Consider the following 57,671-nt stretch of genomic DNA (forward strand, 5'->3'; position numbering starts at 1 on the left):
CCTCCATCACCCGCCGGGCGGCTGACGCAAAGCAATCCACCACCCAGTCGATGTCGCTCTGTTCCATTTCCTTGAAGCGCGGCCCTTTGCCGTCCGGACCCGCTGAGCGCACGAAATTTGCCATTTCGGCCATGGTCAGGCCATCGCCCATATCATTGGCAGCACGCTTGGGCAGCGACGGCACCAACAATGTCCGGCCCTCGGCAACATCATGGGCAGACACCTTGCCGCTGTGATTCAACTGCGCGGCAATACGGCAGCCGTGCTGCTGCACCCGCTCAGCCAGTCGCTTCAGTCCCGGAATATAATCGTCGGAAGAAAGCCCCAGCATTCTTGGCATCGACATCCCGAAGGGCCAGGCGATGGAACTGGTTTCCAGCACGATCATGCCCGCACCTCCGGCAGCACGCGCTTCGTAGTAGGCGATCGCGCGATCGCCGATACTGCCATCCTCTTCGACATACTCGGTGCCCATCGCCGCCAGCAGCGTGCGATTACGCAGGGTCAGATTGCCGATTCGCCCCGGCGACATCAGGGCGGGGTGACGGCAGTCTCGCACTTCTTTAACGGCGATCATCAACCTGTCCCTCAATCAGAAACTGGCCGTACCAGCGACGAAATTTCGCAAAGGGACCATCGCCATCACAGAGCATGGGCTTTTCCAGGTAGCGTTTGCGCGCCCAGATAATGCGGTCTTCTTCCATCTGCTGGCGAATGTCATCAATAATCGCCTGCGCCACACGCCCCACCGACTTGCCATTCGCATCCCGCTGAATAAACGCGTACATGGCGCGGGTATTGTGTTCATCGATAGGCGTCAGATTGGCCATCAGTACCGTGTCGCAGATACCGCTGAAGCGCACCGTGGCAATCCCCGGCCCGACACTGCTGTTTTCAATACGGCCCTCTACCCGCCCTTTGGGTGTGTCCATCGGCGATTCCAGCAGGCCAAAGCGGCAGTGCTCTTCAAACCGCATCACCGTGGGCTCGGGGACTTGAGGGGTTCCGTGCACAAACTGGAAGTGGGCAGCATCGACCGCATTTTCCCCAATTTCCTGAGGATGAGTAGCGATGTCCCACTGGTAAACTTTCAGCTCGCCCCAGTCGCCATTGCCCGGCACCGCTTCGTCAATCACCGGCGGTTCGAACAAGGGCTCGATATTTTCCGGGTGATACCACACGTAAATACACTGGTTCTGTTCGCGCACTTCCCAGGACGGAATGACCTGCTCACAGCGCTCAACTTTCGGGGGATTGCGCTGTGCGTAGGGAATCCCGGTACACTGCCCGTCACCATTGAACTGCCAGCCGTGAAACGGGCAGACAATGCTGTCACCCACCACTCGCGAGCCACCACCGGCCTGATCGCGAATTCCGTAGCCGAGGTGCGCGCCCATGTGCGGACAGTAAGCATCCAGCACTTTGGCCTCGCCCTGCTCGGTGCGGAAAATCACCAGTTCCTGACCGAAATATTCCAGCGGCAGCGACTGACCTGCGGCCAGTTCGTGAGAATACAAAACCTGAAACCAGCCGTAGGGCATAGGCAGGTCAACACGGGGTTTTCGGGTAGATGCAATGATCGACATACGACTTATCCTCTTACCGCACCGCCACCGTCTACCGACAGCAGCTGGCCGGTAATGAACGAGGCTTTCTCTGACAGGAGAAACGCCACCGCATTGGCGATCTCCGCGGGTTCACCCAAACGCTGCATGGGCGCCACCTTGCGCAACTTCTCCGCCATTTTGGGCTGCTCTTCAAAATACTTTTCCAGACCCGGTGTCCGGATCACACCGGGAGAGACGGCGTTGATACGAATGCCTTTAGCGGCATACTCGGTCGACGCACTCTTGGTGAGAATGTTCACCCCGCCTTTCGCCGTGGCATAGGCGGTGTTGAACGCCTGACCGCGGAGCGAAGCATTCGACGAAATGTTAACGATGGCACCACCGCCCTGCGCCAACATCGCGGCAATCTCATACTTCATGCACAACCAGGTGTTGGTCAGGCACAGTTCCAGCGTCTGATCGAATACCTCGCGACTGAACTCGTGGATAGGCCCGTTACCGCGACTCACCGCCGCGTTATTGCAGGCAATATCCAAGCGCCCAAAATGCGCAGTCACCGCATTTACTGCCGCTTTGACGACGTCTTCCTTGCTGACATCACAGTGCAGATAAAACGTATCGGCGCCGCTGGCATTGAGCTCGCTGACCAGCGACTGTCCGGCGTCATCATTGATATCCAGTACCGCCACCTTCGCCCCCTGGCGAACCAGCTCTTCGGTAATCGCACGCCCGATACCCGTCGCGCCACCGGTGACCAGCGCCACCTTGTTATGCAGTTCTCCGCTCACACAAGCTCTCCTTCTTTTTTCTCTTTAATTCGGCGCACCGGATGCATGGCAAACAGAATCACCACAGGTACCACTGCCACCGACAGCAATCCGGTGTAAACACTTTTCAACACGGTAAATTCATAGGGCGAATAGCTCTGCGCGCCCATCAGCGAGAACACCAACCACAACAACGGCAGAGACGCCACGACCGCCGTCAGTGCCAGCAACAGCGACTTCACGCTGTCGCGATACCCGGCGGCCCAACCCAGATAACGGATGAATGCGAAGGGAGGCTGAACAACGGTGGAGGCTTTGGCGAATTTTCGGCGCTGCAGCGGCAGAACAATCAAACTCAACAGGAAAACAAGAATCAGTGCGGTGAACAGAAAGTCGACGACCATTCCCTTCTCCCCCCAGACCAGTAGCTGCTCTTTATCGCGACTCAGATACCAGGCAAAGGCGCCATTGATCAGTCCATTAACGACTCCACTACCCAGAGCCTCCTTAGCGATATACCCACGGCTATTCACGTTCATCACTACTCCAATTGCGTCATTGCTTTTAATTATTTGAACTCACATATTAGTCACCACAATAAATCGCTAAAGCACATAAACTTTCAGAATTGCCGACATTTAGCATCAGGCAATCACTCAATAGAACGCATCGCCATGACTACAGCCAAGCCCGATATCCAGCATGAAATCCCCGTCCGAAAATTTTTGCGGCTGCTGGATTATCTGGAGAAAGTCGGTATAGAACCGGCCCCGATTGCCAAGCGCGGCGGCCTCGATATGAATCGCCTGATACAGGAAGACCCGGATACGCTGCTGCCGGGCTACCGCTATTCCAGCCTGTATGAGCTGGCCGCCGAAGAAATGCAGAAACTGAATGTGGCGGTTCCCTGGGGCGCCGGAATCGGCAGCGATATTTTTCACTTCATGTGCTACAGCATTATCAACTGCCAGACATTGGAGGAGGCCCTGCGCCGCGCCGAGCGCTATCAGCGCATGGTGTATCCAATGACCGGCTACCACATCATTCTGAGCGTCGACGGGGACACTGCCGAACTGCGCTATCACTTCGATAACAACACCATCAAACCGCAATTCATGCCGGACAGTTGGGATCGCGTAGAATTTTCAGACACCGTGGCCAAGGCCTCAGGACTCCGGGTCTGGCATGCCTTCATGGGGTGGCTGGTCGGCCGAGATATCGATCTGATTGACGTACAGATCTCCGCACCGGAGTTTTCTACCGCCTATACCAACAGCGTCAACACAGTGATGGGCGCCACACCCAGCTACGACGCCGACTACACGGCCATGCGCTTTCACGCTGACTGTCTGCGCTATCGCACCGTACATACCTCGGAGTCGCTGGAGGCCTTCCTGCGAAATGCAGTTTACGCGCTGATCGCTCAGGACTCCCGTCCCGCCAGTACCGGCGCCGCCATTCGCTCACTGCTCGCCAAAAGCGGCGCCGGCAGCCTCCCCAGTTTCGAAGACATGGCGGAAAACCTGCACATGTCACCATCGAGCTTGCGCCGCCGCCTGCAGAGCGAGGGCACCAGCTATCAGGAGCTGAAGGACCACTATCGACGCGATATCGCCATGCGCCACCTCCGTGAAAACACGCTGAAAATTCATGAGATTGGTGAACTGTTGGGCTTTCTTGAGTCGAGCTCCTTTATCCGCTCTTTCCGCAACTGGACCGGGCTTACCCCCAAGCAGTACCGCTCGGAATTTTTCGACGACTGAACCCTGGCGAAACCGGAGAAACAGGCACAAAAAAGGCGGGCCTGAGCCCGCCGGAATGCTGGGGGGAGAGCCCAAGCGAATCAGTAGCGGTAACGCAGCTCCAGACCGTAGGTCCGCGGCGCACCGTATTGTTCAGTTTCGAGCCCCAGACCCTGGAAGTTAATACCGTACGCCGGGTAGTCGTCGTCGGTCAGGTTGTTCCCCCACAGCGACACCATCAGCTCACCTTTTTCCACCGGGATATTGCTCAGACTGATACGCGCGTTCACCACGGTGCGCTCATCCATGGACCGCACGGGGAAGGAATAGACGCCTTGGCCACCCATACCATCAGAGATAACCGCCGGGGCCAGACTGACCTGCTCCCAGGTATCCTGCCAGTTCGCATCAACAAACAGGTTGAAGTCACCGATGGCGGTGCTGGCAAAGGTGTAGTCAAGGCTCAGATTCACTTTGTTGCTCGGTGAATTACCGCGTTTTGACTCCTTGTAGCCCTTGATACATTCGCCGTTAAAGCAGGTGCTCGGATACTCGGCAAAGTCACCGTGGATGTAGGAATACGCCAGACTGACGACCATCGCTTCAACAGGCGCTACCGAGATTTCGAGCTCGCTGCCCCAGCGCTCGGCCACACCGGCATTGATGATCGCCGACGCCGCTGTCCCCGAGGTGGTGTCAATCACACTGGTTTGCAGGTCATCGTATTTGTAGGCATACACACCGGCATTGACGCGCAGTCGCTTATCCAGCCAATCCGACTTCACCCCCACTTCCACCTGCTCAATGGTCTCCTCATCGAAGCCATTGGCAAAGATTTCGCCGTTGAAACCACCTGAACGATAGCCGGTGGCGTAGCGCAGGAAGGCATTGATATTGTCAGCCACATCGTAGGCCACGGTCGCGTTGTAGCTGAAGTTGTAGAAGTTGTTATCCAGGTCTGTAGATCGCGCCGGCGTCACACCGAAGGGGCTGACCACCCTACCGAAGTTATAGGCCACCGCTTTTTTCTCTTCGGTGTAGCGCATACCGATGGTCAGTGCCAGCCGGTCCTCGAGCTGCGCAAAGCGATAGGTCCCCTGACCGTACAGCGCCAAGGCATCCGTATTCAGCGTATATTTTTCAGCCTGACGGCCGGCCAGCGGCAAGGCAAAAGCGGCCTTGCGGTCGTAGTTGGACTCGTCCTCGAACCAGAACAAACCCAGGGTGTAATCCAGTTGCGCGGTTGCCCCCGTGAGCTGGAACTCCTGAGAAAACTGCTCATAGGCAGAGCTGGTGTCCTGCAGGCTGTGTCCCGCCCCCAAGGTGTCGATCGCATTCCACACGCCGTCGGCGCCAGCACCACCAAATTGACCATAGATCTGCAGCAATGCCAGGTGGAGATTGTCGTTGTAGGCACCGATGCCGTTGGCATCCAGGCTGCTGTCAATATCCTCGAGATCGCCAAAGACATAGGTTTCAATTTCGCGGTAAGCCGTAATCGACTTCAGCGTGACTTCACCCAGTACACCGCGCTCACCCAGGAACCACTCAGCAGTGATGGCGTGACCGTCAGACTCGTTCTCGCTGACCGGGGGATTATCCGCCCAGCCGCCTTTAGGCCGCCCTTCGCCTCTGGCCAATACCTGCTCGTAGGCATCGATAGTTTTCTGAATAGAGGGAATCCAGCGGCTGGCGATACGGCCATCGGCACCCGGCGCCATCGCCAGACCCTGAGCACTCGGCAATACGGTGTTCTTCAGAAAATCCAGTCGGCTGGTGCCCTGAGTATTCAGGGCAGTAAAGCCCACGGCTTTCTGGAGCGTCCCCACCTCATCCAACTCACTGTGATCGTAGATGTAGTCCACTGTGATATTTTCGCGGGGCTCCCAGCGCAGCGCAGCGCGCCAGGCCAGTCGATCCAGATTGTCGAAGTCCTCGCCACCGGAGTAATTCTCGTAGAAGCCGTCGCGGTCTTTGCTCAGGAAATTCAATGCCGCACTGAGTTTGCCGGCCCCTTCGCCGACCTCACCGATCGCATCAAAGTCCACGCTGCCCTTCAAGGTGCGCAGTCCGTAGTTGCCGAGTCCCGCGGTCAGATCGGCGGCAAACTCGCCCAGTGGTTTACGCGAAATCACGTTAATCGCACCGGCCGTTGAGTTCCGGCCATAAAGGGTGCCCTGCGGACCACGGAGAATTTCAATGCGCTCGATCTGCGCAACATCCATGGCTGTGCCGAGCATTTTGCCGACATAGACACCATCCACATACATCCCGACAGCCGGGTCCAGTGAAATATTTGAGCCCACGCCACCGGAAATACCGCGAATACTCAGACTGGTTGCACCGCGCGAACCGGGCGCGGAATAGCCGCCCATACCCGGCATCGACGCGAACATATCGTCGGTGTTGGTAATGCCGCGCTTATCGATCCCCTCACTGTTCAGCGCGGTAATTGATATGGGCGTGTCCTGCAGCGATTCGACACGGCGCTCTGCGGTAACCAGAACCTCTTCAAGGGCCTGCGCCGACGCGTTTGACACCAGGGTAGGCAGCGAAAGCAGTGATATCGCCAAGGGCAATACCTTCAGCCGTGCACCTGCAGTGAATGGATAATTCTTCATGCCATAACTCCGTTTTCATTATTGAGGTTAAGAATGGCGGTCTCTCAACCGTTAGCATTAGTTATCTGGCTGACGGAAAGCTGAGAATGCAGGCAACAGCAAACCGTCAACGGCTCGCCCGATGGCAGGCCGCTTGAGTCAAAAAGTGGGAAGGTATCTCCGGCGGAAAACCCCGGACGCTTCGCTACGGAATGATGTCGTTATCGTCTTTCATTGCCTGTGCCCATTCATGTCGTTATCAGTATTTTGGTAGGCGGAGAGAGGAGGTATCGGCAGCAATGGCGCAACAGCCCCTCACTCGTCTTAGCGAAAATCTTACGCCCCAGCGGATAAAAAACGACGACAAAAACAGCCATAAAAATGCGCGGAAACGTTCATCTTGAATCTTTAAGTAGCCAAGGCGTTCACGGCTGCAGATTCAGTTCAGACTCTATGCGGCGACTGTCTTCATCGGGCCGCTCCAGATCGTCGATATGGGCAATGCCGTTCACCGCCTGCCGGGTAGCGACCGCGCTTTCATCGTCTTGAAAGAACTGCTTGTACCACTGACGTCCGCGCCCGAAAGGGCCGTCAGACTTCAATTGCAGTACACGAATTGCCGAGCCCTTGTGTTTCCAGACGGCAAAATCCGAGGCCAGTGAGTCCAGCGCTCCGGCTTGTAACGCCGCCGCCTGCTCCCGCTCATCGTCTCCGGGCTTGTCGACCTGGCTGTTCACCAGCAAGCCGTGCCAGAGTCGACAAACACCGTCTTCCACGGGTGTATTGGCGATCAGCTCAATACTTTCCACGTCGCCAAACAACTGGTGCGATAGCAACACACCGGGCCCGGTATACCAGGTCACCGTTTTCAGCATGGCCTGGTATTCCTGATGGAAGCCGCCCTGACGCTGGATATAAATATGGTCGCGCCACTCATTCTCAAAGTACTCACAGGGCGCGCCGTGGGTGGGACCGAGATGGCGCGCATCGGCCATATTGTCGATCACTTCCTGGGGATTGACCGGCAACTCACCCAGGTGATCCATGCGCCAGTGAATCCATTGCGGCTGGTGCCACTGCGCCAGATCCGGCGCGGGGTAGGCGGGTTCGCCACCATCGGGATCAAACCACATCCAGATGCCCCCCAACTGCTCCACCACCGGATAACTGGTGAGCTTTGCCGAGCGGGGTTTGGGGCCGTCATGATAGGGAATATCATCACAGACGCCGTCGGGACCGAAACGCCAGCCGTGATAGGGGCAGCGAATAGACGAACCTTCGATCTGCGCCCCCTCGCGGGCAATCACCGCCGAATCGCTGGCCGCAATATGGCACTGCATATGCGGACAATAGGCGTCCAGCAGCACCGGCCACCCCTCTTCACTGCGGTACAGCGCGAAGTCTCTCGCAAAATAACGCAGTGGAACGGGACGATCTTCCAACTCGCAGGATTCCGCAATCAGAAACCAGCCTCTGGGAAAGGTATTGGGCCCCAAGCCATAGTCTTCTGCCTTTGCCATACACGCGCTCCTTAAATGACATCCGGCCGAAACATGGCATCGTGACCGCCATCCACGTACAGCAGGGAACCGCAAACAAAAGCGGCCTCGCGGCTGAGCAGAAAGCCAATCGCATTGGCGATATCGCTTGCCTCACCCGCACGACCCAAGGGGATGCTCTCCAAAAATTCTTTTATTGCCGCGGCATAGTCCGGGTGATTTTCTGTCTCGGCCGTCATCGCTGTGCGCGTGTAGCCCGGCGCCACGGCGTTCAGGCGCACACCTTTGCGCGCATAATCTGGCGCCTGATGCCGCATCCAGCGGGCGATTGCCTGTTTCGAGCCACTATAAGCCTGATGACCGCTGAGTTCGGGCAGTCGCTCAGCAAGCAGTTCCCGGTTACCGTCAATCAACGCCTGCATATACTGTTCGTCACTGGGATGCGGCGCGGAGTTCGAGGACACAAACACAGCGCTGCCACGACGCGAGGCCAGACTGTCTGCCAAGCCCTCAAGCAATGCGGTCGAGCCGAAAAAATTCACTTCAGGAATCAGCGACGTCAGCGGATGCGTTCCCCCCACGCCGGCGCAACACACCAAACCATCCACCCCCTCCGGGCAGGCATTCAGACACTGCTCAACGGCCCCTTGCCGACCGGATACTGTCGACAGATCGGCAATGATGTCGGCATCCTGGCGATCCAGCCCAATCACCTTCTCGCCATCAGCTTGAAGGCGCGCAACCACGGCCGCACCAATACCTGATGCCGCTCCCGTAACGATATAACTGCCCATCATGTTCTCCTTATTTCTCTCAGCCCAGACTGGCCTGACCGCCATCCAGCGCAATGCTCTGGCCGTTAACATAACGGCAGGACTCGCTGCACAAGGTGGCCACAAACTCACCGATATCTTCTTTACACTCGCCAATACGACGCATGGGGATCGACGCCACAAACTCTGCCGCTTCGTCCGGACGCGTTTCCGTCCACCACTTCAGCGACGGCGACATGGCATGCGGCAGAATCACATTGGTTCGAATGCCCTCAGGCGCCCACTCACAAGCCGCTGCCCTGCTCAGAGAACGAATCGCTTCCTTTACCGCTGCGTAGGCACCGTAGCCAGACATGTCCCAACGCATGGCCGCCGACGACGCCAGGTTCACGATCACACCATCGCCCTTCAGGTGCGGATAACACAGGCGCATCAGACGGAATGTCGCCACCGGACCTGACTGCCAGCCCGCCTCAATCGCGTCTTCCTTCAGATCCAGCAAATTACCCAGCGGGACTTCCTGCGCGTTATTCACCAGAATATTCAGGCCACCAAAATGCGAGACGCTTGCCTCAACAGCGGCAGCCAGCTCGTCGGCGCTCTTTACGTTGGCGGCAACGGCCAGTGCTTTTCCACCCGCCGCCTCGATCAGGTCACGCGTTGTTTCCAGCTTATCGAGACTGCGGCCGAGCAAAGCCACGGCGGCGCCGCGCTCGGCGAGCGCCAGTGCAATCCCCTGCCCGACGCCTTGCCCTGCGCCACTTACCAGTGCCGTTTTTCCTTCCAGATAACGCTCAGTCATAGTTCCTCCTGATTATTGTGAAGTGATGGTAGCGAGCCGCCGTGGTAAACCCGACGACAAAAACAACTATTTTTATGCACATTTCCGACTGCCCTTGCCTTCGCTATCGGGCTGGTTGTTTTTGTTGGCAAAGTTGATGGGAAATGTCCTGAGCAAAGCGGCGACAGGCCGCTAGCATGGTCGCGAATTCCTGAATCGACCCAACGGTCGACAGTCTGCACTATGGAGTCGCGATGAAATTCAGCTACAGCCCCAGCATGTGTCCACCTGATCAATACCTGCCTCTGGCAAATGCCGCCGAGGAGCTGGGCTTCAATAGCATGGCGCTGCCAGACAGCCTCTGTTATCCCGAGCACGCCTCAGCCAACTATCCGTACAACGGCGACGGCTCTCGCGAGTTTCTCAAAGACCAGCCCTTTGTCGAGCCGTTAGTCGCCATTCCCTACCTGGCCGGACAAACAAAACGCCTGCGGTTTATTACGGCAGTCTATAAACTCGCTGTTCGCCAGCCGCTGGTCGTCGCCAAACAGCTTTCCACCCTGTCGGCACTCTGCGGAGACCGGCTCGATTTCGGCGTGGGCATCAGCCCCTGGCCCGAGGATTTTGAAGGTTGCCAAATTCCTTGGGAGAAACGCGGCGCACGACTGGATGATCAGATCGCCATTATTCGCGGCCTGTTAACGGGCGAGTTTTTTGCACACGACGGCAAACAGATTCAGCTCGCCAGCATGCAGCTCTGCCCGGCCGGAAGCCCTCAACCCATTTTGATCGGCGGTCACTCCGATGCGGCTCTGAAACGCGCGGCGCGTGCCGGTGACGGCTGGATCGGCGCGGGCGGCAGCCTTGAGGACTACCGGATACTGATCGACAAGCTCAACAGCTATCGCAAAGCATTTGAGCGCGACCACCTGCCCTTCCGCATTCAGGTCAGCAGCGCCGATGCATTCAGTGCCAAGGGGCTGGACGCACTGCGCGACCTGGGCGTGGACGAATGCCATATTGCCTTCCGCAATCCCTACACCGATGGCGTCGATCAGAGCAGCGTCGACCAGAAAACCGATCAGATGGCGACATTCGCCGCCCGCTTTATTCGCTAGCACGAACGCAACACCCAGGTAATCACCCGCTTGCCGGCACCATGCCGGCTTTTTTATGCCCGCCGAAAACCAACATAAATTTAATTTTAAGACAGTTGACTCAAACGTCTGGCAGGGCATAGGCTAGCCCTATGAAAACTGAAACAAGCAAGACAAACCGAAGCCCGGCCGCGCAAAAGATGTTGCGGGTCGCTGAGCGCCTGATTGCCGAAAAAGGCATAGACGGCGTATCCAGCCGTGAGCTGGCGCGTGAAGCCGGACAGAAGAACCACTCTGCGGTGAATTACCACTTTGGCTCCTTCGACGGTCTGGTGAACGCGATTATTGACGAGCGCGCCGGAAACATTAATGCGCAGCGCGAGAGCCTGTTGGCGGCGATTAACGTACACGGCGGAGCGGCCTCACCCCGAGCCCTGCTCGACGCCATGATTCGCCCCCTGGCCGAAGAACTGCTGCGCGGCGATGGCAACAGCCGCTACCTGAACCTGCTGGGGCAGCTACTCAGCCGCCCTCGCTGGCAGAGGCTGTTCTTCGAAAACCGCGCCCGTTCACAAGCGCTGTTGCGTATTTCAGCCTTGCTGAGCGCTCAGCTGCCGGCAGATATGCCCGAGGCCATTCGCCACTCCCGGCAGGCCCTCATGGGCCGGCATATTATTCACAGCGTCGCCTACTGGGATGAACTGCAACACAGCGGCTCGGTGAAGATGAATGAGCAGGAGCTGGAATGGCGCATACAGGATCTTATTAATTATTCACTGGCCGGTCTGATGGCCCCGCACCGCACTGAATCCGCATAACAAGAGGATAATAATCGTGGACCCGATGCCCAACGTCACCCTGTTCATTCTTGGCTTGTTTCTGTTTGCCTTTGCCACCGAGCTGTTCGGTGGTCGACTGAAACGCTCACCGCGCCCCTGGCGGGATGTGCTGTTTATGCTGTTTGGATTCGGCTCGAATGTCTTGCTCGCGGGTGCACTGATAGGCAGTGCGATTGGCTGGGCGCTCACCCATTGGCTGCCGGCACACGCAGGCAGTCTGGCAGGCACGGCGTTCTGGCTGGCGTTTCCCCTTATTTTTGTCACTGAGGAATTCGCCCACTACTGCTTGCACCGGGCCGCCCACGAGTGGCGCTGGCTGTGGAAAGTTCATCGTACGCACCACAGCGCCCAGCATCTGAACGTCTCGGTGGTCTACCGCTACAACTTCTTTTGGGTCTTCATGCTGCCACAAACCTGGATGGGCGCCATTGCCGTGTACTACGGCCTGACCGCGCCCTTCCTCGCGGCGGTGCTGACCACGTACATTGTGAATCTCGGCACGCACAGCAGCTACCGCTGGGATCTATGGCTGCGAGAGAAGCTGCCCGCTTCAGAGCCTGTATGGAAAGTGCTGGAGCGCATCATCACACTGCCCGACACCCATCACGCCCACCATGCCTACGGCAGCAAAAATGCCCACCCCAACGGCAATTACGCCGTGACCATCTTTCTGTTCGATGTGCTGTTTAGCACCGCCAAAATCCCCAACAGCCGGCAGGAAAAATTCGGACTCCCCATTTCCCCGCGCCTGCACTGGGCCGAGGAACTGCTGTGGCCGGTCGTGAAAAAGCCGCTGTTGCCCAAACCGGAAACCGCCACCCTCACAACGGCAACGGAGAAGCCCGCAGGCTAATCCGGTCTATGTCCCCTGCCGCTGCTGGCGTGCCTTGGTATAGGCCGTAGCCGTTGCCGACAGCGGATCGTCGGGCCAGGGGTGCTTGGGATAGCGCCCCTTCATCTCTTTTTTCACGTCGTGATAGGCATTGCGCCAGAAACCCGCCAGATCGGCAGTCACCGCCAGCGGGCGCTGCGCGGGCGACAGCAGGTGCACCAGCACGGTCTGCTGCCCCTCCGCCACCTGCGGTGAAGCTTCACAGCCAAACATCTCCTGCAGCTTTACCGCCAGTACCGGCGGCGACTCCCGGTAATCCAGCCGAATCTGCGACCCGGAAGGCACGGCCAAACGCTCCGGCACCTGTTTTTGCAGCGCCTGCTGCTGAGGCCAATCCAACGTCGCCATCAGAATGTTGTGCATATCCAATGCCTGAAGGTCTCGCAAATTTTTAACCCCGGTCAGATACGGCAGCAGCCAGTCCTCAATACGGTCCAGCAAGGCCTCATCATCCAGCACAGGCCAGCCGCCGGGGGCACAGTCGTAGCGGCGCATCAGCGCGACCCGCCCCCGCAACTGTTCGGCGGACTCACTCCAATTCAGCAGGCTCAGCCCCCGCCGACGCAACAGCCCCAGCAAGGCGCTCGTCCGCTGCGCCGCATTGAGCTGGGGTTGAGGCTGGCGATCCAGTATCAGCTTGCCGATCCAGCGCTGGCGTTCGGCGACAAATCGCCCGAGTTTTTCATCCCAGTCCGCCACCAACTGCTCGCTCACCAAGGCATCCAGCGCCGAGCTGAATAGCGCTGAATCCAGGCGGCAGGCCAGATGAATGCGGTCGCTGCGCTGACCACTGTGTCCTCCCAGGTCCAGCACCAGCAAATAGGGGCTGCCCCGCAGACTGTCGTGCTCGGCCAACACCGCTCGGCGACCATTACTGAGCTGATAATCGGTGCCGCCATCACTCTGGGCGCGGGCAATACGGTCGGGAAAAGCCAGCGCCGCGGCAACCATCAGGGCCGTTTCATCAACTTCCTCACGGCTTACACGAGGTAACAAACGACGATACTGCCTGGCCTGCTGGGCGATACGCCCATAGCGCTTGTCGCCGCGCGCAATGGCCAGCAAGCGCGGATGAATATCGGCGCCACGGTCCATTTCCGGGTCGCGTTCACCCAGCAGTGCGGTCAGCGCGGCGGCGTCCTCGGCACAACCCAGTTGCTCGCTGCTCAGCAGCAACGCGGCCAGCCGGGGCGGTAGAGGCAGTGCCGCCATGGCCCGGCCGCGTGCACTGAGCTGCGCGCTGTTTTCTATCGCGCCGAGCGTCGTGAGCAGGTCCATCGCCTGACGGCAATGCGCCGCTGGCGGCGGATCCAGCCAGCGCAGCCCCTCGGGCTCACTGCCCCATTGCAGGCACTGCAGACACAGCGCCCCCAGATCGCTGTCGAGAATTTCCGGACGCCCCTGCTCAGGTAACTCACTCTGCTCGCTCTCGGTCCACAGTCGATAGCAATGTCCCGGCCCCAGGCGCCCGGCGCGGCCCGCGCGCTGGGCCGCCGACGCGGCGGAGATACGCTGGGTGGTCAGGCGACTGGTCGCGCTGCGGGGATCAAAACTCATGCGGCGCTCCAAACCGCTGTCAATCACCACCTCAATACCGTCAATGGTCAGGCTGCTCTCGGCGATATTGGTGGCCAGCACCACTTTTCTTCGCCCCTCCGGCGAGGCGGCAATCGCGAGGCGCTGGGCGTCGAGACTCAGATTGCCGTACAGCGGGGCAATGTCGGTGGAGGCATCGAGCTGGCCCTCTAGCTGCGCTGCGCAGCGTCGAATCTCGCCCTGTCCGGGCAGAAACACCAACAAGCTGCCGGCGTGCACATTGCAGGCCGCCTGCACCGCCGCACAAACCTCTGTGACGATATCCTTGGCGCCCTGTCGCCCTCGGGCGGGCTGCCGCTGATAGTGCAGCGTTACCGGGTACTGTCGCCCCTCGCTGCTGAGCAGCGGCGCGTCATCCAGAAACGCGCACAGTGCTTCACCGTTGAGGGTGGCGGACATCAGCAGGATTTTCAGTGGCGTGTCGCGAAGCTCGCCGAACAGGCGCCGTCCTTCCAGCGCCAATGCCAGGCCGAGGTCGGCGTCGAGACTGCGCTCGTGGAATTCGTCAAAAATCAGCAGGCCCACCCCCTCCAGACTCGGGTCGTCCTGCAACAACCGAGTGAGAATCCCCTCGGTTATCACCTCAATGCGCGTCTGCGCCGACACCTTGCTTTCGAGGCGAACGCGATAGCCCACCGTCTGGCCCACGGGCTCGCCCAACAGTGCGGCCATGCGCTCCGCCGCCCCTCTCGCGGCCAGGCGGCGGGGTTCCAACATCAGCACTTTCTGACCACGCAACCACGGAGCATCAAGCAGCGCCAGCGGCACCTGCGTGGTTTTACCGGCGCCGGGCGGCGCTTCCAGAACCAGTTCATCGTGGGTGTCGAGCTGCGCCCGCAGCGCGGGAAGCAGCTCGACAATCGGCAGGTCTTGCGTCATGCGCTTAGTCAATAAAGTCCTTCAGGTCGCGCAGGAAATCGTCGAGTTTATCGTGGTGGACCCAGTGGCTGGCGCCCGGATAGCGCTTGATAAACGCATCCTGAAAATAGCTCATGCGGCCACTCTCTTCCGGATCTTCCACAAAGGTTTCGGTACCCCAGGCGAGAAAGGTCGGGCACTCGATGTTGGAGTAGATTTCGCGCACTTCGGTCTCACCGCTTTCGAGGCGGTTGTGCTTGCGGGTGTAGTTGTCGAATTTCCAACTGTAGGTGCCGTCTTCGTTCTGGCTGGCACCGTGATAGGTCAGGTGCCGCGCCTGTGCTTCAGTGAGATGCGGGTTTTCATCGCGCATCCGCTGAAAGGCATCGTTGATCGTGGCGTAACGGCGGGGTTGTCGCGCCGACATGCTCTGGCGCACCCCGACCCATTCACGCATGGTCTGCCGGTAGCTCATGTTCTCGCAGGCCAGCGCATCGGCAATATTCGGAAAAATCCCCTCAATACACACCAGTTTTTTGACGTTCTCGGGGTAGACAGAGGCGTAGCGGGCAGAAATATTCCCGCCCATGGAGTGACCAACGATAGTGGCTGGCCCCAGCTTCTTCTGATTGATCAACTGGGCAATATCACAGACATAGGCTTCAAAGCTGTACTGGCCATCGGGCGACCAGGCGCTGTCGCCATGCCCACGCAGATCCGGCGCAATAATGTGCCAGTCGTGGCGCAGTTCCTGTGCGATCCAGTCCCAGTTGCGGCAGTGGTCCTGGTTGCCGTGAATCAAAATCAACGGCGGTGCGCCGGGGTTGCCCCAATCGACATAATGCAGTCGCAAACGCTGGGAAATGTAGATGTGTGAACTGGGACCGGTTAGCTCCAGGCTCATTCGATGTCTCCTCAACAAGCGCCCGACACGGGGCGGCATTTCATCCTTCCAATGATGGCCCCTCAGCGGTGGCAGCACCATCCTTCATTTCACAGAACGCAGCGCAGTTAATCATGCCGTGTTCATCCACTGCCTCCGATTGTACGTAGACTTAATTATTGTCACCACATCGACAACGCCGGAGATCACCATGCTCGACCCGATTACCCTTGCCGAAAAAGGTCTGATTCCAGACACCCTGATCCGTCGTGGCATTCGCCGACAACTGCAGGAACGCTTGGAACAGGAGGGTCGCGACGACCTCAATGCCAGCGAGCGCCGCCGCCGTGAATTCCGGCAGGCCTTGCGCCAATCTGAAATCGCCGTCAATACCGACGACGCCAACAGCCAGCACTACGAAGTGCCCGCCGGACTGTTTGAGCTGATGCTGGGCCGCCGTCTGAAATACTCCAGTTGCTGGTGGGACGACAACTGCAACTCACTGGACCAGTCAGAAGACGCCATGCTGGCGATGTATGTGCAGCGCGCCCAATTGCAGGACGGACAGCGGATTCTGGAGTTGGGCTGCGGCTGGGGCAGCTTCTGTCTTTGGGCAGCTGAGCAGTTCCCCAACGCCGAAATTACCGCGGTTTCCAACTCTCATGGCCAACGGGAGTTTATCGAAGCCAAGGCCCTGGAACGCGGCCTGAAGAATCTGGAAGTGATCACCTGCAACGTGGCGGAACTGCAACTAAGCAAGCGCTTCGACCGCATTGTCAGCATTGAGATGCTTGAGCATGTGCGCAACTACCGGGAGCTGCTGAAGAACGTATCGCAGTGGCTGGAGCCCGAGGGCCTGATGTTTGTGCATATTTTCTGTCATGCACATCTGCACTACCCCTTCGACGGCGGCTGGATGACCGACAACTTCTTTGCCGGCGGCCAGATGCCCGCCTTCGACACCCTGATGCATTTCTCCGAGCATATGCGCATCGTCGATAGCTGGCGGGTCAATGGTGTGCACTACGCCAAAACGCTGGAAGCCTGGCTGGAGAAGCTGGACGGTCAGCGCAGCGAGGCCCTGAAGGTCTTGGCCGATGCGCCCAACCCTCGGGTGCAGCTCAATCGCTGGCGCATGTTCCTGCTTGCCTGCGCCGAGCTGTTTGCCTATGACGGCGGCAAGGAGTGGTTTGTGGGTCACTACCTGCTCACGCCCGGACAAATCGCTGACTGATACGCTGCCGCAACGGTGCACTTAATCGCCGTTGCGGGCTTCCTCTTCCGCACGCTGACGCAGGACAAAGCGCTGGATCTTGCCGCTGGAGGTCTTCGGCAGTTCCTCGACAAACGCGATCTCACGGGGGTAGGAGTGCGTGGACAGGCGCTGGCGCACATGGTGTTGCAGGCGCTCAATCATTTCTGGTGTGGGCTCATGGGCGTCGCCCAATACCACATAGGCCTTCACAATGGTGCCACGCTTGGGGTGGGGTTTGCCGACCACACCGCTCTCGATTACCGCTTCGTGCTCCAGCAGACTGCTTTCCACCTCGGCAGGCCCGATGCGGTAGCCCGCCGACGCGATAATGTCGTCGTCGCGCCCGGTGTATGAGTGCGAACCGTCGCCGTTGCTGACCACCAGATCGCCAGTTAAATAGTATTTGCCGTGATACGGTTTTTTCTCACCACCCAGATAGCCCGGAAAGAAGAACAGCGGTGACTGTTCCATATCCACCGCCAGCTCCCCGGTCTCTCCCGCGCCCACCTCATTGAAGTCACTGTCCAGCGCCACCAGGCGGTAGCCGGGAATCGCGTAACCCATGCTCGCGTCGCGAAAGGGGTGCTCCAGCTCGTGGAAATTGCCGGACGTCATGCCGGTTTCAGTCTGGCCGTACTGGTCGTACACCTGACAATCGAACAGCCGACGCATCCAGTTCACCACTTCCGGGTTCAGCGGTTCTCCGGCACTGCTGGCCCGATCCAGAGAAATCTCCGGATACTGGGCGATCAGCTCTTCATTCGCCATCAGCAACCGGTAAGCGGTGGGGGCCGCCGCCAGGTTGTTGATCTGATTGCGACGCAGAAACTCCAGCGTATTCTCGGCGGTAAATCCGGCCTCGTTAAAGTGAGTGGTACAGCCCAGCAGCAGCGGCCCGACAATGCCGTAGTAAAGCCCGTAGGCCCAGCCGGGATCCGCCACATTCCAGAAGCGGTCACTCTGGCGCAAGCCCACGGCATAATGCATGTACATGTAGAAGGCCATCAGCGCCTTCAGCGGTACGGCGACCCCTTTGGCCTTGCCCGTTGTGCCGGAAGTAAACATTTGCAGGAAGGGATCATCCTCGCCCAGCAGCACCGGCTCAAACACCTCGGATTGGGCATCCAGTGACGGGTAAAATAGCGCACCGGCCTGCGCCGCCTCCGCTGCGTCGGCCTCCGCCAGCAGCAGCGTATTGGGCAGTTCGGTCACCTCACTGAGTTTCGGCCACTGCTCGGTGTTGGTCACCACCAGCTTGGTACCGGCTTTTTGCAGTCGATACTCAATAGCCCCGGCACCGAATGCGGTAAACAGCGGCTGGTATACCGCCCCGGCACGCAGCGCGCCCATGACACAAATCAGCAGCTCTGGGGTACGCGGCAACAAGCCCGCTACCCGGTCACCCCGACCAATGCCCAGGCTGGTCAAATAGTTGGCAAACTGCGCCGAACGACGCTGAAGCTCAGCAAAACTCAGCTCTCCCCTGCTGCCGTCAATACGCTCGTAACGCAGCGCAATGCGGGCCTTGTCATCCGCCCATCGGTCGCATAACTCCACACAGGCATTAATACCGTCGTTAAAATTGCCCACGAAATTCTGTATGATCTGATCCACAGAAAAGCCGTCTGCGAAATCCTGGTAGCTGGTCGCTTTCATAGTTCTGCCTGTATCTAGTCGGGGTCGTTATAACTATTGTTGCCGCAGCGCGAGAATGTTGCCGCGGGAGAGAAAGCGTCAGGGTAAGCAATGCTCCCGGGCAACAGAATGACAAGTTGCAGCAGATAATTTGACAAGTTTTGCGCCGGCCGGGTTCATGAAGCATCTCACCTTCTCATCGCACTACGCTCGCGCCGTTGTCTGGGGCATGGCACAGCGCGGCCTCGACTGCGACAGCCTGTTGCGGGAGCGCGGTATCGACCCGCAATTGCTGCATCAGCCCAAAGCGCGGATTCCCACCGACCAGTTTATTCGTCTGTTCCGGCTCTGCTGGAAAGTCCTCGACGACGAATTTATGGGCCGCAGCAGCCACCCCTGCCGCGTCGGCCACTTTCATTTGATGGGCGCACTGGTCGTCCACGCGCCCAATATGAGCGAGGTGCTGCGCCAGAGCATTCGCGCCTACGGCCTGTTTTCTGACGACCTGCGTTTCTCCCTGCGCTACCACGACGACGAGGTAGAGCTGAGTCTGGAACACCGACACCCCGAACTCGATCCCGACAGCTTTCTCGTGGAGTGGCTGCTGATGGTCTGGCACCGACTGATCGGCTGGATGATCGGTCGCAAAATCGTACTCAGCCAGGCGACCTTCCAGCACAGCCTGCCCTCACATTTCGATGAATACCGCTTTGTATTTCCCTGCGAATGCCACTTCGACCGGGAGCGTAACAGCCTGTTCTTCAGCAAGAACTACATGAGCATGCCGGTGACTCGCAGCGCCGCAGAGATCAATGAGTTCGTGCTCAACTCGCCCCGCGACCTGCTGATCTGGACCGACGAGGACAACAGCCTCAGCACACAGATTCGGCAATTGCTGGAAGCTCAGGACGAAGCCCGGCTGCCCACTCTCGCCTGGGTCGCCGAGCATATGCACATGACGTCTTACACCCTGTGCCGCAAGCTCAAGTCAGAAGGGAACTCCTACCAGAAGATCAAAGACAATCTGCGCCGCGATCAGGCCATTGTCATGCTCACCAAACAAAACCTCAGCGTCGCCGATATCTCCACCCGACTGGGCTTTGCCGAGCCGGGGGCCTTCTCCCGCGCCTTTAAAAACTGGACCGGACTCAGCCCGCTGAGTTACCGCAAGCAGGACCATTGAGCGGCCAGCACCGCCTCGTCGCCCCCCGCAGATTTACTCCCCACAGCCCCAACATTCGGTGTAGTCACCGCTGCCCCTCGCTTGCCAGTACGGCAAGTTGGAATCAGCGCGATTCGGGTCACCGGTATGCACAAATGCCTTGAGCCTAGTTGCCATGACCTTATGCAAGGCTTCTCGCTCCCGCCGGTTCTCCGGCGTCCAGGCAAATCGCATATACATCTCTCGGTCATTAATGAAATTCCCGAAGATGAACGGGATATCCAGACTGTGAAACGCACCGAAATCGACTTTCCAGGGATTCGGATAGTTTTCCCATACGAAGCGGTATACATAGACGGCAGGGAGGGTTTCGGCGTAGCCGTCCTCAATACGACGAAGGGTCTTGCGCACCATGTTTTCTGCAATGGCTATGCGAATATTGCGCATTGGTCCGTGCCACAATCCTAACGCCTGATTCACGGTTTCATCCCTGGGCTCACCATTAAACAGCGGCCACAGCTTATCCGGACTGCGCCCTTTGCCCCTTATTCTGGTCAGGGTACTCATTTCATTGTGGACCTTGCCGATCATCAGGGGCACATGACTCACTGTGTCCGCGGTGATTCTATTGGGCTTATCCTTACTCATCAGCACATGACCATCGGCAACCGCGAGAGGCGACAGCCCATAGCCGGAAGCCTGCAGCAGCGCCTCCTTGGGCTGGCTATAGAGGTATTGCCGTAGCGCCTGAGGTGACATCCCCTTGAGCTGTTTCGCGGCCGCGCGATGGTTTTCAGCATCGCCGTTATCGATGAGTAGCTGTGATAAAAAACCTTCTGTTCGCTTTCGGGCTTTATCGGATGAGGAGGAAAAGGGTATGCCGGAAAAACTGATCGCCCCCTGAAACTTGCCCTCTGCCAGCGGCGACCGCAGCAGCGCCAGCACGGCTACTGCCCCAGCGGACTGCCCGGCAATAGTCAGACGGCTTTCATCGCAGGCGAATGCTTTACAGTTTTCGTGCAGCCATTCGATCGCTCGGATCATATCCAGAAGATAAAAACTGCCGGAGTCTTCCGCCGGGTCGCCGGTCTGCAAGGCCGGGCTTTGCAGTGAGCCCAACACGCCCAGCCGATAGTTTGCGGTCACTACCACCGCGTCGAGTTCGCGGGCCAAACGCTCGCCATCGTAGGCGAGATACGCCGAGTTACCGAAGATGCCAGACCCCCCATGGAAAAACAGCAATACCGGACGACGTTGACCGTCAGGCTCAGGCGCCCACACGTTCAGGTATAAACAGTCTTCCGAACCGTAGACGTTTTCAAACGTGGTTTCGTCTGCACTGGCATAGAAATTCCCGATTTGCGCACAGGCATTGGCCGCCTGCTGTGCGGGCCTCACCCCAGACCAGTGCTCGGTCGGAACCGGCGCGCGCCAGCGTCGCTCACCCACCGGCGGGGCGGCGTAGGGCACGCCCATGTAGCGCTCTACACCGTTGTTGGTTGTTCCCTCTATCTTGCCGGAACGGATCTCAACCACCCGGGCATCAGCCAGCGATGAAATAACAGCAAGCAGTAAAAGAGCCATTATTCTCATCAGTCAAACTCCAAGCTTAATCGGGCAGTTAGGGTTCTTGGGGAATTTAGCACATAGAAATCATTGCCCGATGCACCAGGTATCAAACCGACCTCGGCGGTTTCATCGGTCAGATTCGTGACACTCAGTGCCAGGCTCGGCCTACCGGATACAGAGGGAATCGACATATTCATCCCAAGGTTATAGGTGCCGTAATCGTTAATGGTTTCATTGCTTTTCATATCGCTGTAGGTCTTGCCCACATAGTTATATCCCACGTAAGCAGACACATTGACCAGCCAGTCAGGTGAGCCAAAAAAGGCCAGATTGGCACTGTACTGGTAGTCTGCGGAGCCCGGCAGCGGGGTGCCGCTAGCCACCAAATCCTGCCCTGCCATAAAATCTTCTTTCGTGTGTGCATTGGCAGTCCCCCAATTCAACGTCATCACCACACCCGGGATTGGCGTCAGCCAGCGCATATTGGCTTCAACACCATCACTTTCCGCACTGCCGACGTTGTCGTAGTAATTGATGCTGTACGCATTTTTTAAGGTTACCAGCGCGTCGTTGTAGTCGATATGAAACGCGGTTACGTCCAGTTCCAGGCGGTTATCCAGCCAACTCGTACGCATGCCAAATTCGTAATTCCAGATATAGTCCGACTTGTAGGTACCCGGTACATTTTGCAGCTCATCAGCGGGAATATTTTGTATCCCGCCAAAGCGGAAACCTTTGTTTGCCAATACGTAAAACGAAATATCGTCGTTGAATCGGTAAGTCGCCGACACCTTGGGATTAATACCGTCCTCCGTAATATCCGCTCTGAAGTCTGCTGGCGAGACGCCATTGTTAATCAGACGGACCACTAGACCTTCGCCGACAAAGCCACCATCCACCGACGTTTCATAAATCCTCGCTCCCGCAGAAAGCTCCAAACGGCTACCCAAGTACCAGGTCGTATCGAAGAAAACCGCCTTTTCCTTGGCCAGCGCCTTGGTTTCAGCACACAGCACTGCCAGCTCACAGTCCACGTTGTTATTGGCCGGAAACAGTGGGTCAAGTAACTGATCCAGCAACGCAGTGATACTCGAGTCACCCAATGCGTCGAACAGGTTCTGAAGAGTATTGTTCAATACCCACGATGAAAGATTCAGCGCCTGCAGATTCAACTTCAGGTCGTAGCGTATCGGCGAGCGCAGGTAATACACGCCCACCAACCATTCGAAATCGGCATTATTGAGCGACTGCAAACGTATTTCCTGCTGAAACGACGTCGACTCCTGATCTGTTTTGTAAGGAATCGCAAGGGCATCCGGTGCCGAGTCAGGCGGCATACCAAGCAGTGCACCGTAGGAGTCGATAATACTCATCCGCTCCTTTTCTGTTCGCGAACTGGACGACACCAAGCTCATGTCTTCCCAGTCGTACTGCACTTCAAAATTGTACAGACCAAAACGATGCTGGCTCGGCCAGGGCAACAGCGATCCCTTGGTTTGCCGTGGGCCGCCTCTGTTATCGGAGATAAACAGCGAATTATCGGCATCATAGTCCTGTTCCAAATAGGACAATTTCATTTGCAGTGCATCGCTGGGCTGCCACAGCAGGGCCGCCCGAACCTGGTCGCCCTCCCCCTCGTTGACATTTTTTTGCTCTTGCCCGCTACGTACATTATCAATAATGCCGGGGTATTCGCGGCGGATCATACCTACGCGCAATCCGAGATCACCGCCCTCACCGAGGATCGGGACATTGACCACCAGGCCCTGGGTCAGCGCATCGGAGCCGTCATCAGGACGCACATTCTGGGCAAAATAACGCAGCTCCCACTGATCCGGCGAAGGGGCATTCAGCTTGTATCTCAGCACACCTGACAACGCCGCCCCGCCGAACAAGGTCCCCTGGGGGCCTTTCAGGATTTCCACCGAGGCTAGATCAAATGCCGACAGATCAGGCGTAACACTGGCCGCATATGGCTCGTTCAGCGCAGTATCCCCGATAAAAATTCCTACCGGTTGGGGCACCACACTGGAGAATGAAGAACCGGTTGATATCCCCCTCATCACGATTCGCTGATCCCCCGGGCGGGCGGCGTTTGCCGTCACTCCCGGGGTTTGCTCCAGCACCTCATTAATGCTGAGTATTGCCTTTTCTTCCAGGTCGCCGCCGTCAAAGGCAGATACCGATGCAGGCAAATCGCGCAGAGATTTGTCGCGCTTTGTCGCGGTGACAAAAACCTCTTCCAGCACGCTCATTTTGGATGAAGGGGACGCATTGGAGGTGGAAGGCTCAAGCAGATCGCTCTCAGCAAATCCGAGGCCAGCCCGGCCCACCGCAATTATAAAAATTACAGACGCACGAAAATTCATGACACACCTTTACTAACTTATTATTTTTAGAAATTACTGAGCAGAAGTGCTGTTTACCGGCCGAACTCCTGCTCAAGGGCTTGAAGAATGCTGGTATCGACGGCCGCAACACCGGGCATCAAATTGCTGATCAGATAGTCCAGACGGAAGACGAAAGACGTTAGCTTTTTAGACGCCCCGCCCGGCCGCAAGTGAGGACGAATCATCATCTGGAATTCGTTGTCCGGCAGTGTTTCGAGAATTTTGAGATCGGTCGCCACTGGCGCCTCATTGCCGGTTACCCGCGAGCGTTCCGCGTTCCGCGCCACCAGCGAGATAAGCGTGTTGTAGGCAATGGTGATGTCCTCAATCTGCTCCTCAGACTCACTGCAACTATCGAGAACACTGGCCAGCGCGGTCATATGAATCCGCCAGGTTGGCGTTCCCGGCGGAGCAAAACAGAACTTGGGGTACAGAACTTGGGTTTTATGCACTGCCAGCAAGTGCTCAATCAGCTGCTGGCGAACCGGCTCCGGCCGCGTCCGGTCCGGCATGGGAATACGCATCCTCAACGCATCGAGCGCTTCGCGTTCAACCTCTTCAATGTTTTCGATGTAGTTGTATAGGGTCGCGTGATTAATCCCCAGCTCCCGGGCCAATGCGCGCAGGCTCAACGACGCAAAGCCGTCCTTTTCCATCACTGCCAGCGCCGCCGAGACAATTTGCTGCCGACTGACTTTCTTCGGTCTGCCGACCACCTGCTGCCGCACGTTATCGTTTGAAGACATCGCTTCTCTGCCACCCCGAAATTAATAACCATGTGGATATTAACTATATAACCACATGGTTGTAAATAGGTGGCAACATTTCTCCCTGCCGTTGAGCAATGACTGCCCTCTCCGGCGGGCGCCATATCATCATCAGAAAAATTAGAATAAATAGATTAAAATCAATGAATTAATAAATATCAAAGATGGGGGGGGCGCCGGTTTGAATTCGCCTGCAGTCAACGGCTACTCGGCATATTCACCAAGCCGTCTAATCGATCAACAGATGTCCCAGGTAGGCGAAAATGCCGATCATGATGCCGGTGAATAGTTGGGCATGAACAAGGTAGGAGAATTTTCTGATTTGCGCGGGAGTGTATCGCCAAGTGATAAACCACCCAAATAAACCCTGCCACACCACCAGCGCCAGCACCGCGGGGAAAAACAGTATTTCCATGGGTACACCCATTAGCGCAATGTGTAGCAGAATCACCGCCACGGCGATAATACCCACGTAGACATGTGTACGATCCAATAGACGGATGACCCGGTCCAGCGGACTTAAGCTCACCGGGAGGGAGTAGTCGGGCAGTAGTCGCCGGGCGATAGCGCCTTTACCCAGCACCAGCTTTGCTGCTGTACGAAGATAGATAACGCAAAGCAACCACAGGCCCAGCTCACCATAAGCCTCGCCCATTTCCTCGAGGAAGGTCTCGTTCTCTTTCACCGGAGCGTAGTGAAAATAGGCATAGAGATAATAGGCGGCCGACACAGCCATCACGCCCGCCGTGAACACGGCAAGACGCTGCAATCCCGGTGATAAGCCCCTCATAACACTCCCCTGCTCGGCAATCGGCTACAGCGGCGCCAGTAGCGTCGCATAACGTCAGAATATGCCGAGTCAGGTCAAAATTCTGTCAAAAATCGTGCCCTATGCGCGGGATTTGAAGACACGTAACAGAGCAGGATCACTCTGCCGCATCGTCGGCAGCTGGCGGCTCTGCTTTCTGAACAGAAGGCAGCACAATAACCGCACAGGGCGCATTAACAGAAACGTATTCCACGGTCGCTTTGCGCAGCGGCCAGTGTGCACTGGTGCCGCGAGAAACCAGCATGATCAGGTCTGCACCGAGCTGCCCGGCAAGATAAACCAGTTTTTCACCAGCACTGCCCGCCAGCACGTGCAGGCTGGCACTACGATTTAAGGGCAGGTATTTACGCACCAGTAAATCCAGGGTGCTTCGCACTTCGGCTTCTTTCTCCTCTGGCGCCTCCTCGGTGACATGGGGGAAAAACCCGCCACCCCCGGGGCTGTAAGCGCTGGCTAGGTGTAATTCCCCGTCTTCTTCGAGCAGCGTCATTGCGGCCTCCAGCGCCCGTTTTGCCTCGCCGTCGTCCTCCGGATCAATGGCGATCAACAGTTTCCGATACATAGTCGTTCTCCTGTTTGGGTTCAGTCTCGGCCACCACTTCTGGAAAAGCACGGCCCCTGACCAGCTCCTCCATGCTATAGCCACGGTAATCAGCACGCAGCGCCCTGAATAGCGCTACCGCCATGAAGACCAACAAAATACAGAATGGCAGTCCCAGTGCGGTAATCACATTCTGCAAAGCGTCTAGCCCCCCGGCCAACAGCAGCGTTGCGGCAATCACACCCTGGGCCGCGGCCCAGAAAATGCGCTGGCGCACCAGTGAAGGCTGGTCGTCGCGGCGGGTTAACATGTCGATGACCAGCGAGGCAGAGTCCGAGGATGTAGTAAAGAAAATAACAACGATGACCACGCTCAGCGCCGAGGAAAACGTCGCCAGCGGAAATGTCTCAAGAAAAGCAAAAATGGCAACAGACGGGTCCTGTTCCACCTGAGCGGCCAAGGCGATTTGCCCATCCATTTCCACATGGATCGCCGACAGTCCAAATATGCCAAACCAAATCAAGGTGAAAGCAGTAGGTGCAAACAGCACACCGGCAACAAACTCGCGGATGGTGCGCCCTCTGGAAATTCGCGCAATAAAAATACCCACATACGGCGCCCAGGAAATCGTCCAGGCCCAGTAGAACAATGTCCAGCGCCGCTGCCAATCGGAATCGTTGAAAGTCTCGGTCCAGAACGACAGCCACGGCAAGGCGTTAAGGTAGTCGCCCACACTTTGCACCATGCCCTCGGCAATAAAGACCGAGGGGCCAACCGCAAGCACAAAACCCAGCAGGGCAATCGCCAACAGCACATTGAGCTGCGATAGCCTCCGCACGCCTTTCTCCAACCCAAGCGCCACCGAAGTGGCCGCTATGCTGGTAATCACCACAATAAGTATGACCTGCACCCGCCCGTCGACAGGCACGCCGAACAGATAGCGCAGGCCGCTGTTCAGCTGCAAGGTGCCCAGCCCCAGCGACGTTGCCACCCCAAACAGGGTGCCAAGTACCGCGATCACATCAATCGCCCAGCCCGCCGGCCCGAAGGTGCGCTCGCCGAGAATAGGATAAAAAAGGCTGCTGACCCGCATCGGCAGATTATGCCGATAGGCAAAATAGCCAATCGCCAATCCCGGCATGGCAAAGATCGTCCAGGTATGCAAACCAAAGTGATAAAGGGCAATGGTCATGGCATCGCCCGCCGCCTCTCCGGAGCGCGGCGCGACACCGTCAAAGGGCGGGTGCGCAAAATGGGAAACCGGTTCTGCCACCCCCCAGAACATCAGGATGGTGCCGATCCCGGCGGCAAACAACATAGTGAACCAGGTCAGGTTCGAGTAATCGGGGCGACTGTCATCCGCGCCCAGACGGATATTTCCATAACGGCTCACCGCCAGTCCAAGTAAAAAAACCAGCAGCGCGCTGACCGAAAAGATATAAAACCAGCCGAGGTTTTGCGCCACCCAGCCGGAAAGCAGACCAAAGTACCCGGCAAGTTCATTGCCGTAAACCACCGCCACGCTGGCAAACAACACCGCAATTCCCGCCGAGGTAAAAAACACCCCCGGTATCGTCTGCAGCCCCAATTGGCGTTGCAGTCTCTCCAGCACAACCGCCTCCCTTTTCCACTCCGTGCGCCACCACCCTACCGGCTGCGGCTGAGAGTGCAAGGAAAGTCTGGCTGCTTGTGCTAATTCAACGTGCTAAGTCAATACGTATGCCCGCAGATAAGGGACAAAAATCAGCGCCGCGATCATCACTGCGCCCATCGCGCTGATTAACACCGCCGCCGCGGCCACATCTTTGGATTTTTTGATCAGAGGGTGAAACTCAGTAGAGACAAGGTCGCAGAGAAATTCCAGCGCGGTATTCAACGCCTCGGCAATCCAGACCAGCATCATCGCCAACAGCAGCGCGCTCCACTCCATACGCGTCACGCCAAGGCTCAGGCCGACGATGACCACCAGCAGGGACGCAAAGAGATGAACACGGGCGTTGTGCTGACTGCGCAGCAGCTCAGCAAGACCGCTGAAGGCATAGCGGAAACTGCGCACTCTCTCTGCGAGAGAAAAAGGCTTTTCCATTGACGGTATCACCCTGAGAAGAAGCTAAGATTTTTACGCCAATAACAGTGCCTTGCAATACGAGGGCTTGCTACATTGTCGCGGCGACTCAGGAAGCCGTATGTTCTCGCGGTGTATCGTCGTCGGTTTCACAGTTCACCAGCCGCACAAACGCCGCATCAATTACCTTCGAGGGATTCATCCCGAAGATTTCTGTGAATGCCCGGTCGACATGCGCCAGATCGTGAAAACCGGCCTCCAGCGCGAGGTCGGTAAATTTCAAACCGCGCTGCCAAAGTAACGAGGCCCGCCACACCGCGCGCCAGCGAGCGTATTGACCAATGGTGAATCCCGTCTGCTTTTTGAACAGCTCTCGCAGCCGCGACGGCGACAGATGCACCTGCTCGGCCAGTGACTCCAGCCGGACTTCATTCAGCGGCGTGTTGTCGAGAATTTCTCTGGCCCGAACAATGCGATTATCCAGGGGCACGCTGACCTCACCGGTCTCGCCGGTAATCGCCCTAACCACATCATTAAGTAGCCCTTTGATGGCTTCCGGTGACAGCGTCTCTACCATGGCTTTTCTGATGGTGGGCACAAACGCCGCTACATCTTCAAAGGGCAAATCAATAATCTTCTGTTTACCGAGCTTTTTCTTCAGCGCGGCGTACTCGGGCATATCGATGGGAATATAAAACAGCGCGATATCACTGTTCACCGCCGTGACGCGTTTACGCCCGGCACGGGGGGCGACCAGCGAGGCGCGGGTTTGAAGAGTTTTACCCTCCACTTCAATCGTATAGGGCTTGTTACAGGCAATTCTGAGGGTGGCGCAGAGCGGGCTGGCGGGACGGTCCAGCAACAGCGACGGCGCGAGCAACACCAGGCTGCACGACCAGTAATAGATCGTAACGCCCGCTTCCGCGGGGTGCGCAATCTTGTCGTTATTATTGTTTTGGGATGAAGCCATCGACGCCAGCTTTATACAAAGACCGTCATTTCATACAAGCGGGATACTACGTTGAGGCGGTACCGTAGGCAACATTATAAAAAGATGCCCGAGACCATAAAAAATGATGAGAGAGAATCCATTCATCCCCGTCTTTTCAGCCGCTCACGCGGCGGTGTGGCAAAGATTATCCGTCGCGCCATAAGCGGCAACATGCCACAGCAATAAGACCGCGCTAACGCGCCCCCTTGATACACCCGACATCGCACATCGGCGCTATGCGTCGCGGGTGGCGCTCGCCTGTAAAACCTTGCAGCGGGCGATTGTGTGACAGGAGAGACCATGAACAAGCAGCTTATTATCAGCCTGTTTCTGCTGCTGGCCGCCTGCGGTGGCGGCGGTGGCGGAGCCGCAGGCAACGATACGACCCCCTCACCATCGGAGCCCGACCGGGAAGGCCCGCCGCCATTGATTCCCGATACTCCCCAGGCGGAAGTGCCGCCGGTGTCGGCCAAAGGCTGGCAATTTTATGAGCCCGGCACCCTCGTCGAAACCCACGAAGCCGACGATTTCCTCCACCTCGACGGCGCGGCGCGTACGCTGTTCGTGCGCTACACCACCGTGGATGTATTGGGTAATCCCGCGTTGGCATCAGGCCTGGTGATGCTCCCCGAGCAGCCGCAATTCGCCGAGGGTGAATGGCCGCTGGTGATCTACGGGCACATGACGACCGGCGCCGCCGATGCCTGCGCCCCCTCCCACGCCTCTGCCGACTCGACGGAGTTGCAGAAAATGCAGCAGGGCGACGAAATCGCCCGCAAGCTGCTGAGCAGGGGCGTGGTTGTTGCCCGCCCCGATTATGAAGGGCTTGGCGAGTCAGGCCCGCACCCCTATCTTCGCGGCGACTCACTGGCGCAGGCCATGCGCGACATGGCGTCGGCGGTGGCGGGCCACTGGGATGAAGTGGGCGATTACTGGGTGGCCGCGGGACACTCGGAAGGCGGGGTAGCCGCCCTCAACAGTGGCAGCCGCCTGCACCCCGAAGCCCGCGATCTGACGCTGGCGGGTGTAGTCTCGGTCACCCCGGTCACCCAACTGGAAAATCTGGTATTGATCGCCGAAGCACTGCCCATCACCGGTCTGGGGATTAACGAAGCCGTCGCCCTGGCCGCGCTGGTCGCCCACGGCATTGCCACTGTCGACCCCGATTTCAAACGTCTACTGCTGGAAGAAGGTGGCCTGTCAGAACGGGCGCTGGCGCTCTGGCCCGATCTGGAGCGCCTGTGCCTCGGCGATTTGTCGCGACCGGAATCCTGGGGCGGCCTGCCCCCTACCGAGCTCAAAGGCCCCCGTGGCGACGAAGCCGCCGCCGAAATACGCCGCGCACTGGCGGCCGACGATGTACGCCATTTACCCATGCGTTTTGATGTTCCCATCCGCATTGATGTCGGCATTTTCGATCTGGTTGCCCACCTGCCCTATGCCGAACAACTGGTAGCGACCTACCGCGACAACGGCTACGACATCGATTACTACCGCTGGCCCGCCGCCCATTCGCCCACCGCAGATATGGCCGCTGGCTCCATCGCCGATTGGATTCTCGAGAGATTTTACTGATGAACACCATACTCACCCTCCCCCGTATTTTCGCGCTGTCACTGCTGCTGAGCCTGCTCGCAGGCTGCGGCGGCGACAGCCAGTCTCAATCTGCCGATGGCGGTAACGACGGCGGCGGCAGCGATGTACTGCTGCCCACCGAGCCGATGCACCCCGTACGCCTGCACAACTGGGTACAGGAACTGACCAGCTACGAACCCCGCTGGGCGGGCTATCCCGAAGAGCGTCTGGCCACCGAGTGGCTGGCGAAAGCGCTCGAGGACGCCGGGCTGGAGACGGAAATCGATCCCTACAGTTTCCGAAAGTGGCAGCTGGATGACTGGCAGGTGCAGCTCATCGAAGACGGCGTTCCCGTGGAGATCGACAGCTTTCCCATGTGGTCAACCCGTGGTGGCACCGGCACCGCCGAACTGGTTGATGTGGGATTGGGCACCGAGCTGGAACTGATGGCTCGCGATATCAGCGGTAAAGCCGTGGTCGTCACCGGGCGGGCCTTGCTCAACGTCTTTGCCACCTACCCCAATACCTATCACCGGGCCGCCGAGCTGGGCGCGGTAGCCATGTTTGTCAGCTCAGACGCCCCCGACAACCTGATCCGCCCCACCAGTTCCGGCAGCAACTTGCTGGACGACAACGCCATTCCCGCCTTCCAGCTCGGAGCGCAGGATCTGGCGCGGCTTCGCCGGGCAGCGCGAGACGGCGGCTCGATTTCCTGGCAGCTCGACGCCCGACACGTTAACGGCACGACCCATGATGTGATCGGTCGCCTGCCCGGCTCGGGAGAGTTGAGCGGCACCATTCTCGTCACCGCCCACTACGATGCCTGGTTCGCCGGTGCCCTGGACAATGCCACTGGCGTGGCCGGGCTGATCGGACTGGCGGAATACTTTGCTGCACTGCCGCAAGCCGAACGGCCACGGGATATGCTGTTTCTCGGGGTGACCGGCCACGACGCAGGCTATCCCTACGGCGGCGTCAATCACTGGCTGGAGAAAAACCAGCACCGGGTCGATGAGCTGGAATTGTTTATGAATCTCGACCACCTGGCCGCCAAAGGTGAAGAGCACCTCAGCACCACCGGCATTATCGACATGCTCGGGCTGGTACTGGAACGTCCCGGCGACGAGGAACGCGCGCTATTCACCACCGCGCATCCGGCGCTGATCCGCAAATTTATGCCGCATATTCTTAAATTCACGCCGCTGACCGTGGTGTTACCAACCGTTCCCTCGGTGACCGCGAATGGTGATTTGGAAGGTGCAATGGGTGAACTCGGGGTGCCCAGCGTGAACCTGACGATGGCAACGCCGCACTACCACACCGAGGAAGACACTGCCGACCGTATTCCCGCTGAGCAACTTTCGCGGGCGGTGAAAGCACACCGGGATTTTCTGTTGGATGTGTTGCCGATGACGCGAGGGCAGATACGCTCGCCGCTATAAGCCCCATCACGGCCATGGCGCGGGCGGCCCTGACAGGTCGCCTGCGGATGATGGCGGCTTGGGGCTTCGGACTCACGCCAGCCTGAAATGCCGGGCGATCACCTCTTCCTCTTCAACATGAATCCACTGCAGCGGCAGGTCCAGCGCGTCTTTCATCGCCTGCAACAGGGTCTGTAACTCAAACAGCGCGGCCTCGCGCCGCTCGGGGGTCACCGACACCAGCACCCGCATTCCCGCCTCATGTTGCCCCGGCAGAAACTGCGCCTTGTCCTCCTCGCCGTCTGCCGACCAAAAGCCGTCGATGGCTTCGCAACAGGCGCCGGAAAACGCCTCGCCTAATTTGGGGCCAAGCCAATCCAGCACCGCCTTGTAGGGAAAGGCCGGAGCAGAAAAAATCACGGTGAATCGAATGCGCTTACTCATGATTACGATAGAAATACAGAGTGAGAAACAGCACCACTATAACAGTAAAGCCCAGCAGGTGTTCCGCCGACACCGCCTGGATCAGATCCAGCAGACCCACCGTTTCGTCATGACTGACCTCGCCGCCCACCGCAATCAAATCCACGATCAGACTGACCAGTCCGAGGGAACCCAGAAAGGCCAGCAGAGTTTGAATACTGCGATTTTGCTGACGGAGCTTGTTTTGCAGCAGACGGTCGAGGCGCGCCTGCGCCAGCGTCGTCAATTGGCTGAGCCGCTCCCGCTGCGCGTCGAAACCCCAGGCCGCGCTGAACTGTTGCAGCAGCTCGCGCCGCCGTCCCTGTACGCCCGCCATCGCCGCCGACACCTGAATATTGATGTATTCAATGTGATCGTTGCGGTACTGCTGATTAGCAAAGAAGGCACTCAACGGCGTGTGCTCGCCTTCCTCGTAATAGTTGCTGTTATAGCGGCGCAGGTTTTCTTTCAGCATCTCTTCAATACGCCCCATCAGCGCCGCATGAAACTGCGCCACCACCATAATGCGATGCACATCCGAAAAATACGCCGCGTCGGTCAACAGGGAGTTGCCCGAACCTAACAACAGGTATTCGCTTTGCTCGTCCACACTCTGCAGCCAGGGCAGGTAATGCTCGGGCGAAAGGGCATCGGCACAGCTCAGCATTCTGGCAACCCAGTGCGGCTTGCCGTGACACAGCGCGTCCTCGTCGCTGTCAAAAAACCGGTAGGCACGCGGATCAATCAAGGGTGCCTCGGGCTTGGCGCGATACAGGGCCCGCAACAAGGGAGACACATGCTGCTGCGACAGCGCCTCTATGCGCTGGGTAATCTCCAGATCGTCAATCTCGGCCAGATCCGCCACCACCGACAGGCGCACATGCAATACCGCCAGACAATTGTCGTAAACATACAAACACGCCTCGCGCACATCCGGCTCAGCCGACAGTCCGGCAATCGTCACCACCGCCGAAGGCTGATAAATCAGGGGGAAATTATCGTGTTCAAGCGAGCCATAGCCCATCGGCCAGGGGTTCTCGCTGACCGTCACCGAGGCAAACTCCGCCAGCCGCTTTTTCAACAAGCGATAACGTTGATCGTTATCCACCACCCGCTCCGACTGCCAGCTCACCGGCACCGAGATCGGCGCGTAAATCTCAAAATCCAACATAGTTAAGGGACGTCACTCAAAGCCACACCAACAGCAGATGATCCTAGCAGAACCGAACAGGCCCCGAGTGATAAAACCTCAAGCTAAGCCTCTGGAGTCGACCCACCCGACTCCACAAAACGCCTCAGCGCCTCGTTTTCTGCCTGCATACCCTGCTGCAATGCTCGACCCGTAAACAAGTGCGCCAGCCATGCCAGAGGCCCGGTCACCGGCAGCTCATTTCGGTAGCACACACCGCCCGTTGCCAGTGGCTCAATCGTCCGACAGCGCTCGCCGTAAGCGGCCTTGGTAAACCAGCCCAGATCACACCAGCGCAGAAGTCTGCCCGGCACAGCCTCCAGTACCTTGTGCTGCACCGACATCACCCGTCGTCCAAGGCGTACGGTTACATCAACCAGCTCTCCCTCAGCACACACACCGCTGGCCTTAATCAACCAGGGATTCCATTGGGAGTAACTGTTGAAATCCGCAATCGCGGCATAGACCGCCTCGGCATCGGCGTTGATATGCAGCTCGGTGGTGTAGTGGAAGCTGGGTAACATAAGGGGGTACTCGTGGGAAATAAATGACTCGGGAGGTCCACTAATTTGAGATAGGCGTCTAATACTGGGGGAGAGATTCCTCCCGACCTCGTAGCGACGACGATAGCAACTTGTCATGTCATTCTAGGCCACAAGAGGGTAAAAAGTTCATATAACTTTTCTGATAGTTCTTCTTGATATACAACCGTGTCAGGTGCGACTTTCCAGCCCAAGCCTTTCGGCCCCATACCAGCATATGCTACTTCAAAATCTGTTTTCACATGACGCTTGCTTGGTTCTAATTTGGCCATGGGAATCCTTACCCTCTCAAAGAGCTTTTTTACTTCCGCAACTTTTTCGATACTTTGCGGCTGAGCCAGGTTCTCATTCTCTCGGAGCCGCTGAGAAATCATACGTACAACCTCATATGCTCCTAGCACCCAAAGATGAGCTTTTATTTGATGCCTTTCGAGAACAAGGATTCCATCGGTATCTTCTTTGGGATTCCCGGAAGAGTCGAATATATCTTCGGCTCTAACCCCTCTTAACTCAGCGTCCACAATCCCAAGCATTTGAATATGGTGAGGTATATGAGAGTCCCTTTCTTCTCTAATCCAGCGAAAACTCTTAGTTACCCACTTTTCGTAAACGGAGTAATCCATTTTTCCTTTAATCATAACGCTATGGATTTTCTGCGACTTTTAGAGGAGGGAAACAACGGAAAACCCTCCGAAAACAGCTATTAGTTAGGACATTTTGGCAAGCTGTCGCTGCGCGAGCCAAATACCAATATGAAGGTGCGCCACACCGACACCGTATAACAACCCTATTGCACCATTAACGAAGATACCTAGTATTTTTGGCCATTTATCCGGGAAACCGGAGCCCTCCATTAATAGGCAATAATTAACGGCTAATACGATAGCGCCAAGAACTGTTGCTTCGAATAGTCTGCCTCCTGCATCTCGATATGCCACGTTACTCTTCGATTCAGCAGAATATGTTCCCGCTGCGGAGAAACAAAGAGCTGCCAGAATTGCTGAAAACGTGATTAGACCATAAATGATCACCTGCCCCTCGGGCCTATCGGGAATGACACGAAAAACAGGAAATAAATATAAATTGGCATACACACAATCTGAGTAAGATACGGCAGCGACTTCTCGATCATCTTATGTCCTAACGCCAGCCAGCATGCGCGGCTTTGTAGTGTAGGCGAAGCCGCAACGGAAAAGACTTGGCTGTGCCTAACTTGGTTAAAAAATTCAGCGGCTACCGTTATAGGCTACCGGTTCTTTATTGAGACCAATATCAGCCCTCATGGCATTGGTCAAACGTAGTGCAGAATTTCTGACTGTTTCCCAATTAGTTTGATCACCGTCATGAATAAGGCCTAGTAAGAGGTCAACGAAAGCATCGTTTGCATCCATTACAGACTGCGGCGCCAGCATCGCAAGATATCCGTAGATCCGCAGCCTGTCGTTTTCGAATGCCTCTTTTTCTTCAGTAGACAGCTCGCCCCTCTGCCCGACAACTAAAAGCTCGACTTTTGCCAGAATAGTAGCGATTGTATCGAGTGCAGCGCGATATATTGCGAGCTTATCGTTGTGTTCACGCAAATGGGTCTGCTTGAATATCTCGAAATCACTCGAAATTTCAGTCATCTGCTTATCGTTCTGAGCTTTTAACGAAGCTCGTAAAGCTTCTAAATCCCGCTCGTGCTTGTGGCGCTCATTGTCCATCAGCCTGGTGGCCCAAACCTTTCCTAGCCAACTGGAAAGCCCAACAACAATCACACCTGCGCCACCAAGTGAGCCCAGAATTGCAGCTGATATTCCTAGGTACTGTTCCATTATTTTCTCTGCTTGTTAACACCTTGCTTTGGGGCGGAGGAGCCCTAGAAACAACATCCCAGCCGCGCTGCCTTTGCGTGGCGATAATGGTAACTTGTTAAATGGCAAAATAATTCAGACCGAAAAGAACAAAGGGGTGACCCCGATTACCGTATTACACTAGTTCAAGACTAGCAACTACGGGGCTTGCGCCGCTTATAGGACTTGACTGAAACAGTCTTTTTGCCCTTGGGCGGCGTTTTGCACCCTCCGCACTTTTTAGTAGCCATAAGATTTCTCCTGTCGCTACAAGCAGGTTAAGGCCTGCCGCCCCGAAGTTACTCATTAACTCCGCCAAGTTCAGAGAATCTGAGTAAATGGTGCGAAAGATTGGAATAATCGGGACCACCCGTTTGCTCTCTACTGCCTTTTAATGCTGTTTTTGGGGCGCCGGAGCGCCAGCTGAGGCGTCCCGGTAGCGCGGTTTTTTTTTCGCGCTGCGACAACACCTTGTTATAAGTATTACTCAATATCTTCACTGGTTCCTTGAGCACGATTTAACTCATATTGTTGCCGGTAAACTTTAACCGCAAATTCAAGCGACGATACAAATGTTTCAAATTCACAATCCCCCCCGAGTATGATTTCTACAGAATCTGAGAGAGCTATTTCCTTGCCATCTACTTTTACACGGATATCTGTGCTGGCTTGATCAGTTAGTCGAAGTAATGTTCTTCCACCATGACCACTATCGCCCCCTTGCGGGCAGTTTGTGCCAGCTTCAACTTCAAGAATATTTGCTGATGTAAATTCTTTTGAAAGCAGTTTCACTTTCGGCATATCTCATCCTTACTCATAACAGCCTGTTAATGGGGACTCGATCCTCTTAATGATTATCGGGAAGTCACGACAACCTGCTATCCCACCACAAAAAGAATCGCAACTTTTTGAAAAACAAGCAGACCCTCATCCAAAAATTCAACTCTGGAAAAACCGTGAAACGTCCACGATAAATTCTCGGCAGCAAACAAGCGAGGCGTACTCTGGCAGCTCGCCGCGCTGCTTCGAAAAATGCGGCCAAATACATTGGGAAATTATTGAAGACACCAGCAGCACGTGCCCCGAGACGAGGCCTTGCGCTGTAATTTTGAGGTAGGCGTTTTGTCATTCTGCCTCAATTCCCTATGTGGCGGTGTTACTGACTGCGGCTGAATCGATACGGCGATCCGTGTATCGCGTTAAATGAGCATAAAGTCTGTCGTCATAAAAATATAGTGGATTTTCAGCGGCTGTCATTACGCCATTCAGACGGGGATGGATACGCGCATAAAAAAAGGCCTCTCAATGAGAGGCCTTCTCGGGTGTGGGATACCGGTTGGCGTGCCGCCGTATAGATGGAGCTTAGAGCAGCTCTATCGCAACCGCGGTGCCTTCCCCGCCGCCAATGCACAGCGAGGCGATGCCGCGTTTCAGGCCGCGCTGTTTGAGGGCATGGATGAGGGTGACGAGTATCCGCGAACCCGAGGAACCGATGGGGTGACCGAGGGCGCAGGCGCCGCCGTGGACGTTGACTTTGTCAGCGTCCAGGCCCAGTTCCTGTATCGCCAGCAGGGTCACCACGGCGAAGGCTTCGTTGATTTCGAAGAGGTCGACGTCGTCTTTGCTCCACCCCGCCTTCTCGAGCACTTTGTTGATCGCGCCAATGGGCGCCAGAGTGAACTCGGCGGGCAATTGGGCGTGGCTGGCGTGAGCAACGATACGCGCAATGGGCGTGGCGCCCGCCGCCGTGGCCGCGCTTTCTGAGGCCAATACCAGTGCCGAGGCACCATCACTGATGGAGCTGGAGTTGGCGGCGGTCACGCTGCCGTCTTTGGCGAAGGCGGGTTTGAGGCTGGGAATTTTTTCCGGCTTGGCCTTGGGCGGCTGTTCGTCGGCGCTGACAACGGTGTCGCCACCGCGACCGGACACGGTTACCGGGACGATTTCCTCGTCGAAGGCACCGCTTTCCATCGCGCTAACGGCTTTGCTCAGCGAGGCGATGGCAAAGTCGTCCATGGTCTCGCGGCTGATCTGGTAGTCGTCGGCGCTGCGCTGGGCGAAGACGCCCATCAGTCCGCCTTCGTAGGCATCCTGCAGGCCGTCGAACAACATGGAATCGAGAACTTCGCCATGGCCCATACGCATACCGGCGCGGGCTTTGGGCAACAGGTAGGGCGCCAGACTCATGTTCTCCATCCCACCGGCCACCATTACGCCGTTGCTGCCCGCTTTAATAGAATCGTGGGCCGCAATCACCGCCTGCATCCCCGAGCCGCACATTTTGTTGACGGTAGTACAGGGCGTGGCGTCGGGCAGACCGGCGCCGCGCGAGGCCTGTCTGGCAGGTGCTTGCCCCAAGCCGGCGGGCAATACGCAGCCCATAATCACTTCCTGTACCTGTTCGGGTTTCAGCCCGGCGCGCTGCACGGCGGCGGCGATGCTCGCCGCACCCAGTTGCGGCGACGGTACGGTGCTCAGGCTGCCCATCAGGCCGCCCATGGCGGTGCGGGCGGCGCCCAGAATAACGACGTTCTCGGTCATGTTAATGACTCCTTTTCTTTCCGTATTGGATTGCCCGCTCAGCCTCGGCCCAGCAGAGAACGCGCAATAACTTCTTTCATCACTTCCGAGGTGCCGCCGTAAATGCGCTGTACTCGGGCATCGGTGAAGGCACGGGAAACCGGATACTCGGTGGTATAACCATAGCCACCGAACAGTTGCAGACAGCCGTCGGCCACCCGGCACTGCATTTCGGTGGCACTGAATTTAGCCATGGAGGCAGTCGCCGCATCCAGTTCGCCGCGCTTGTAACGCTGCACGCACTGTTCAACAAAGGCGGCATTCACCTGCGCATCGGTTTCCATTTCGGCGATGCGGAAGCGGGTGTTCTGCAATTGCTTGAGCTTCTGACCGAACAGCTCGCGCTCATTGGCGTAGTCGATGGTCAAATCCAGTACGCCGCGCGCGGCGCCACAGGCGATGACGCCAATCACCAGACGTTCGCGGGGCAGCTCCTGCATCAGGTAGGCAAAGCCCTCGCCTTCCTTGCCCAGCAAAGCGGAGGCTGGCAGGCGCACATCTTCGAAGAACAGCTCCGAGGTATCGCCACAGTGCTGACCGATTTTGCCGAGATTGCGGCCGCGCTGGAAACCCGGCAGCGAGGTATCGACCAGAAACAGGCTGATGCCGCGAGCACCGGCACTGGGGTCGGTTTTCGCCGCCACAATCACCATATTGGCGTGCTGACCGTTGGTGATAAAGGTTTTGGAGCCGTTGAGAATATAGTCGTCGCCGTCTTTTTTGGCGCTGGTGCGCATGGCCTGCAGGTCGCTGCCCGCGCCCGGTTCGGTCATGGCGATGGCGCCGACGACTTCACCGCTGACCATTTTCGGCAGCCAGTATTGCTTTTGCTCCTCGTTGGCGAGATGGCTGATATACGGCGCCACAATATCAGAGTGCACCATCACATTGGTTGCCAGCGCGCCGTAGCCAAGACGGGCAATTTCACCCGCCACCAGCGTGGAGTATTCAAAGGGCACGCCGCAGCCGCCATTGTCTTCGTCAACGTCAACACACAGCAGCCCAGCATCGCCCAGGGTATTCCACAGTTCGCGGGGCATAATGCCCTGCTCGTCCCACTGCTCATAGTGCGGGGCCACTTCGGCCTCCATGACTTTGAGCAGCATGTCGCGGAACATCTCCAGTTCTTCTCGGTTCACCTCGGTCATTGGCTTGTCTCCTGATCAGCGGGGCGCCATGCGCAGCGCGCAGTCCAGACGAATGGTTTCGCCGTTAAGAATGGGGTTCTTCACAATCTGCTCGACCAGCAGGCCGTATTCAGAAGGCTTGCCCAAACGCTGCGGGAACGGCAGTGTGGCGGCGAGGCTGTCCTGCACTTCCTGTGTAAAGCCCGCCATCATCGGCGTCATAAACAGACCGGGGGCAATGGTATTCACGCGAATGCCGTCGCGCGCCAGTTCACGAGCCGCCTGCAGGGTCATCGAGACCACGCCGCCTTTGGAAGCACTGTACGCCACCTGACCGATCTGGCCTTCAAACGCCGCCACCGAGGCCGTGGAGACAATCACCCCGCGCTCACCGTCGGCATTGGCCTCGCGGGTCGCCATGTCGGCGGCCGCCAGACGCATAATGTTAAAGCTGCCGACCAGATTGACCTGAATCACCTTGTCGAAGTTTTCCAGTGGCATGGGGCCGTTCTTGCCAAGAATTCGCGAGCCGGGGGCGATCCCCGCGCAGTTCACGGCAATCCCGCAGGGACCGTGGGCCTCGCGCGCGGCGGCGAAAGCGGCTTCGGCGCTCTCGGCTGAGGACACATCGCAACGCACAAACAGGCCACCCAGTTCGGCAGCCACCTCACGGCCACGCGCTTCCTGAAGATCAAAAATCGCGACCTTGCACCCGGCAGCGGCCAGCGCTCTTGCGGCCCCCTCACCCAGCCCGGAGGCTCCACCGGTTACGATGGCTGCTACGCCCTTGGCTTCCATATTGCTCTCTCCCATGCAGTGGTTGCGGCGCAGACTTTGTGCACCGTCATAACATTGGGCAGAGAGTGTGTCTCAGGCCTGATCTGCAAGCCATGACATATTGCCGCAGGAATTTTGTTAAAAACTGCGCCCTCCCCCTTTCGCGGGGTAGCGGCCGCGTACCGCATTGCGATACCCTCTATGTCGCATAAATGCAATTTTTGAGACTTAGCCATGTGGCCGTGATCTCTGTGCAGGTATTCCCCTCGCACAGTACTGCCGCACAGCCAAAGCGATGGTGCATGATTTCGGCTTTCAGTATTAACGACATCATTTATGGCGTAGAGAACAGGGAATTTCTCCTTCGCTACCGGCCGCAGGTGAATGCCGCCAGCGGTCAACTTCACGCCCTGGATACCAAGCTGTTGTGGCACAGCAGCAGATTCGGCTCTCAGCACGGTGAGCAGTTTTTGCCTGCGCTGGAGGAACGGGGCAAGCACCTTAACTTCCTGCTGTTCTACCTGATTCGCAGCCTGCGTGCCCGCCAGCAGCTTTGCAACGCGGGCTATTCACTGCCGCTGGCAATATCGCTGCGCCTTCACGATCTACAGGACCCGGCTCTGGTCGACGCGCTGATGCGGGTATTTCGCGACAGTGGCGACAACCCCGACGGGCTGACCCTGATTCTCCCCTCGCGCCTGCTGGATGATTTTTATCAGCACATCAGACCGCTGAGCCAACTGGTAGACAACGGTTTTCATCTGGCGGTGAGCAATTTCTATCAGAACCCCGACAGCCTGGGAGACACCTGCTGCGACATGCTCAGTGAAGTCCGCCTGCCGCCCCGTCTGGGCACCAGTCTCACCGACAAACAGGTGCGGCAACGGCAATTGTCTCAGGCAGTGGAAGCCGCTCAGCGCCACCAGTGGAGCTGCATCGTGACCGGCGTTGAGAACCAGCAAGATATTCAGGAGGCGCTGACAATGGGCGCAAGCCTTGTGCAGGGCCATGGCGTGGGCGATGATCTGAGCGCCAGCGAGTTGGCGACGATGCTGGCGAGGGTCAAGCAACCCCGCCAGCTACTGCGACGCTGAGCCACCCGGCGCGGCGCCTTATCAGAAACTCGCTTTCAGACTGACACCCATCTGGCGCGGCTCGTTGAGGTAGGCATTGAAGGAGCCTTCCTGTACCGGCATCGCGAAGTAGATAGTGCGATAGGTCACGTCGGTACAGTTTTTACAGAACAGACTCAGGTCGTAATCAAACCGCCCCATAAAACGCATCCCCAAACTCAAATCCCACAGGGTATAAGGACCCTGCGTCGGCTCATCTGCAGTGTCGGGGCTGGCCCAGTGTTCACCGCTGTAGGAACCCGACACGCGGCCATAGGCCATCAGCGACTGACTGAGCGGCTGCTCGTAGGTCAGTGCCATCACCCCGGAAAGATCCGGCGCACGCGGCGTTTGCCGACCATCGAGATGCTGAATGGTATCGGGAGCGTCACCCAAATCGGAGAATTCGGCCTCCAGCCAGGTGACGCTCAGCTCGGCGCGCAGGGCGTCGGTGAGCTGCACGGTATTTTCCAGTTCAATGCCGCGTGAGACCGCTTCCCCGGTGTTGCGGGTGAAGAAATTGAAGCCATTGAAGAAGTTGATTTGCAGGTTCTCATACACCGTGTCGAACAGGGCGATATTGGTTTGTGCGCGGCCATCCCAATAGCGGCTTTTCAGCCCCAGCTCCCAGCTGGTCGCATACTCGGGGGCATAGGTGGTGTTGTTGAAGTTGGCGGCTTCCTGGAACAGATTAACGGCGCCGGATTTGTAACCGCGACTGTAGGTGAGGTAGGTCATCACATCGTCATTGAAGGCGTACTGCAGCGACGCGGTGCTGGTAAGGACACCCTTTTCGTACTCGTCATAGAAGCTCGGCGAATTATAGATACCGAAGAGGTCCAGCGCGTTTCGTGGTGTACTTGCATCACCTGACGGTACAGGGCCGAGCAAACCGGTGTTGATGATCAGGCGCGACAGCAGAGAGTCGTACCAATAAAGCTGATCGTAGCCGCCCTCTTTCTCATCGCGGCTGTAGCGCAGACCGGCAATGGCGGTCCAGCCTGCCCCCAGATCTGCCTGCGCGTGAACAAAGGCAGCGGCACTGGTGGCATCCTGATAGTAATTGTCTTCAATGATTTTCTCGCCACCGGCGGGAAACAGGTCGAAAGCGCCGATTCCCAACGGCCCCAGCAAACCGCTCAGCAAGGTGGTACAACCGAGGGTCATCCCCGGCGGACGACAGAGCGGCGCGGTATCTACGCTCAGGCCGAGCAGCTCGGGAATGGCCATGGTGGTGCGGAAGCTGGCGTAGTTGTTGGCGTCGGTATCCGCCACAAAGTTGCGGTAGCTGCTGTATTCCTCTTTGGAGAAGTACAGACCGGCAATCAGATCCACCGGGCCAAAGCTGGTGGAGAGGTTGATTTCCTGCGAGAAGAAGTCGATCTGCGTGGGCTCATTCAACTGCAGAATATGCGCCGGGCCAAAGTCCGCGTCGCCGTTAACCTGCTCGTCTTTAAAGCGCCGCAAGCCGGTCACCGACTTGATGTCCATATTCTCCAGCGCCCAGTTCAGGGTCCAGCTCAGGCCCATGTCGTCACGCAGTTCGGAGGAGCGGGAATTGTTATTGGTCAGACGCTGATCTTCCGCGTTGCGGTCGGTGTAGAAATCCAGCCCGCGCAGATTCGCATAGTAGATCAGATCGTCGGTCAGCGGCCCGCTCAGCACCTGCACACTGCCCCAGCAGCAACCGGCATCGGCGGTGGAGTAATCGAGAATCAGGTGAGACTCCAGCGAATCGCTGATATCAAACAGCCACTGCACTTTGGCGCTCAGGCGGTCGGTTTGATTATAGGTGCGGCCGTCCTGCTGGCGGCTGCGCAGAAAGCCATCCTGCCGATTGGAAATGGCCGACACTCGTAGGGCGTGACGGTCGGTCAGTGGCAGGTTGAGCGCCAGTGAAATCAGCTCTTTGTTGTAATTGCCGAGCAAGACTTCGGCATTGCCGGAGACGCCATCAAAGTTGGGGCGCGTGCTGTTCAGCGACAGGGCCCCCGCTACGGTGTTTTTACCAAACAGTGTGCCCTGCGGCCCGCGCAGCAATTCCAGCGAGCCGATGTCATTCATATCCTGCAGCGCCATACCGGAGCGCGAGCGGTACACGCCATCAATGAATACGCCCACCGCTCCTTCAAAGGTGCGGCCGTTGCCGACGGTGCCGATGCCGCGAATCTTCAGGCTGGAGTTCTGCGAGCTTTGCCCCACATCGAAACTGATGCTGGGGTTGATATCGGTGAGGTCGGCAATGTCGGTCACGCCGGCGGCGCGCATGGCTTCTGCCGACATGGCGGTAATGGCAATGGGAACATCCTGCGCGCTCTGCTCACGCTTCTGCGCGGTGACGACAACTTCTTCCAGCATCGGCGCGGCGACAAGCCACGATGAGAAACACAGCAGCAGTACGGCTGACAGCAACACGGATAGGCGTTTCATGAGGGACCGTCCTTGTGAGGGAATCGTTATTTTTTTGTTATCACAGGGACGAATAGTATCTGGATTACACAAGACGGCTATTCTGCGTCACGCCACTTTTGGCCCGGGGCGCCACCGTCGGCGCCCCGGAACATAGAGAAGAAAACGCTAGCCGACGGCCTGCATGGATACTCGGTAGCGGCCGGGCGCTTTACCAAACCAGCGTTTGAACGCCTTCTGGAAAGCACTCTGATCGCTGAAACCCAGCTCCGCCGAGATATCCAGCAGGCCGACACTGGAGTCGACAATCAGCTTGCGGGACTGCTCCTTGCGCGCATCGTCCACCAGGCATTTGAAGTTGGTGTTGATGTAGCTGAGCCTGCGCTGCAAGGTGCGCGGCGCCATATCCAGTTCGGCGGCCACATCCTCCAGGCGGGGCACCCCTTCCGGCAGTTGGCGGATAATGCAGTCCATCACCTCGCGAATTACCCGGTCTTCCAACTGCAGGTTGGCGAGCTGCTCACGGGCAATCTGCAACAGCGATTCGTGAATCTCCGGGTGGGGGAACTGCGTGGGGCGCGCCAGAAAAGTGCGGTCGAACTCCACCGCATTGCTGTGGCTGTTGTAGTGCACCGGCGCCTGAATGATACGGGCAATTTCGGTGGCATCGCCGGGACCGGCGTGCTGGAAGTGGATTTCACGGTGGCTGCACCAGCAATCGAGCAGCGGCTTATTGGCGCGATACCAACTGGTGAAGAAAAACTCGATGACATGCCGAGACGGCATCTGGCGGGGAGGCACTCGCCAGCTCAACCGCGTCTGGTCCTCATCAATGCTCTCAAAATTCACATCGCCGTGATCGATCAGCAAACGCGAAAACGCCACAACGGCATCGATGGCCTCTTTCATATTGGCCGCGCTCATGCCGAGGTAATTCACCATGCCCCAGGCCTGACGCGAACAATGCACACCGGCGCGGGCACCGAAGTAGCGGTCTTTCAGCAACTGCTCACCGGCATCCAGTACGATTTCAAACAGACGCAGCGGGAAGCGCCCGCTGTCGCTGACGTGCTCCCGCACATCCAGTCGCAACAGACCACGAAGCTGTTCAGGGGTGATTCCACGCCCTTCCAGATAGTGGAGTGTGCTATCAAGGTATTCGCTGCAAACGGTGGGGGTTCTCATGCTTCTCTCCTCCTGAAAGTCCGGCTGGCGACCGACTTTCCTTATTATTTTGATGGGAAGATTCCCTGCACTGCGAAGGCAGCGTACCAGCATAAGGCGAAGCAGCAGGAGCATTTGCTATCATTTGGGTCCAGTAATGGCTATCATTTTGGTCCACGCCCTGCACAACAACAGTACGCGATCATGCAGCTTTTTGAGGTTGAACATATCGGTCGACGCCGACTCGGGCTCTTGCGGGATATTCTGCTGAACCGTTACCCGCAGGTCGATGCCGGCCAGCTCGCGGTCGACTGTGGCGTCAAGTCGGACTGGTCGATGGCCAGTCGCGACGAGAACGGCAGCATGCAGGCGGTGTTGCGGGTGATGCATACCCTGCGGCGCGGCGCCGTGCCGGATATTGCCCTGCAGCTCGGCGACCGCGCGCAGATTACCGACTCGGGGCTGCTCGGCTATGCAGTGCTCACCGCGCCGACCGTTCTGCAGGCCGCGCGAATGACCAGCCACGCACTGAGCAGCTCAAACTATCTGCTGCGCAATAAAATTGTGGTGAAGGAGCAGTACGCCAGCAGCGTATTCAGTGTGACCAGCCGGGCGCGCCCGCACCGCGAAATGCTGATGGAAATGAGTATGCTGGCGGTTTGGCGCTGTATCCAATCCATTGTGCCCAGCGGTCGGGCCAGCACGCCCGCAGAAGTCCACTTCAGCCATCCGGCGCCCGACTATGCCGCACGCTACGAGGAGCTGTTTGGTTGTCCGGTGTACTTCAACCGCGCTCACGATGTATTGATTACCCCATCGACGCTGATCCATCAGCGCATTCCCTCAGGCAATACCGCACTGATTCGCAGCCTGTCGACCGAGCTGCGTGAATTGCTTGGCGACGGCTACCGGGGCAGCGGCATTGCCGCCCGCGTGCGCCGCGCGCTGGTGGAAAATCCGCAGTCCTGCGCATTCTCGCTCACCGGCACCGCCGCGCAGTTGAATATGCACCCGCGCAGTCTGCGCCGCTATCTCGCCGATCAGGGCCACAGCTTTCGGGAAGTCTGTCAGGAAGCGCGCATGGCGCTGGCCAAGCAGTATTTGAGCAATACCCAAATGCCGGTCAAGGCCATTGCCCTGCAACTGGGTTATCGACACAGCAACAACTTTACCCGCGCCTTTGCCGAGTACTTCGGCGAAACGCCGGAAGCCGCACGCCGGCGCGAGTTTGCCGATCAGGATGCCAGTGCCAATCCCGCCAGGTGATCGTCTCGCTGGCCCGCCATTAGCTCCATCAAGGTGAGACGCTTGAAGTAGGCCCCCACGTTCAGCTCGTCAGTCATACCGATACCGCCGTGCAACTGCACCGCCTGCTGACCGACGTAGCGACCACTTTCCGCCAACTGCACCTTGAGCTGCGCAGCAGCGCGATGAAAGCCCTCGCGGCCCTGCTGCTGAAAAGCCGCCCACAACAATGAGCGCAGCTTCTCGCCAGCGATAAACATATCGGCGAAGCGGTGCTGCAGCGCCTGAAATGCCGCCAGTGGCATACCGAACTGCTTGCGGGTTACCAGATACTCGCCGCTGACACTGAGCAGGCTGTCGATGCAGCCCAGCGACTCTGCCGCCATCAGCAACAGACTTTCCGATACCGACTGCCGCAGCGCGCGCTCCGCCGCATCACCGCGACACAGCACCGCGCTGTCATCGACCGGCACACCGTCAAACTGGATGTCTCCGGCGGCGCGGCCATCGGCCATCACATAGCGACGCAAACCCGCGGGTTGCGCGGCAAGCAGCAGCAACAGCAGCTCGCCCTGCTCATTGCGGGCAGAGACCAGCCACTGCTGCGCCTCTCCCGCACCCAGAACCGCACATTTTTTACCGTAAAGCGCGCCGTCTTTTACGCGCGTCTGTACGACCAGCGGATTACCACGGCTGGCACTTTCTTCCCACGCCAGTGACAGGCGCAGCTCACCGCCGACCAGCGAGGGCAGCAACGCCTCGGCTTGCGCGGGTGACGCAATGCTCGCCAACAGGCGTGCAGCCGCGACCACTGGCACCACCGGCTCGGGCACCAGACCGCGCCCCAGCTCTTCGGCAACGGCCATCATGTCATCCAGACCACTGCCCAAGCCGCCGTATTCCTCGTCCAGCGCCAGCCCCAGCACGCCGAGCTCCGCCCACTGCTGCCATAGGCCCGCATCAAAATGCTCACCTTTGGCGAGGCGTTGGCGATGTCGCTCATAGTCGTAGTGATCGCTGACAAAGCGGCGCAGGCTGTCGCGGAATTCCTGCTGTTCCGCGGTGTATTGATACTGCATGGAAATTCCTCTCTCTTATCCTGCCATGACGGCCTTGGCCAGCAGGCTGCGCTGCACTTCGTTGGAACCGGCATAGATGGATGCGGCCCGTGTATTCATGTAGTAAGGCATTGCCAACAGCTCGTCTTCGCTGAAGTCACTGGGGGCCGCGCCAATTTCCAGCGCGCCCGGATCGTAGACGAGTGAACGCAGGCCCGTAACCTCAAGCTGCAGTTCAGAGAAACGCTGCATGACTTCGGTGCCGAGAATTTTCAGCAGGGAAGCCATCGGCCCGGGGTTTTGTCCGTGCTTCAAGCCGGCATTCACCCGCTTTTCGGTGTGCTCCACGGCCAGCGCCTCAATTTCCAGCGCCTCAAGACGACGCGCCAGTACCGGATCGTCGAGACGGCGCTGCCCGAGTTCATCAACCTGCTCACACTGTTCACGCAGACGCTCGACCGCAGGCACCAGCCAGGCACCCATGGTGCTGCCACCGCGCTCAAACTCCAGCACGTACTTGGCGACAGTCCAGCCTTCGTTCTCTTCACCGACGCGGTTGGCGCAGGGCACACGCACGTCGCTGAAGAAGACTTCGCACTGCTCCGGCGCGCCGTCCAAACCGAGGATCGGGCGCACTTCCATACCCGGCAGGCCCATATCCAGCAGCAGGAAAGTAATGCCCTGCTGGGGCTTGCCCTCGCTGCTGGTGCGCACCAGCGCAAACATCTTGTTGGCGTGCTGTGCGTAGGTGGTCCAGATTTTCGAACCGTTGAGAATGTAGTCGTCACCGTCGCGATCAGCGCGGCATTTCAGCGCCGCAAGGTCACTGCCCGCGCCGGGCTCGGAGTAGCCCTGACACCAGAAATCCTCTCCCGACAACATGCGCGGCAGTAATTCCTCCTTCTGTGCGTCGCTGCCAAAACCGAGAATCGCGGGGCCGACCATCTGCAGATTCTGGGGAAGAATGGGCGGCATCTGCGCGCGGTTGCATTCCTGCGCGAACACATAACGCTGCTCCAGACTCCAGCCGGTACCGCCGTATTCCTGCGGCCAGCTCGGCGCCACCCAACCCTTGTCAGCGAGAATGCGCTGCCAGGCCATCGCCTGCTTGAAGGGCGCAAAGACGCTGGTGGTTTTGCGGCCCGCTTCGCGAATCTCCTCGGTCGCGGACTCGCGGATAAAAGCCCGCACTTCGTCGCGGAAGGCCTCTAATGAACGATCTTCTGTCATCGGGCTCTCCTCAGGCGCGCTGTTGGGCGGCGTCATCGTCGACCAGCATATTGGCCAGACGTTGGCCGATAATCGCTTCGGCATCGTTGACCATGCGCTCAATCAGCTCGGCACAGCTCGGAATATCATTAATCAGCCCCATTACCAGACCGGCAGTCCACACGCCGTCGTCGGTATCCCCTTTCTCCAGCACGTTCTCGCGGCCACGCTTACCGGCCACCAGCGGCTGCAGATCGGAGAAGTCCGTATCGCCCGGACGGCCTTCAATATCCAGCACTTCGCGGGCAATGGCGTTTTTGTAAATTCGGGCGGTGTTTTTCAGGGTGCGGAAGATCAGTGCGGTGTCCAGCTCGGAGCTTTCCACCATTTTCTGCTTCACGTTCTCGTGAACCGGGGCTTCCTTCGTCGCCACAAAGCGGGTCCCCATATTGACCGCTTCGGCGCCCAACGCCAGCGCGGCAGCCAGCCCCTGACCATTACCGATACCGCCGGAAGCAATCATCGGAATGCTGAGTTTGGCCGCGGCGCAGGGCAGCAAGACCATATTGGGCACGTCATCTTCACCGGGGTGCCCGGCGCATTCAAAGCCATCGACACTGGCGGCGGCGCAGCCGATGGCTTCGGCTTTGAGCGCGTGACGAACCGAGGTGCACTTGTGCAGCACTTTGACGCCAGCCTCATTAAACGCAGGCATGAACGCCTCGGGGCTGCGCCCTGCGGTTTCTACAATCTTGACGCCCTCGTCGATAATCACCTGCACGTATTCGTCGTAGGGCACGGGGTTAATCGTCGGCAACAGCGTCAGGTTCACGCCGAAGGGTTTTGAGGTCATCTCGCGGCAGCGGCGAATTTCGCGGCGCAAATCCTCTGGCGTTGGCTGCGTCAGCGCCGTAATAATGCCCAGGCCACCGGCATTGGACACGGCCGAGGCCAATTCAGCCAGCCCGACGGCCATCATGCCGCCCTGGATAATGGGATGCTCGATACCCAGCAGTTCAGTAATACGTGTTTTGATCATTCGCGTTGCCTCTTGTCATGCGTGCACCGGTCTTCCCCGATGCGATGACTCACTCTACGGCGCTGCCCCACAAGCCTATAGCGCGTTGACGCCAGCACTTGTCCAATCACGTCACCTGCCCGCCACCGCGCTGCCGCATCGATGGCGTCTGCCAACAAGCTTTGGCGTCTACACCTCAAGCCCTCAACCGTCTAGCCCCGCAAAATCAGCTCAAACTGAAGATAATAGAGAGCGACCCACCATGCACATGCACAAAATGATCGAGTTCAACGCGCTGAACCATCCCGGCGTGACCGCCCTGCGCTGCGGCGATCAGACACTCAGCTACGCCGAACTCAATGATCGCGCCGAGCGCCTGGCTGCCGGTCTTCAGCAGCGCGGCATCGCACCGGGGCAGCGCATCGCTCTGCTGGCTAAAAATTGTATTGAATACCCCCTGTTGCTGCTGGCCAGCATGAAACTGGGCAGCGTGCTGGTACCGCTGAACTTCCGCTTGGCGAGTGCCGAACTGAGCGGCATTCTGCGCGACAGCCAAAGTACGGTGCTGATTGTGGGCGACGCGGAACTGCGAGCGATTGCCGATAACGCTGACAGCGCAGCGGAACTGAGTGCGCGATTCACCCTGGAAGACAGTGCATCGGGCTGGGAGTCCTTCGACAGTCTGCTCGGCGACGCCGCGACGCTGAACCGCTATTCCGGCGACAGCGATAGTACCGTGCTGCAGCTCTACACCAGCGGCACAACCGGGCTGCCCAAAGGCGTGATGATTGCTCACCGTCAGCTCAGTGACGGCTATATCATGACCGCCCAGATTCCCCCGCGCTTGCAGGTCGCCGATACCGGCATCATGCCGCTGCCACTGTTCCATGTGGCCGGTATCGCTGCCAGCCTGTTCTGGCTGTGTAACGGCCTCACGGTAGAGTTGATGGCAGACTTCAATCCGGTGGCGGTCGTCGACGGTATCTGCCGCAGCCAGGGCTGCGATATTGTTCTGGTTCCGGCGATGATTCAGGCCATTCTCGCCTTTGTTCCAGATCTCGATAAGCGCGACTTTTCTCCGCTGCGACGCATCACCTACGGCGCCTCACCGATTTCTCTCGACACCCTGCGCGCCGCCATTCGCGTTTTTGACTGCGACTTCGTGCAGGGCTTCGGCATGACCGAGCTGAGCTGCATGGTGCTGTGCCTGCAATCCGCCGACCATCAACGGGCTCTGGCGGGCGAAGAACAACTGCTGCGTAGCTGCGGGCGTCCGCTGCCCGGCTGCGAGCTGAAAGTGGTGAACGAACAGGGCGAAGAAGTCGCCCCCGGTGAAACCGGAGAGCTGCTGGTGCGGTCAGGCACCAGCATGCAGGGCTACTGGCAACAGCCGGAAAAAACGGCCGAAACCGTGGTCGATGGCTGGCTGCACACCGGCGACGCGGGTTATGTGGACGAGGAAGGATTCTTCTACATCCGCGACCGGGTGAAGGACATGATTGTCTCCGGCGGCGAGAACATCTATCCGGCTGAAGTGGAAAATGTCTTGTTTGCCCACCCCGCCATCGCTGACGTTGCCGTGATTGGCGTGCCCGATGCGAAGTTTGGCGAAGCGCCGCTGGCAGTCTGTGTGCTGGCGCCGGAGCAAAGCACCAGCGATGAAGAACTGATCGAATTCTGCAAAGCACAATTGGCGTCGTACAAGACCCCTCGCCAATATGCCTTTGTTGAAGAAATTCCCCGCAATCCCTCAGGCAAGGTGCTCAAGCGGGTACTCCGTGAACCCTACTGGCAAGCGTCGGAACGGCGTGTAGGTTGACGGCCTTGGGCTGCGGAGCCACCTTCGGCCTCCAGCGTTACTTTCTCGCTGCATCGCAGCGGGTTCCGCCGCCCCTTTTTTCTCAGCACCCCCGATTATCGTTTATCAATCCCCGGTGTAGCGCTGCAACTGCCGGATCATCGCCTCAGCACATTCGCGCTGATATACCTCGGTGACCTCGCCGTGAAGGTAGTAGGACAGTCGCAGACACGCGGTGCCCAGCTCAACTGTCAACGCCGTGGCATTGGGTTCCCGATTGGGCAAGACCACCCCCGCCTCGCGCATCAGTGCATCCACATGGTGTCCCAGGTGAGCAATACTCAGCTGCAGGGCCTGATGGCTTTCACTGCTCGCCACCGCGCCAAGCACCAGCATTCCCGCCACCGGATGACGGTTATAGAACTTTGCCACGAGCGAGGCCACATCATCGATCACCTCGCGCCACGGCCGCCCAGTGGTGCCGATAGCCAGCTCGGCCACTTCATCCTCAAGCCGCTGCAAATACCGGCGCGTCAACTCATTGAGGATGGCGTAGGGCGTGGGGAAAAAGTGATAAATGCTGGTGCGTGTGCAGGACAGCCGCGAGGCCAGTTCGGGAATCGACAGCCCGTCGCTGCCTCGCTCGGCCAACAAGGTTTCTGCGGCTGACAGGATGGTTTCAAAACGCTCTCGGCCGCGCGCTTGGGCGGGCTTACGTGCAGCCTGACCGGCTTTGCTGGCTTCCGGCGGGGACAGTTCTTCAGATAGTGACAGCGGCTTGTTCATAGCGCGAGCCTAACACTTGACGAGAAAACCGTACAGGCGTACAAAATAAACATACTTTTGTACAAAATAATCATAACAGTGCCAAAAGGGAGTCGCACAATGGCAGCCCCAGCCCGATGGATACCGCTACACCTGTTGTTTGTCAGCCTGTTGAGTGCCTGTGGAGGTAGCTCCAGTGGAGCGCCGCAAAACGGGGATCAGGGCGCCGCAGACGGCGGCGGAAGTGGTGGTGGCGCAGCCACTGAAGTCAGCTTCTTCAATCAACAGATTCAACCGCAGCTCGACTTTTGCCGCACCTGTCATATTCCCGGCGGGGTGGCCGATGCCGACGATGGACGTCGGCTGATGCTGTCATCTGACGCCGCCAATGACCTCTCGGCATTGAAGGCGGCGTGGCAGGCGCTCGGTGGCGGCGTGGACAGCAACCTGCTGCTGCGCGAAGCCAGTGACCCCAGTGAACCCCACAGCGGTGGAAAGCCCTGGCGCAGCGACTCTGCCATTTATCAGGCCATGCAAACACTGCTGGCCTGCTGGGAATCCCCGGACCAATGCCATTTTTCCGGCGGCGGCGAGGTAAGCGAACCACTGGCACTGCTGGGCAGCAGTCGCGCAACCCATGTCTACGAGACCTATTGCGCCGATAAGCCCGACAACACCGCCCTGCCCGTCGACCCGCGCAGCACCATTCAACCGGGGCGCAATGCCGGTCGCGCCGTGCACTTCAACGCCTGGTTTGAGGAGTGTCAGGCCGACCTCCCCGCTGCCGAACAGAATGCCAAAACCTGCGGTGAGTATCGCCAGCGTCGCGACAAAGGCTACGCGGCACTGGTCGAAACGCTGGCCGCACCGACCCTGATGCCGCTCAGCGCGGAAGACCACGACAATCGCTGGCAAAAGTGGGGGCTGTCATCGCGCCCCGAAAATTTCGAAGCCCTTTACAGCCTTCGCTATGGCATGAACTACGCCAATTATCACAACCCCTACCCGCTGCCCGGCGAAGACCCGAACAGCAGTAACGGCGGCTCGGGCAAACTGCCAATGGGACTGCGTCAACTCAAAGACGAGAACGGGCGCTGGACCGGCGAGATCGGCAGCGTCGCCTGTTTTCAGTGTCACGGCGGCCAGATCGACAGCAACAGCGGCCCGCTGCTGACCGATGAAAGTTTAGGTCTCGGCAATGCCAACCTCGACTACCTGATGGTTTTTGCCGACAACTCACCGCTGCAATACCTGGGAATTACCAGTGATATCGGTAACGTCAGCCCGGAAATGCTGTTCAATATGGGCGTAAAACAACGCGGCCAGAATAACGCCGTGGGCGCTTTCGAACTGCTGGCGATGCTGCTGGACTACGACACCCTCGGTCTGGCGCCCAACCCGCTGAAAGCGCTGGCAAGCGAGGGGCTGGATTTCGATCACCCCACCGCCCAGGCACAGGACACTCCGCCGTGGTGGAATTACAGCCACCGCGCCCGCAAGTTCTTCGACGCCGGTCAGTCAGTAGATGCCACCCGCATTCTGATGGCCGCCGGGCAGATTTCGCCCGAGATCTTCGACGGCGTGACCTACCGGCATATTATCGAGAGCAACGATCAGGATGTGTCCGCCTACATCCTGTCGACGGTATCGCCGGAATATCCGGGCAACATCGATACCGCACTGGCTGAACAGGGCGCAGTGCTGTTCCACACCAAAGACCTGTGGGCCGAACCCGGCAACGCCAATGCGCCCCGCCCCGAAGGAGGCAATGGCAGTTGTGCCAGCTGCCATGGCGCCTACTCGCCGCGCTACGTCAACGATCCCGAGTTTTTGGAAGACCCCGCACTCGAGGGATTGGCGGCACATATTTCACCGCTGGACACCATCGGCACCGACCCCGCTCGCGCCGACAATATCACCCCCTACCTGCGCGCCACCTTCGGCTCAACCTATTTCGGCTCCCCCGAGGGCGACCCGGACTATGTTGCGCCTGAGGATAAAAACCCGCTGAGCGAGGCACTGGATGACAGCCTGCCCGTCGGCATGCGACCCGAGGGTGCCTGCGGCTGGGAACAGGGCGTGATCGGCTATCAGGCGCCACCGCTGTATGGGGTGTGGGCCACGGCGCCGTATCTGCACAACGGCTCGGTGCCCACGATCGACGCCCTGCTGGATTCGTCGCAGCGCCCGGCTATCTGGCAGCGGGCCCTGCGCAGTGAGTCTGGCATTATCGGCTTTGATCAGCATTTTGAGCGCGCCTACGACAGTCAGGCCATGGGCTGGAAATACCAGGCCCTGAGTTGTGAAGACATCCCCGGCTCCACACAACTCAACTGCAATCCCGTGGATGAGAATGCCCCCAGCCTGCTGCAGTTAGTGGAAAGCTTCCTCAAGCAGAGTGTGAACTGGACGGCGCTGCTGTCGATACCGGACCCCAGCCCGGGCGCGTTCGACAAGCGTCTGGTGTTCGACAGCCGCATTCTGGGCAACAGTCGCGACGGTCACAGCTTCAGTGATGTGCTGACCGACACCGAGCGTCGCGCCGTAATTGAATACTTGAAAACACTGTAAAGCGCCGGCGTAAAGCCGCCTCGGTGCCAACACCATAAGGAGTTGTTTATGGCAATTGCCAACCTCGACATTCTCAGCGACGCGTTCAGTTATCAACGCCCTGCAGACATCGACGCAAAACTTGCAGAACTGCGCGCCACCGACGGCATTGCCTATGTCGAGCCGGAGGGCATTCGTCCCTATTGGGCGGTGAGCCGCTATGAGGACATTCGCTATATCGAATCCCACCCGGAGCTGTTCAGCGCCGAACCGCGCACAGTACTGATTATGGAAGCGCTTGAGCAAACCAATATTGCGCGCTTTGGCGATGCTCAGGGCGTGAAAACGCTGGTCCACATGGATGGCGAGCAACATCGGGCACTTCGGCAGATCACTCGCGACTGGTTTATGCCCGCCAATGTCGCCAAGCTGCGCGGGCACGTGAATGAGCTGGCAAGCGAATTTGTGCAACGTCTGCGCGATACCACCGGTGGAGACTGCGACTTCGCGGCCGACATCGCGTTCTGGTATCCGCTGCGGGTCATTCTGCAGTTAATCGGGCTGCCCCAGGAAGATGAGGCGACCATCCTCGCCCTGACCCAACGGCTGTTCGCCCCCGACGGTTATGTCACCGAGGAGCAGGATGCGACCGCAGTGTTTGTCGAAACTGTGCAGCGTATGGGTGAGTATTTTACCGCGCTGGCGGAGGATCGCCGGGCGTCGCCACGAGATGACCTCGCCAGCCTACTGGCCAATGCCAAGCTCGACGATCAATTGCTCGACCCCTTCACGCTGACCTCGTATTTCGTGCTGCTGGCAACGGCGGGACATGACACCACCAGTGCCAGTATCGCGGGCGGCATGCTGGCGCTGATCGAACATCCCGATCAACGGACATTGCTGGAGCAGCACCCGGAACTACTGCCCCAGGCTGCCGATGAAATGATTCGCTGGGTCACCCCGGTCAAACACTTTGCGCGCACCGCGCTGGAAGATGTAGAACTGCGCGGACAGCGTATTCGCAAAGGCGAAACACTGGCGATGTTCTTCGCCTCGGCCAACCGCGACGAGGAGGCTATTGCCGATGCCGGGCGCTTTGATATTCAACGCAAAGGCAGTCGTCACCTCGCCTTCGGTCACGGTCGTCACAACTGTCTGGGAATGCATTTGGCCCGCATGGAAATCGAATGCTTCTTCGGGCAACTGCTGCCACAGTTGGACAGCGTCGCGCTGGCGGGCACTCCCACATACATCCCCAGCCAGTTTGTCAGCGGTCTGCAAACCCTGCCGTTAACGATGCGATTCCGCTAAGCGAGAGGCGGGCGAAGGCCCGCCTGTTCACGGTTCCGGTATCGCACCGTCAATCCAGATACACAGCCAGCTTGCCGGTGTTGCCGCCACTCATCAGTGTGGGTAAGGCAGCCTGCGCATTTTCCAAACCCTGCACAAGATGGTTCTGATTGAGCAGCCGTCCCTCCAGAAACCACTGTTCGAGAGTCTCCAGCATGGCGGGCACCCGGTCGAGGTAGTCCAGAATCATAAAGCCTTCAATCCGCAGCCGTTTGGTGGTTACCAGGGGCAGGTTCTTCACACCGTATTGCGCGGCCTTGCCGTACTGGGAAACGCTGCCCGAGGCGACAATGCGCCCATGCAAGGCCATGTTGGGCAGCACCGCGTCCAGGGTTTCACCGCCCACGTTGTCGAAAAACACCTCGACACCGTCGGGAATCACCTCAGCGATGGCCGCCTGTAAATCGTCGCAGCCCTTGTAATCGATGGCGCCATCAAGTCCCAGGGTTTCGACCAGTAGCTGGCACTTCTTTGCCCCTCCGGCGAGGCCGTAAACCCTCGCGCCAGCCGCTTTGGCAATCTGCGCGGCCATGATGCCGGTGGCGCCCGCGGCACCGCTCACCAATACGCGCTCGCCCGGTTGCACCTGTCCCACATCGATCATGCCGGCATAGGCCGACCAGCCGGTGAGACCCAAGGTGCCGACATAGGCATCCAGCGGAATTTCCGGGTGCAATTCCAGCGTCATTGTCAGGGCATCGTCGAGCAGCGTATCGCCGTCTGCCACAATGTAATCCGACCAGCTCTGCAGACTGACGACATGCTGGCCCTCGCGAAATGCCGGATGCCGAGACGCGTCTACCTGCCCGATGATATGGCCGCGCATCGGATCGCCAATTTGTAGCTGCGGCAGGTAATCCTCGCGCTCGCTGAGCCAAAGCAGATTGGAGGCATCCAGCGACAGCAGCCGGGCTTTGATCAGCACTTGTCCGGGTGCCAGTTCGGGCATCGGCAGTGTTTCCAGTCGCAGCTCAGAGCCATCCAGGCCATCTTGCAGGTAGTGGTCGATGATCCAGCGGCGAATGTCTGTTGAGCGAGTCATTGAGGTCTTCCATTGTCGGGCCTCCGGTCTGGGCAACCGGACGCTTGGTTATTATGTGGCATGCATAATAAAAGCCCTGACGAGCCGCCTCATTGTTAAAACTCGCCACAGCGCCTGTTATTTCATGACAGCGGTCGCCATAAAAAAGGCCTCCCGTCGGGGAGGCCTGCAGGCAGAGACCACGTAGAAGCGCGATCGGCGGTATCGCTACCGCCATCGATATCTCTACAGTGTTTTCAGATACTCGATGATGGCGCGGCGCTCACTGTCGGTCAGCACATCACTGAAGCGGTGGCCGCCATTGCCTTGACTGAACATCGCGGTGTTATAGATTTTGCGATTTTCGA

At 58.2% G+C, this 57,671-nt stretch carries 49 protein-coding genes (2 of these 49 running past the window's edge); 13 read left to right on the top strand and 36 right to left on the bottom strand.

The features are described from left to right. The 4 genes in view from G411_RS0114185 to G411_RS0114200 are tightly spaced (at most 5 nt apart) and all read right to left on the bottom strand, a layout consistent with a single transcriptional unit that may run on beyond the window. On the bottom strand, positions 1-577 hold the beginning of the coding sequence (locus tag G411_RS0114185) for an oxidoreductase (protein WP_022959877.1). 1,562 nt of this gene lie to the left of the window's left edge; only the first 577 of its 2,139 coding nucleotides appear in the window; it begins with the start codon at positions 575-577; its stop codon lies off the left edge, out of view. After that, on the bottom strand, positions 564-1,586 hold the full coding sequence (locus G411_RS0114190) for a Rieske 2Fe-2S domain-containing protein (protein ID WP_022959878.1): 1,023 nt from the start codon (positions 1,584-1,586) through the stop codon (positions 564-566). Before G411_RS0114190 ends, G411_RS0114185 begins: the two co-directional genes overlap by 14 nt. A 5-nt stretch (positions 1,587-1,591) precedes the next feature. Continuing rightward, a complete protein-coding gene (locus G411_RS0114195) occupies positions 1,592-2,356 on the bottom strand; it encodes an SDR family NAD(P)-dependent oxidoreductase (protein ID WP_022959879.1) in 765 nt (254 codons plus the stop codon). Beyond that, the gene (locus G411_RS0114200; RefSeq protein ID WP_022959880.1) at positions 2,353-2,874 is read right to left on the bottom strand and encodes a hypothetical protein; all 522 of its coding nucleotides are present in this window, start codon (positions 2,872-2,874) and stop codon (positions 2,353-2,355) included. Before G411_RS0114200 ends, G411_RS0114195 begins: the two co-directional genes overlap by 4 nt. A 135-nt stretch (positions 2,875-3,009) precedes the next feature. On the opposite strand from G411_RS0114200, the gene G411_RS0114205 reads away from it, so the two are divergent. Continuing rightward, the gene (locus G411_RS0114205; protein ID WP_022959881.1) at positions 3,010-4,098 is read left to right on the top strand and encodes an AraC family transcriptional regulator; all 1,089 of its coding nucleotides are present in this window, start codon (positions 3,010-3,012) and stop codon (positions 4,096-4,098) included. 80 nt (positions 4,099-4,178) lie between these two features. Here the strand turns inward: G411_RS0114205 and G411_RS0114210 are convergent, their stop codons facing one another. The 4 genes from G411_RS0114210 to G411_RS0114225 all read right to left on the bottom strand — a co-directional run bounded on the left by G411_RS0114210 (position 4,179) and on the right by G411_RS0114225 (position 9,751). Further along, on the bottom strand, positions 4,179-6,698 hold the full coding sequence (locus G411_RS0114210; protein ID WP_022959882.1) for a TonB-dependent receptor: 2,520 nt from the start codon (positions 6,696-6,698) through the stop codon (positions 4,179-4,181). A 404-nt stretch (positions 6,699-7,102) separates the two neighbouring features. Continuing rightward, positions 7,103-8,197: a Rieske 2Fe-2S domain-containing protein gene (locus tag G411_RS0114215; RefSeq protein WP_022959883.1), complete on the bottom strand. Its 1,095-nt coding sequence runs from the start codon at positions 8,195-8,197 to the stop codon at positions 7,103-7,105. A gap of 11 nt (positions 8,198-8,208) precedes the next feature. Further along, the gene (locus G411_RS0114220) at positions 8,209-8,970 is read right to left on the bottom strand and encodes an SDR family oxidoreductase (RefSeq protein WP_022959884.1); all 762 of its coding nucleotides are present in this window, start codon (positions 8,968-8,970) and stop codon (positions 8,209-8,211) included. Between the two features lie 19 nt (positions 8,971-8,989). Next, positions 8,990-9,751: an SDR family NAD(P)-dependent oxidoreductase gene (locus G411_RS0114225; protein WP_022959885.1), complete on the bottom strand. Its 762-nt coding sequence runs from the start codon at positions 9,749-9,751 to the stop codon at positions 8,990-8,992. Positions 9,752-9,984: 233 nt separating this feature from the next. Here G411_RS0114225 and G411_RS0114230 point away from each other — a divergent pair, with 233 nt between their 5' ends. The 3 genes from G411_RS0114230 to G411_RS0114240 all read left to right on the top strand — a co-directional run bounded on the left by G411_RS0114230 (position 9,985) and on the right by G411_RS0114240 (position 12,519). Then, a complete protein-coding gene (locus G411_RS0114230; protein WP_022959886.1) occupies positions 9,985-10,848 on the top strand; it encodes a TIGR03619 family F420-dependent LLM class oxidoreductase in 864 nt (287 codons plus the stop codon). A gap of 131 nt (positions 10,849-10,979) precedes the next feature. Beyond that, positions 10,980-11,645 carry a TetR/AcrR family transcriptional regulator gene (locus tag G411_RS21595; protein WP_022959887.1) on the top strand — a complete coding sequence of 222 codons (666 nt, stop codon included), beginning with the start codon at positions 10,980-10,982 and terminating at the stop codon, positions 11,643-11,645. 25 nt (positions 11,646-11,670) lie between these two features. Further along, entirely contained in the window at positions 11,671-12,519 is an 849-nt protein-coding gene (locus G411_RS0114240) for a sterol desaturase family protein (protein WP_245542394.1), read from the top strand. A gap of 6 nt (positions 12,520-12,525) precedes the next feature. On the opposite strand, the gene hrpB is transcribed toward G411_RS0114240, so the two are convergent. After that, complete coding sequence (gene hrpB, locus G411_RS0114245; RefSeq protein ID WP_022959889.1) at positions 12,526-15,033, bottom strand: ATP-dependent helicase HrpB; 2,508 nt, start codon at positions 15,031-15,033, stop codon at positions 12,526-12,528. A gap of 4 nt (positions 15,034-15,037) precedes the next feature. Further along, complete coding sequence (locus tag G411_RS0114250) at positions 15,038-15,916, bottom strand: alpha/beta fold hydrolase (RefSeq protein ID WP_022959890.1); 879 nt, start codon at positions 15,914-15,916, stop codon at positions 15,038-15,040. Between the two features lie 190 nt (positions 15,917-16,106). Here G411_RS0114250 and G411_RS0114255 point away from each other — a divergent pair, with 190 nt between their 5' ends. After that, positions 16,107-17,129, top strand: coding sequence for an SAM-dependent methyltransferase (locus G411_RS0114255; protein WP_022959891.1), 1,023 nt, complete (start codon positions 16,107-16,109; stop codon positions 17,127-17,129). Between the two features lie 21 nt (positions 17,130-17,150). Here the strand turns inward: G411_RS0114255 and G411_RS0114260 are convergent, their stop codons facing one another. Then, on the bottom strand, positions 17,151-18,806 hold the full coding sequence (locus G411_RS0114260; protein ID WP_022959892.1) for an AMP-binding protein: 1,656 nt from the start codon (positions 18,804-18,806) through the stop codon (positions 17,151-17,153). A 157-nt stretch (positions 18,807-18,963) separates the two neighbouring features. Between G411_RS0114260 and G411_RS0114265 the strand changes: the two genes are divergently transcribed. Then, on the top strand, positions 18,964-19,968 hold the full coding sequence (locus G411_RS0114265) for an AraC family transcriptional regulator (protein WP_022959893.1): 1,005 nt from the start codon (positions 18,964-18,966) through the stop codon (positions 19,966-19,968). A 33-nt stretch (positions 19,969-20,001) separates the two neighbouring features. On the opposite strand, the gene G411_RS0114270 is transcribed toward G411_RS0114265, so the two are convergent. The 8 genes from G411_RS0114270 to G411_RS0114305 all read right to left on the bottom strand — a co-directional run bounded on the left by G411_RS0114270 (position 20,002) and on the right by G411_RS0114305 (position 29,078). Then, positions 20,002-21,540: a carboxylesterase family protein gene (locus G411_RS0114270; protein ID WP_022959894.1), complete on the bottom strand. Its 1,539-nt coding sequence runs from the start codon at positions 21,538-21,540 to the stop codon at positions 20,002-20,004. Continuing rightward, entirely contained in the window at positions 21,540-23,771 is a 2,232-nt protein-coding gene (locus G411_RS20610) for a TonB-dependent receptor (RefSeq protein WP_211218353.1), read from the bottom strand. Before G411_RS20610 ends, G411_RS0114270 begins: the two co-directional genes overlap by 1 nt. 167 nt (positions 23,772-23,938) lie before the next feature. Then, positions 23,939-24,652 (bottom strand): TetR/AcrR family transcriptional regulator, encoded by a 714-nt coding sequence (locus tag G411_RS21600; RefSeq protein ID WP_022959896.1) that lies wholly within the window; start codon positions 24,650-24,652, stop codon positions 23,939-23,941. Between the two features lie 250 nt (positions 24,653-24,902). Beyond that, entirely contained in the window at positions 24,903-25,463 is a 561-nt protein-coding gene (locus tag G411_RS0114285; protein ID WP_028968462.1) for a hypothetical protein, read from the bottom strand. Positions 25,464-25,599: 136 nt separating this feature from the next. Beyond that, positions 25,600-26,064 carry a universal stress protein gene (locus tag G411_RS0114290; protein ID WP_022959898.1) on the bottom strand — a complete coding sequence of 155 codons (465 nt, stop codon included), beginning with the start codon at positions 26,062-26,064 and terminating at the stop codon, positions 25,600-25,602. Further along, positions 26,036-27,655 carry a BCCT family transporter gene (locus tag G411_RS0114295; protein WP_022959899.1) on the bottom strand — a complete coding sequence of 540 codons (1,620 nt, stop codon included), beginning with the start codon at positions 27,653-27,655 and terminating at the stop codon, positions 26,036-26,038. The genes G411_RS0114290 and G411_RS0114295 overlap by 29 nt, the downstream gene beginning before the upstream one ends. Positions 27,656-27,748: 93 nt before the next feature. Continuing rightward, positions 27,749-28,129: a diacylglycerol kinase family protein gene (locus tag G411_RS0114300; RefSeq protein WP_028968463.1), complete on the bottom strand. Its 381-nt coding sequence runs from the start codon at positions 28,127-28,129 to the stop codon at positions 27,749-27,751. Between the two features lie 88 nt (positions 28,130-28,217). Then, positions 28,218-29,078: a helix-turn-helix domain-containing protein gene (locus G411_RS0114305; protein WP_022959901.1), complete on the bottom strand. Its 861-nt coding sequence runs from the start codon at positions 29,076-29,078 to the stop codon at positions 28,218-28,220. A gap of 321 nt (positions 29,079-29,399) precedes the next feature. Here G411_RS0114305 and G411_RS20620 point away from each other — a divergent pair, with 321 nt between their 5' ends. Together G411_RS20620 and G411_RS0114315 are read left to right on the top strand one after the other, a co-directional pair. Beyond that, on the top strand, positions 29,400-30,674 hold the full coding sequence (locus tag G411_RS20620; RefSeq protein WP_022959902.1) for a lipase family protein: 1,275 nt from the start codon (positions 29,400-29,402) through the stop codon (positions 30,672-30,674). After that, positions 30,674-32,116, top strand: coding sequence for a M28 family peptidase (locus tag G411_RS0114315; protein ID WP_022959903.1), 1,443 nt, complete (start codon positions 30,674-30,676; stop codon positions 32,114-32,116). The genes G411_RS20620 and G411_RS0114315 overlap by 1 nt, the downstream gene beginning before the upstream one ends. Positions 32,117-32,188: 72 nt before the next feature. Here G411_RS0114315 and G411_RS0114320 read toward each other — a convergent pair whose 3' ends face one another. The 9 genes from G411_RS0114320 to G411_RS0114355 form a co-directional block, all read right to left on the bottom strand. Beyond that, positions 32,189-32,539 carry a hypothetical protein gene (locus G411_RS0114320; RefSeq protein WP_022959904.1) on the bottom strand — a complete coding sequence of 117 codons (351 nt, stop codon included), beginning with the start codon at positions 32,537-32,539 and terminating at the stop codon, positions 32,189-32,191. Beyond that, complete coding sequence (locus G411_RS0114325) at positions 32,532-33,728, bottom strand: hypothetical protein (RefSeq protein WP_022959905.1); 1,197 nt, start codon at positions 33,726-33,728, stop codon at positions 32,532-32,534. The genes G411_RS0114320 and G411_RS0114325 overlap by 8 nt, the downstream gene beginning before the upstream one ends. A gap of 83 nt (positions 33,729-33,811) precedes the next feature. Next, complete coding sequence (locus G411_RS21605) at positions 33,812-34,270, bottom strand: SRPBCC domain-containing protein (protein WP_022959906.1); 459 nt, start codon at positions 34,268-34,270, stop codon at positions 33,812-33,814. 113 nt (positions 34,271-34,383) lie between these two features. Beyond that, complete coding sequence (locus G411_RS21610) at positions 34,384-34,926, bottom strand: hypothetical protein (protein ID WP_157581337.1); 543 nt, start codon at positions 34,924-34,926, stop codon at positions 34,384-34,386. Positions 34,927-35,514: 588 nt separating this feature from the next. Continuing rightward, positions 35,515-36,102 (bottom strand): hypothetical protein, encoded by a 588-nt coding sequence (locus G411_RS0114340; RefSeq protein ID WP_022959908.1) that lies wholly within the window; start codon positions 36,100-36,102, stop codon positions 35,515-35,517. A 501-nt stretch (positions 36,103-36,603) separates the two neighbouring features. After that, complete coding sequence (locus G411_RS22170) at positions 36,604-36,921, bottom strand: hypothetical protein (RefSeq protein ID WP_157581339.1); 318 nt, start codon at positions 36,919-36,921, stop codon at positions 36,604-36,606. A gap of 561 nt (positions 36,922-37,482) precedes the next feature. Then, a complete protein-coding gene (locus tag G411_RS0114345; RefSeq protein WP_022959909.1) occupies positions 37,483-38,661 on the bottom strand; it encodes a thiolase family protein in 1,179 nt (392 codons plus the stop codon). 38 nt (positions 38,662-38,699) lie between these two features. Next, a complete protein-coding gene (locus G411_RS0114350; protein ID WP_022959910.1) occupies positions 38,700-39,848 on the bottom strand; it encodes an acyl-CoA dehydrogenase family protein in 1,149 nt (382 codons plus the stop codon). 15 nt (positions 39,849-39,863) lie between these two features. Beyond that, positions 39,864-40,625 (bottom strand): SDR family NAD(P)-dependent oxidoreductase, encoded by a 762-nt coding sequence (locus G411_RS0114355; RefSeq protein WP_022959911.1) that lies wholly within the window; start codon positions 40,623-40,625, stop codon positions 39,864-39,866. 281 nt (positions 40,626-40,906) lie between these two features. Between G411_RS0114355 and G411_RS0114360 the strand changes: the two genes are divergently transcribed. Next, positions 40,907-41,698, top strand: a complete 792-nt coding sequence (locus G411_RS0114360; RefSeq protein ID WP_022959912.1) for an EAL domain-containing protein — start codon at positions 40,907-40,909, stop codon at positions 41,696-41,698. Positions 41,699-41,719: 21 nt separating this feature from the next. Here G411_RS0114360 and G411_RS0114365 read toward each other — a convergent pair whose 3' ends face one another. Next, positions 41,720-44,146: a TonB-dependent receptor gene (locus G411_RS0114365; protein ID WP_022959913.1), complete on the bottom strand. Its 2,427-nt coding sequence runs from the start codon at positions 44,144-44,146 to the stop codon at positions 41,720-41,722. Positions 44,147-44,293: 147 nt separating this feature from the next. Continuing rightward, positions 44,294-45,310 (bottom strand): AraC family transcriptional regulator, encoded by a 1,017-nt coding sequence (locus G411_RS21615; RefSeq protein ID WP_022959914.1) that lies wholly within the window; start codon positions 45,308-45,310, stop codon positions 44,294-44,296. Positions 45,311-45,493: 183 nt separating this feature from the next. On the opposite strand from G411_RS21615, the gene G411_RS0114375 reads away from it, so the two are divergent. After that, positions 45,494-46,555, top strand: coding sequence for an AraC family transcriptional regulator (locus G411_RS0114375; protein ID WP_022959915.1), 1,062 nt, complete (start codon positions 45,494-45,496; stop codon positions 46,553-46,555). Here the strand turns inward: G411_RS0114375 and G411_RS0114380 are convergent. Genes G411_RS0114380 through G411_RS0114390 form a run of 3 tightly spaced genes read right to left on the bottom strand, consistent with a single transcriptional unit; the run spans position 46,525 to position 49,840 of the window. Beyond that, positions 46,525-47,613: an acyl-CoA dehydrogenase family protein gene (locus G411_RS0114380; RefSeq protein ID WP_022959916.1), complete on the bottom strand. Its 1,089-nt coding sequence runs from the start codon at positions 47,611-47,613 to the stop codon at positions 46,525-46,527. The genes G411_RS0114375 and G411_RS0114380 overlap by 31 nt on opposite strands. Positions 47,614-47,628: 15 nt before the next feature. After that, positions 47,629-48,822 (bottom strand): acyl-CoA dehydrogenase family protein, encoded by a 1,194-nt coding sequence (locus G411_RS0114385; protein WP_022959917.1) that lies wholly within the window; start codon positions 48,820-48,822, stop codon positions 47,629-47,631. Between the two features lie 10 nt (positions 48,823-48,832). Continuing rightward, positions 48,833-49,840: an NAD(P)H-dependent flavin oxidoreductase gene (locus G411_RS0114390; protein ID WP_022959918.1), complete on the bottom strand. Its 1,008-nt coding sequence runs from the start codon at positions 49,838-49,840 to the stop codon at positions 48,833-48,835. A 241-nt stretch (positions 49,841-50,081) separates the two neighbouring features. On the opposite strand from G411_RS0114390, the gene G411_RS0114395 reads away from it, so the two are divergent. Then, positions 50,082-51,638, top strand: a complete 1,557-nt coding sequence (locus tag G411_RS0114395) for a class I adenylate-forming enzyme family protein (protein WP_022959919.1) — start codon at positions 50,082-50,084, stop codon at positions 51,636-51,638. 105 nt (positions 51,639-51,743) lie between these two features. On the opposite strand, the gene G411_RS0114400 is transcribed toward G411_RS0114395, so the two are convergent. After that, positions 51,744-52,403, bottom strand: coding sequence for a TetR/AcrR family transcriptional regulator (locus tag G411_RS0114400; protein WP_022959920.1), 660 nt, complete (start codon positions 52,401-52,403; stop codon positions 51,744-51,746). A 99-nt stretch (positions 52,404-52,502) separates the two neighbouring features. Between G411_RS0114400 and roxC the strand changes: the two genes are divergently transcribed. Both roxC and G411_RS0114410 read left to right on the top strand, forming a co-directional pair. Continuing rightward, a complete protein-coding gene (gene roxC, locus G411_RS0114405) occupies positions 52,503-54,953 on the top strand; it encodes a putative rubber dioxygenase RoxC (protein ID WP_022959921.1) in 2,451 nt (816 codons plus the stop codon). 48 nt (positions 54,954-55,001) lie between these two features. Continuing rightward, positions 55,002-56,243 carry a cytochrome P450 gene (locus G411_RS0114410; protein WP_022959922.1) on the top strand — a complete coding sequence of 414 codons (1,242 nt, stop codon included), beginning with the start codon at positions 55,002-55,004 and terminating at the stop codon, positions 56,241-56,243. Positions 56,244-56,292: 49 nt separating this feature from the next. Here G411_RS0114410 and G411_RS0114415 read toward each other — a convergent pair whose 3' ends face one another. Both G411_RS0114415 and G411_RS0114420 read right to left on the bottom strand, forming a co-directional pair. Next, positions 56,293-57,324 (bottom strand): MDR family NADP-dependent oxidoreductase, encoded by a 1,032-nt coding sequence (locus G411_RS0114415; RefSeq protein ID WP_022959923.1) that lies wholly within the window; start codon positions 57,322-57,324, stop codon positions 56,293-56,295. A 225-nt stretch (positions 57,325-57,549) separates the two neighbouring features. Continuing rightward, positions 57,550-57,671 carry the 3' end of a c-type cytochrome gene (locus G411_RS0114420; RefSeq protein WP_022959924.1) on the bottom strand. Its footprint extends 2,347 nt past the window's final position, so the window shows 122 of its 2,469 coding nt (coding positions 2,348-2,469); its start codon lies beyond the right edge, outside the window; it ends in the stop codon at positions 57,550-57,552.

The sequence above is a fragment of the Spongiibacter tropicus DSM 19543 genome, assembly GCF_000420325.1.
In the GTDB taxonomy this organism is placed as follows: Bacteria; Pseudomonadota; Gammaproteobacteria; order Pseudomonadales; family Spongiibacteraceae; genus Spongiibacter; species Spongiibacter tropicus.

Coding starts and splice junctions, on each gene's coding strand:
- G411_RS0114190 (WP_022959878.1), bottom strand. CDS start 1,586: ATGTCGATCATTGCATCTACCCGAAAACCCCGTGTTGACCTGCCTATG.
- G411_RS0114200 (WP_022959880.1), bottom strand. CDS start 2,874: ATGAACGTGAATAGCCGTGGGTATATCGCTAAGGAGGCTCTGGGTAGT.
- G411_RS0114205 (WP_022959881.1), top strand. CDS start 3,010: ATGACTACAGCCAAGCCCGATATCCAGCATGAAATCCCCGTCCGAAAA.
- G411_RS0114210 (WP_022959882.1), bottom strand. CDS start 6,698: ATGAAGAATTATCCATTCACTGCAGGTGCACGGCTGAAGGTATTGCCC.
- G411_RS0114215 (WP_022959883.1), bottom strand. CDS start 8,197: ATGGCAAAGGCAGAAGACTATGGCTTGGGGCCCAATACCTTTCCCAGA.
- G411_RS0114220 (WP_022959884.1), bottom strand. CDS start 8,970: ATGGGCAGTTATATCGTTACGGGAGCGGCATCAGGTATTGGTGCGGCC.
- G411_RS0114225 (WP_022959885.1), bottom strand. CDS start 9,751: ATGACTGAGCGTTATCTGGAAGGAAAAACGGCACTGGTAAGTGGCGCA.
- G411_RS0114230 (WP_022959886.1), top strand. CDS start 9,985: ATGAAATTCAGCTACAGCCCCAGCATGTGTCCACCTGATCAATACCTG.
- G411_RS21595 (WP_022959887.1), top strand. CDS start 10,980: ATGAAAACTGAAACAAGCAAGACAAACCGAAGCCCGGCCGCGCAAAAG.
- G411_RS0114240 (WP_245542394.1), top strand. CDS start 11,671: ATGCCCAACGTCACCCTGTTCATTCTTGGCTTGTTTCTGTTTGCCTTT.
- hrpB (WP_022959889.1), bottom strand. CDS start 15,033: ATGACGCAAGACCTGCCGATTGTCGAGCTGCTTCCCGCGCTGCGGGCG.
- G411_RS0114250 (WP_022959890.1), bottom strand. CDS start 15,916: ATGAGCCTGGAGCTAACCGGTCCCAGTTCACACATCTACATTTCCCAG.
- G411_RS0114255 (WP_022959891.1), top strand. CDS start 16,107: ATGCTCGACCCGATTACCCTTGCCGAAAAAGGTCTGATTCCAGACACC.
- G411_RS0114260 (WP_022959892.1), bottom strand. CDS start 18,806: ATGAAAGCGACCAGCTACCAGGATTTCGCAGACGGCTTTTCTGTGGAT.
- G411_RS0114265 (WP_022959893.1), top strand. CDS start 18,964: ATGAAGCATCTCACCTTCTCATCGCACTACGCTCGCGCCGTTGTCTGG.
- G411_RS0114270 (WP_022959894.1), bottom strand. CDS start 21,540: ATGAGAATAATGGCTCTTTTACTGCTTGCTGTTATTTCATCGCTGGCT.
- G411_RS20610 (WP_211218353.1), bottom strand. CDS start 23,771: ATGAGCGTGCTGGAAGAGGTTTTTGTCACCGCGACAAAGCGCGACAAA.
- G411_RS21600 (WP_022959896.1), bottom strand. CDS start 24,652: ATGTCTTCAAACGATAACGTGCGGCAGCAGGTGGTCGGCAGACCGAAG.
- G411_RS0114285 (WP_028968462.1), bottom strand. CDS start 25,463: ATGAGGGGCTTATCACCGGGATTGCAGCGTCTTGCCGTGTTCACGGCG.
- G411_RS0114290 (WP_022959898.1), bottom strand. CDS start 26,064: ATGTATCGGAAACTGTTGATCGCCATTGATCCGGAGGACGACGGCGAG.
- G411_RS0114300 (WP_028968463.1), bottom strand. CDS start 28,129: ATGGAAAAGCCTTTTTCTCTCGCAGAGAGAGTGCGCAGTTTCCGCTAT.
- G411_RS0114305 (WP_022959901.1), bottom strand. CDS start 29,078: ATGGCTTCATCCCAAAACAATAATAACGACAAGATTGCGCACCCCGCG.
- G411_RS20620 (WP_022959902.1), top strand. CDS start 29,400: ATGAACAAGCAGCTTATTATCAGCCTGTTTCTGCTGCTGGCCGCCTGC.
- G411_RS0114315 (WP_022959903.1), top strand. CDS start 30,674: ATGAACACCATACTCACCCTCCCCCGTATTTTCGCGCTGTCACTGCTG.
- G411_RS0114320 (WP_022959904.1), bottom strand. CDS start 32,539: ATGAGTAAGCGCATTCGATTCACCGTGATTTTTTCTGCTCCGGCCTTT.
- G411_RS0114325 (WP_022959905.1), bottom strand. CDS start 33,728: ATGTTGGATTTTGAGATTTACGCGCCGATCTCGGTGCCGGTGAGCTGG.
- G411_RS21605 (WP_022959906.1), bottom strand. CDS start 34,270: ATGTTACCCAGCTTCCACTACACCACCGAGCTGCATATCAACGCCGAT.
- G411_RS21610 (WP_157581337.1), bottom strand. CDS start 34,926: ATGATTAAAGGAAAAATGGATTACTCCGTTTACGAAAAGTGGGTAACT.
- G411_RS0114340 (WP_022959908.1), bottom strand. CDS start 36,102: ATGGAACAGTACCTAGGAATATCAGCTGCAATTCTGGGCTCACTTGGT.
- G411_RS22170 (WP_157581339.1), bottom strand. CDS start 36,921: ATGCCGAAAGTGAAACTGCTTTCAAAAGAATTTACATCAGCAAATATT.
- G411_RS0114345 (WP_022959909.1), bottom strand. CDS start 38,661: ATGACCGAGAACGTCGTTATTCTGGGCGCCGCCCGCACCGCCATGGGC.
- G411_RS0114350 (WP_022959910.1), bottom strand. CDS start 39,848: ATGACCGAGGTGAACCGAGAAGAACTGGAGATGTTCCGCGACATGCTG.
- G411_RS0114355 (WP_022959911.1), bottom strand. CDS start 40,625: ATGGAAGCCAAGGGCGTAGCAGCCATCGTAACCGGTGGAGCCTCCGGG.
- G411_RS0114360 (WP_022959912.1), top strand. CDS start 40,907: ATGATTTCGGCTTTCAGTATTAACGACATCATTTATGGCGTAGAGAAC.
- G411_RS0114365 (WP_022959913.1), bottom strand. CDS start 44,146: ATGAAACGCCTATCCGTGTTGCTGTCAGCCGTACTGCTGCTGTGTTTC.
- G411_RS21615 (WP_022959914.1), bottom strand. CDS start 45,310: ATGAGAACCCCCACCGTTTGCAGCGAATACCTTGATAGCACACTCCAC.
- G411_RS0114375 (WP_022959915.1), top strand. CDS start 45,494: ATGCAGCTTTTTGAGGTTGAACATATCGGTCGACGCCGACTCGGGCTC.
- G411_RS0114380 (WP_022959916.1), bottom strand. CDS start 47,613: ATGCAGTATCAATACACCGCGGAACAGCAGGAATTCCGCGACAGCCTG.
- G411_RS0114385 (WP_022959917.1), bottom strand. CDS start 48,822: ATGACAGAAGATCGTTCATTAGAGGCCTTCCGCGACGAAGTGCGGGCT.
- G411_RS0114390 (WP_022959918.1), bottom strand. CDS start 49,840: ATGATCAAAACACGTATTACTGAACTGCTGGGTATCGAGCATCCCATT.
- G411_RS0114395 (WP_022959919.1), top strand. CDS start 50,082: ATGCACATGCACAAAATGATCGAGTTCAACGCGCTGAACCATCCCGGC.
- G411_RS0114400 (WP_022959920.1), bottom strand. CDS start 52,403: ATGAACAAGCCGCTGTCACTATCTGAAGAACTGTCCCCGCCGGAAGCC.
- roxC (WP_022959921.1), top strand. CDS start 52,503: ATGGCAGCCCCAGCCCGATGGATACCGCTACACCTGTTGTTTGTCAGC.
- G411_RS0114410 (WP_022959922.1), top strand. CDS start 55,002: ATGGCAATTGCCAACCTCGACATTCTCAGCGACGCGTTCAGTTATCAA.
- G411_RS0114415 (WP_022959923.1), bottom strand. CDS start 57,324: ATGACTCGCTCAACAGACATTCGCCGCTGGATCATCGACCACTACCTG.